Source organism: Streptomyces sp. S3(2020), from assembly GCF_013044505.1.
In the GTDB taxonomy this organism is placed as follows: domain Bacteria; phylum Actinomycetota; class Actinomycetes; order Streptomycetales; family Streptomycetaceae; genus Streptomyces.
The window spans coordinates 55,011-105,299 of record NZ_JABERD010000009.1; the positions used below are offsets into that span (position 1 = coordinate 55,011).

Sequence of the window (50,289 nt, forward strand, 5' to 3'; positions counted from 1 at the left end):
GTGACCTGACACCGTTGCACCCCCGCGAGCGCATCCGCCTCGAACACCCGGCGTCCGGTCTCACCGGCCGGGTCACCGACCTCATCGCCCCCGTGGGCAAGGGGCAGCGCGGTCTGATCGTCGCCCCGCCCAAGACCGGCAAGACGGTCCTCCTCCAGCAGATCGCGGCGGCCGTCGCCGGCAACCACCCCGAGTGCCGGCTGATGGTCGTACTGCTCGACGAGCGCCCCGAGGAGGTCACCGACATGCGGCGCTCCGTGCGCGGCGAGGTGTACGCCTCCACGTTCGACCGCACGCCCAAGCAGCACATCGCGCTCGCGGACCTCGTCATCGAGCGGGCCAAGCGGCTCGTCGAGGCCGGCGAGGACGTCGTGATCCTGCTGGACTCCCTGACCCGGCTGTGCCGGGCCCACAACAACGCGGCCGCCGCCGGTGGCCGCACCCTCAGCGGCGGCGTGGACGCGACCGCGCTCATCGGCCCCAAGCGGTTCTTCGGCGCCGCCCGGACGGCCGAGGAGGGCGGCTCGCTCACCATCCTCGCCACCGCCCTGGTGGAGACCGGCTCCCGTGCCGACGACTTCTTCTTCGAGGAGCTCAAGAGCACCGGCAACATGGAGCTCCGCCTCGACCGCGAACTCGCCTCCCGCCGTGTCTTCCCGGCCGTCGCCATCAACCCCTCCGGCACCCGCCGCGAGGAACTCCTCCTGCCCCCGGCCGAGTTGACCGCCGTACGCGGCCTGCGCCGGGCCCTCCAGACCCGCGACGGCCAGCCCAGCCTGGAAACCCTCCTGGAGCGGATGCGCGAGACCCCGGACAACACGACGTTCCTGCGCCGCATCCAGCCGATGCTGCCGGCGAGTTGACGTTCCTCTGCCCGAATCGCCCGAAAGGCGTGCGGAGTCGAGAGGCGGACGCTAGCTTGTTGGCCCAGTGGTGCGCCGCAGGTCAGCAGGGGGAGACATGGTCCGGGCGAGCGGAGACGGATCAGTCGCCGTCGGAGGCAGCGCCGAAACGGTCGTGACCGGCGACGGGAACACGATCCAGGTGGTCCAGGCTCCGCCTCCTCTCACTCCCCCTTCGCCACAGGAGATCGACGTCGCCGTGGCCCAGTACGCAGGACGGATCGCGCAGGTCTACGGGCGCCTCGACCTGGAGGTCCTCACTCCGCTGTCGGAGGAACACCCGACGGTGGAACTGCGCGAGGTGTTCGTCGCACCGACGGTGCGAGCGGACCTCCCTCCCGTCGAACTCCCGCGGGAACTGTTCAAACGTCTCGTGGAGTCCGGGGAACTACCGGAGCAGGACGCCGTGCCGCCCGGCGTGGACAGCACCTCTTTCATCTCGCTGCGCGAGTCCTACCTACGGCGTCCCGCCCAGGGAGTGCTGGACGTACTGGCTGCACCGGCCAGCCGTCTTCTCGTACTCCTCGGAGATCCGGGGGCCGGCAAGTCCACCCTGGTCCGCTACGTCGGCATGACGCTGGCCCTCGGCCAGGCAGACGAGGCGCTCGCCACGCTGTCGGACCGTGTGCCGCTCGTGGTCGAACTGCGCCAGTACGCCGAGGAGCGGTGGCGGCACAGCAGCTTCGAGGTCTTCCTCGACCATCTGTACGAGGACTTCGCCCTGTCCGTGCCGCGGCCGGTCCTGGCGGAACTACTCGCGAACGGCCGGGCGCTGGTCGTCTTCGACGGACTCGACGAGCTCTTCGACCCCACGGTGCGCACCCGGGCCGCCCAGCGCATCGCGGCCTTCGCCGCCCGCTATCCGTCCGCGCGGATCGTGGTCACCTCCCGGGTCATCGGGTACCAGCGTGCCGTCCTGGAGGGGGCGGGCTTCGCCCACTTCATGCTCCAGGACCTGGACGACGACCGGATCCGCGCGTTCATCCGCAGCTGGTACGCCGTCGCCTGCCCGAACTCCCCGGTGCAGGCAGGCCAATTGGCCGAGCGGCTGACATCGGCGGTCACGGGTTCTCGCCCACTGCAGGAGATGGCGGGCAATCCGCTGCTGCTGACCGTCCTCGCGATCATCGGCCGCCGCCAGACCCTCCCGCACAACAGACGCAGTGTGTTCGAGCACGCCGTCACCGTCCTCGTCTCCCACTGGGACCAGGCCGCCAAGCTCCTCAAGGCCCCGCTCTCCCCGCCGGTCGCCGAGGCCCTCGACGTGCTCGGTCCCGACGAACGCCTGGAACTGCTGCGTCTGCTCGCCCGCACCATGCAGGAGGGCCACAGCGGCATCGCCGGCAACCACATCCATGCCTCCGACCTCGAACGGGTCTTCCGGGACTACCTCCAGAAGTACGAGCTGCCGCCGGTACACGCCACGGCGGCGGCCCGAGCGATGGTCGCGCAGCTGCACCAACGGAACTTCATCCTGTCCCGCTACGGCGGCGAGGTGTACGGGTTCGTGCACCGGGCGTTCCTGGAGTATCTGGCGGCCTCCGACATCGCCCAGCGTTACAACGACCGTGAATGGTCGACACCCGAGGACCTGGTCGAGCAGGTGCTCGTCCGACGGGCCGATGATCCGGCATGGCACGAGGTGCTCCTGCTGCTCGTCGGCCAGATCGGGACGGCTGCGACGGGCACGGTCGTGGACCGGTTGCTGGAGCTGCACGCCGGAACACCGGACGCCGACGCGTCCCATGTCGTCCTTGCTCTGCGGATGTTGGCCGAGACGAACAAGCTGGGCGATCTGTCGGCACACAGTGTGGCGGTGGTCGACGCAGCGACGCGGGCGCTGGACACGCGGGGCGGGAAGGGCCCCTGGCTACTGGACGAGGCGATGCCGGCGCTGTCCACCTTCAGCGCGCACTGGGCCGGGCAGCGGAGCTTCCTGCGTTGGTTCCGGATCAGCGGACAGTTCTCGCAGAGCCGCGAACCTGTCTCCGTCGTCTGCGCGCTCCGTCTCGGCGTCGATGAGCTCTCCCGCCTGGCCCGCCTCAGCTACTTCGGTGGCGAGCGGCTGCGCTTCCTTCATGTCTGGGCTCGACAGCACCCGGAGGACGCCGTGGTGTATGACGCGCTGCGGCACTCGGCGGAGCACGACGACGATGGCCGTCTGCGCTCCATGGCCCTGGAAGTGATGGCCGAGGTGTGGTCCGAGCGCGAGGATGTCCATGCCTTGACGACGGTCCGGGCACAGGAGGATCCGGACGAGCGCAGCCGCCACACCGCTCTGGCGATCCTGGCGCGGGTCTATTCCCACGACCCCGCCTCGCTCGGCCTGCTCAAGCGGACCGTGGTCGAGGATCCGAGCAGCTGGTCCCGGAAGTACGTGATACGTGCTCTGGGCAGTTCGGCGGCCGCTGACCCCGGCATCCGCCGCTTCCTGATGGAGCGTGCCGTGGCCGACCCGGACCTCGATGTCCGACTGCGTGCCTTGGAGGCCCTGGGGCGTCACTGCGCTCGACATGAGGAGGTCTTCGATCTGGTCCGCCGTCTCATGACCGAATCGGAGTGCGCGGAAGAACGCGAGCATGCGATGTGGTTGCTCGGAGACCATTGGTCCGCCGACAGTCGTGCGCGTGCGCTGCTTCTGCGGCAGACGACGGAGCCCCTTGCGGCAGTTCTGAGCTCGCTGAGGAACTGGAGCCCGAACGACGCGGACGTGGGACGGGTGGTCGTCCAGGCCGCGACGGATCCCGATCCGGGGGTCCGCAGGGCCGCCCTCCACGCGCTCCGGGACAGCCCGATCGACCGGGACGACCTTCAGGAACTCGTGCTGCGTCTTGCCGCCACCGACCCTGACCCCGGTGTCCGCTACATCGCGGTCGAGTTGCTCGACCGCGACCGGTTCGGCCACGATGCCGCACGCGGTGTGCTGACAGCCGCGGTGGCCGACGTCGACGGTCTCGTCCGGGACTTGGCGCACCTCCGACTGGCTCATCAGTGGCTGGACGACTCCGAGCTCCGGGAACTGGTCATCGAGGCGGTCTCCACCCCCGACAGCCTGTCGCCGGCCGCCCGGTCCTCGGTGCTCGAGGAACTGATACGGCACTGTCCGGACCGCGCGGACGTACAGACCTTGGTCCTGAACGCGGTCGACCTGCCGCTCCGGACCGAGCGGGGCTTCGTCCCGCACCTGCCCGAGGACGACCGACCCGACCAGGATCGCGCCTGGGCAGCTCTCATCCGCCTGGCGACCGGGCCCTTGGACGGCTACGACACGCGCCTGTACGCGCTCAGAACACTGGGCAGGCAATCCATTCGCCGTACGGATCCTCGAGACGCCCTCTGGCGTACCGCGGCGGAGTCGACCGGTGCCGGACCAGCGCTCGCGGCCCTTCGCACACGCTGGGCGCAGCACGGTGACATGCGTGATCTCCTCATCCATGTCGCGCGGCATCATGGCGACGATGACGCGCGCCTCGACGCCGTGCGAACCCTCGGTCTTCAGCAGCCCCACCACCCGGACGTCCAGGCCCTCTTCCTCCAGCTGGCCACGGACGACCCGGCCGCCGGCGTCAGATTCGCCGCCCTGCGCCGCTGGGCACTCACTGCCGACGACGAGGACGCACGCAAGGTCGCCGCCACCCGCGCAACGGCCGACCCCGACAGCCGGGTCCGCCACCGACTCCTCCACCTTCTCGCCCTGGCATGGCCGACCTCCCCGGAGACCACCGCGGCCCTACAGGAGTGCGCCCGGCACGACACACACCAGGAGACCCGCGAGGCCGCCGACTATCTCCTCGACCAACTGACCGACTGACGACCCATGCCCTTCATGCGGCATCCGGGTGCTCGGGCGCCCCGCACGGCCCGGGCAGCGGGGTACAGGGCGGGTCCATTCCTAGGTTTGCGGTATGACGATCGGATTTACCTCTCGGATTGCCGTGTCGACCTGTGCGCTGTGCACGGTGGGCCTGCTGGCGTTCGCCCCCGTCTCGGCGGTCGCTCACACGGGCTCCGACCCCGATGTGCCCGGCGGCCCGCGGGCCGCGGCTGTGCGGCCCGCTCTGCTGTACCGCTCCGGCACTCAGGTACGCCCGCACCGGGGCGCGCCCCGGGTGCCGGATGTGTCCGCGCTGTCGTGGGTGGTGGCCGACGCGGAGAGCGGGGAGGTGCTCGCGGCGCATGACGCGCATCGCAGGCTGCCGCCCGCCAGCACGCTGAAGACGCTGTTCGCGCTGGCCGTGCTGCCCGCTCTGCCCGGTGGCCTCCGGCACCGGGTCGGGGACGAGGAGCTGGCGGACGTCGGGGCGGGCAGCAGCCTTGTCGGGGTGCGGGAAGGGGAGACGTACCGGGTCGCCGATCTGTGGCGCGGGGTGTTCCTCAACTCCGGGAACGACGCCGTCCACGTACTGGCCCGGCTCAGCGGCGGCTGGCGCTTCACGGCCACGCGGATGCAGGACAAGGCCCGTTCGCTCGGCGCCCTCGACACCCACGTCCGCTCACCGGACGGCTACGACACACCGGGCCAGGTCTCGTCCGCGTACGATCTCGCCGTCTTCGGCCGGGCGGGCCTGCGCAACCCGGACTTCGCCCGGTACTGCGGCACGGTCGAGGCGAGGTTCCCCGGTGGCGGCGGATGGTCGTACGTCATCCAGAACACCAACCGGCTGCTGACCGGGGCCGACGGGGTGGCGCCCTACGACGGGCTGATCGGGGTCAAGAACGGCTACACCAGCAACGCGGGCAACACGCTCGTCGCCGCCGCGGAGCGGGGTGGCCGCCGGCTTGTCGTCACTGTGATGAACCCTCAGGCGGGCGGTGGTTTCGCCGTGTACGAGGAGGCGCGTGAGCTGCTCGACTGGGGGTTCGACGCGGCGGGGCGGGTGGATCCGGTGGGTTCGCTGGACGCGCTGCGGGCCGGGCCGCGGCCGGGGCCCGAACCGACGCCCGCCGCCGCCCCGCCCGCCCCGGAGGGCAGTTCCGGCTGGCCGGCGGCATGGGCGATCGCGGGCGCGGCCGGGCTCGGTGCGGGTGCTGTCGCCTTCGTGCTGCGGGCCAGGGCCGGGCGGCTGTCCCGGAGTTGACCGGCCGGCAGCCACAGCAGCAGCCCGAGAGTGATCCAGGTGTACGTGTTGCCGCCGAGGAACCCGTCGACGCCGGACGCGTCGTCGAACCACAGCCACACCACGCTGGTGCACAGCACCGCGTACAGGGCACCCGCCACGCGCGGGTGCCCCGCGCGCACCAGTACGGCGAACGCCGGCAGCAGCCACACCAGGTGGTGCACCCAGGTGATCGGGCTGACGAGACAGGCGGTGAGCCCGGTGAGGGCGAGCGCGGCCGGCCAGTCCCCCACGGCCGCCGCCCGGCGGGCCCGCACGGCCCAGACGGCCAGCACCAGCAGTACCGCGACCGCCCACCACGAGCGGTCCGGTTCGCCCAGCCGGGCCAGGATCCCTTGCAGCGACTGGTTCGAGACGTAGTCCAGGCGTCCCACCCTCGTCGTGTCCCACATCGCCTCCGTCCAGTAGAAGCGCGAGGCGTCGGGGGCCACCAGGGCGGCCAGCGCGGTCACGCCCACGGCCACCGACGTCGCCACGGCCGCGGCCCGCCGCCGCCCGGCGAGCAGGAGCAGCGCGATGAAGAGCGCGGGCGTGAGTTTGACCGCCGCCGCCAGACCGATTCCCACACCCGCCCGGCGCCCCCGGCCCGTGGCGAGCAGCCAACCGTCCGTCAGCACCAGTGCCATCAGCAGGAGGTTGACCTGGCCGAAGCTGAACGTGTCCCGCAGTGGCTCGAACAGGGCGAGCAGACAGGCCCCCAGGGCGCAGCCGAACCAGCCGTGGCGTCGCCAGGACCGTCCGGCCAGGATCCGCACGATCACCGCGAGGGCCGCCAGGTTGAGCAGCAGCGCGGCGACGATCACGACGTGCAGGGGGAACAGGGCCATCGGCAGCATGCCGACGGCCGCGAAGGGCGGGTAGGTGAAGCCGTACGTCGTGCCGGGCACGCGGTAGTCGTAGATCCGTCCGCCGTGGTGGACCCAGCTGTCGACGGTGCCGTAGTAGACGCGCAGGTCGAACCAGTCGCGCAGCAGCGGCACGGTCGCCGTGAAGGCGGTGACCGCGGCGGCGAGGGCGAGGACCAGCAGGAGTCGGCCGCGGTCGGTGCCGGGCGGGTTCACGCGGTGCGGCCCGACGCCGGTGCCTGGGCCGTCTGGTGGGCCTGCCACAGGACGACCACGGCGAGTGCGCCGCCGCACACGGCCAGGACCAGCTGCCCGGTGTCCGCCGGACCGCCGCTGGGCAGGGTGGCCAGCGCGAGCACACCGGTCACGGCGGCCGTACGGTGCCGTACCGAGGTGCTGGGGGCCGCCGCGGCGATGAGGAAGAGTCCCCACAGCGCGTACCAGGGGCGGATCGCCGGGCCGAGCGCGGCGACCGCGACCAGGCTCAGACCGAGCGCGTACACGGGGCGGGGGCGCAGCCGCAGCCATATGACCAGGATGGTCAGCCCCGCGGCCGCGACACCGAGGGCGTGCCAGGCGGGTATCGCCAGGGGCGCGAGATCGCTGCCGAGGTGTTCCAGGAGGGCCCGGGTGGCACGGCCGAGGAGGCTGGTGAGGGCCCAGTTCTGCGGGGACACGGGGGTGTTCAGGGCGCCGATCCAGCCGTATCCGGTGCCTGCCACGGCGGTCGCCGCGACGGTCGTGGCGGTGGCGGCGGCCGTTGTCGTCGCGACCGCCGGCAGGGGGCCGCGGCCCGCGCGGACCTGGAGGACGACGACCGCGGCGAGGCCGAGCGCGGCGGGCGCCTTGACCAGGGCGGCGAGGGTGACGAGGACGGCGCCGAGGACCGGCCACCGGCCGAGCGCCGCGACCAGACCGGCGCCGAGCAGACCCAGCATGACGGCGTCGTTGTGGGCGCCCGCCACCAGGTGCAGCAGCACGAGCGGGTTGAGGGCGCCGAGCCAGAGCGCGGCGGCCGGGTCGGCGCCGCTGTGCCGGGCCAGGCGGGGCAGCGCGGCCGCCATCAGGGCCACCCCGCACAGCGCCACGAGACGCATCCCGAACAGGCCGGCGGGGAGTTCTCCCCGGGTCAGTCCGGCCAGCGCGGAGGCGAGGGCGAGGAACACCGGGCCGTACGGTGCCGCGGTGTGCTGCCAGACCGGGGCGACCTCGTCGGCGAGCGGGCCGCCGAGCACGGCGGGGCCCTGGGTGTACACGTCCATGTGGGCGTCGACCATGGCGCCCTGGGCGAGGTAGCTGTAGACGTCCCGGCTGAACAACGGCGGGGCCAGCAGCAGCGGGGCCGCCCAGGTCGCGAGGACGAGCAGCAGGGCGCGCGGGGTGGGCGGTCCGGCGCCGCGGACGAGCCGTCCCAGCAGCAGCCAGGCGGCTATCAGGAGGACGACGCCGAAGTAGACGCCGATCAGACCGAGGGCGACCCGCACGTTGGCGGGGGCCAGGAGCTCCCGTACGGGCAGGGCGCCGGCCGTGTCACCGCCCAGGGCGAGGAACGCGGTTCCGGCCAGGCCCAGGACCTGACAGCGGCGAAGATCGACGGGGAAAGCCTTGGCCAACACTCGGAAAGCGTGTCAACGCCGGGTGGCCGGAAATTGACGGGGCGCTCTCGACGCGGCGGCCGCCGTGTGACCGACGTGTGTTCAGAACACCGACAGCCCCGTCAGCGTCGTGAACCTGTCCAGCGCCGCCACGCCCGCCACGGAGTTGCCCCGCTCGTCCAGCCCCGGGCTCCACACGCACAGGGTGCAGCGGCCCGGCACCACCGCGATGATGCCGCCGCCGACACCGCTCTTGCCCGGCAGACCGACCCGGTAGGCGAACTCCCCGGCCGCGTCGTACGTGCCGCAGGTCAGCATCACGGCGTTGACCTGCTTGGCCTGGCTGCGGGTGAGCAGGCGGGTGCCGTCGGCGCGGATGCCGTGGCGGGCCAGGAAGGAGGTGGCGAGGGCGAGGTCGGCGCAGGACGCCAGGAGGGAGCACTGGCGGAAGTACTGGTCGAGCAGGACCGGGACGGGGTTGTCGATGTTGCCGTACGCGGCCATGAAGTGGGCGAGGGCGGCGTTGCGGTCGCCGTGGGCGGCCTCGGAGGCGGCGACCTCCTCGTCGAAGGCCAGGCCCGGGTTGCCGCTCTCGGCGCGCAGGAAGGACAGGAGCTCTCCGGCGGCGTCCGCGGTACGGGTCTGGAGGCGGTCGGTGACGACGAGCGCGCCCGCGTTGATGAACGGGTTGCGCGGGATGCCGCTCTCGTACTCCAGCTGCACCAGGGAGTTGAAGGGGTTGCCGGAGGGTTCGCGGCCCACGTGCTCCCAGAGCGCGTCGCCCTCGCGGGCCAGGTCGAGGGCGAGGGTGAAGACCTTGGTGATGGACTGGGTGGAGAACGGCTGCCGCCAGTCCCCCACGCCGTACACCGTGCCGTCCAGCTCCGCGACGGCCATGCCGAAGCGGCGCGGGTCGCAGGCGGCGAGCGCCGGGATGTAGTCGGCGGGCCGCCCGCGTCCCGGGGTGCGTTCGATCTCCTCGGCGATACGTGCCAGGACCGGCGCGAAGGTCATGGACGAAGTCATGATCACCATTGTGCCTCCGGGCCGGTCCGGGCGCGCATCAGCGGGTCGGGGCGTCAGGCCAGGGCCCTGCCCGTGCCCGCGACGACCTCGGGCCGCAGCAGGTCGGCGAGGGTCTCGGCGGGCAGCAGCCCCTTCTCCAGGACGAGTTCGGCGACCCCGCGGCCGGTGGCGAGGGCCTCCTTGGCGATGTCGGTGGCGGCCGTGTACCCGATGTGCGGGTTGAGGGCGGTCACCAGGCCGATGGAGTTCTCGACGGTCGCGCGCAGCACCTCGGTGTTGGCGGTGATGCCGTCCACGCAGCGCTCGGCGAGCGTGAGGCAGGCGGCGCGCAGGTGGGTGACGGACTCCGACAGGGAGTGCAGGATGACCGGCTCGAACGCGTTGAGCTGGAGCTGCCCGGCCTCCGCGGCCATCGTGATCGTGACGTCGTTGCCGATCACCTCGAAGGCGACCTGGTTGACCACCTCGGGGATCACAGGGTTCACCTTGCCCGGCATGATCGACGAACCGGCCTGTACCGGCGGCAGGTTGATCTCACCGAGCCCCGCACGCGGACCGGACGACAGCAGCCGCAGATCGTTGCAGCTCTTGGACAGCTTGACCGCGACCCGCTTGAGCACGCCGGACATCTGGACGAACGCCCCGCAGTCCTGGGTCGCCTCGACCAGGTTGACGGCGGTGACCAGCGGCAGCCCGGTGATCTCGGCCAGGTGGCGGCGGGCCGACTCGGCGTACCCGGCGGGAGCGTTGAGTCCCGTACCGATGGCCGTGGCGCCGAGGTTGATCTCATGGATCAACTGCACGGCCTCGTCAAGACGATGGCGGTCCTCGTCGATCATGACGGCGAACGCGGAGAACTCCTGACCGAGCGTCATCGGCACCGCGTCCTGCAACTGTGTACGGCCCATCTTGAGCACATCACGGAACTCGACCGCCTTACGGGCGAACGAGTCCTGGAGTACGGCCATCGCCTTGAGCAGTCCACGCACCGCGAAGACCGTCGCCACCTTGACGGCGGTCGGGTAGACGTCATTGGTGGACTGACCGAGGTTGACGTCCTCGTTGGGGTGCAGGTACTGGTATTCCCCCTTCGCGTGCCCCAGCAGCTCCAACGCCCGGTTGGCGACGACCTCGTTGGCGTTCATGTTGGTCGAGGTGCCGGCGCCGCCCTGGATCACGTCCACGACGAACTGGTCGTGCAGCTTGCCGTCCCGGATCTCCCGACAGGCCTCGACGATCGCGGCGGCCTTGCGCGGCTCCAGCAGCCCCAGCTCCTCATTGGCGAGCGCGGCGGCCTCCTTGACGGCGGCGAGGGCGTCGATGAGGTGAGGGTAGGCGGAGATGGGAGTCCCGGTGATGGGGAAGTTCTCGGTGGCCCGGAGGGTGTGCACACCCCAGTAGGCATCGGCGGGAACATCACGGTCACCGAGCAGATCGTGCTCGCGACGGCTGACGACGACGGTCATGAGAGTTCGGGTCCTCTTCTGAGATGGGTGAGCAGGGGCGCCCCTTCAGGGGCGCGGGGAACTGCGCGACCAGCCACACACAGCCGTCAGTCGCCAATCAAGAAATCGGGCAAATCCTTAGGCGCAGGCCGGGACAACAACCGGCTCCAGCGACCGAACCGCCCGCACACGCCCGACCTCAAGGCCACCCCCGAGAAGCGCTTCGCCCTCGAACTCGGCCAGCAGGGAAGGATCGACCCCGGCCCACGCCAACGCCGCCGCGGCGACCGGCACCCGCGCCCGATTCGCCCCGTCGGCGATCTTCACGGCCACAGAACGACCGTCCGGCAGCGCGGCGACCTGCACACCCTCGAACCCGTCCTTGGCCAGCAGCCCGGGCACCGCGGCCATCAACGCGGCCACGTCCCGCCCCGCCCCGGACGCCATCTCCGCGTGCGACCGCATCGCGTCGGCGACCCGCGCCTCGGGCGTGCCCGGCGCCGCGGAAGTGATCCGCGCACCGGCCCGGGCAAGCCCGTGCAGCGACACGGAGAACAAAGGCGCCCCGCACCCGTCGACCGTCACCTGGGCGATCCGCTGCCCGGTGAGGTCCTCGACGATCTCCGCGATCGCCTGCTGAAGGGGGTGCGCGGGGTCGAGATACCCCTCAAGAGGCCAGTCGTTGAGCACGCACGTGTACAGCATCGCCGCGTGCTTCCCGGAACAGTTCTGCGCGAGCCGGGACGGCCCCCGGCCCTCCCGGACCCACTCGTCCCGTACGGCCGGGTCGAACGGCATGTCCGGCACGTTCCGCAGCGCGTCCTCGCCCACCCCCGCGAGCTCCAGAATCCGCCGGGCACCGGCCAGATGGCGTTCCTCGCCGGAGTGGCTGGACGCGGCCAGCGACAGCAGCTCGCCGTCGAGCGGGAGCCCGGCCCGGACCATGGCGACGGCCTGCACCGGCTTCAGCGCCGAGCGCGGGTAGAACGCCGCCTCGATGTCGCCGAGCTGGAACCGGACCTGCCCGTCCGCGCCGAGGACGACGACGGAACCGTAGTGGATGCCCTCCACGACCCCGCCGCGTACGAGGTGGGCGACGGGGGCGTGGAGGGGCTCGCGGATCAGGGGTGGGGCCGCGACGGAACTGCTGTACATCACTTCCTGCTTCTGGAGGTGCGCCGTGCGGGTCACGCGTCGGCGGCTGTGGACTGGGTCTCGGTGGAGGTGCGGGCGACCCGGCCGCGGATGGCGTACCACCCGGCGACCAGCGCCCCGGCGATCAGCGGCAGGCACAGCACGGTGGTGCGTCCGACGCCGCCGTCGGCGTACATGAGGACCAGGACGGAGGCGAGGAACGCCAGCGTCACGAGTTCGGTCCAGGGGGATCCCGGCAGTCGGTAGCCGGGGCGGGTCAGTTCGCCCTTCTCCGTCTTCTGCCAGAAGAGCAGGTGACAGATCATGATCATGCCCCAGGTGGACAGGATCCCGATCGCGGCGAAGTTGAGCACGATCTCGAACGCGTCGGCGGGGACCACGAAGTTGAGGCCGACGCCGAGGACGCAGATGCCGCTGGTGAGCAGGATCCCGCCGTAGGGGACCTGGCTGCGGCTCATGACGCCGGTGAACCTGGGCGCGGAGCCGGACATCGCCATGGAGCGGAGGATGCGGCCGGTGGAGTAGAGGCCGGAGTTGAGCGAGGACATGGCCGCGGTGAGGACGACGAGGTTCATGACGCCGCCGGCCGCCGGGATGCCGATGTTGGACAGGACGGTGACGAAGGGGCTCTGGCCGCCGGTGTACTTGTTCCACGGCAGCAGCATCGAGAGCAGGACGACCGAGCCGACGTAGAAGAGGCCGACGCGCCACATGATCGAGTTGATCGCCTTCGGCATGATCTTCTCGGGGTTCTCGGTCTCTCCGGCCGCGACGCCGACCAGTTCGACGGAGGCGTAGGCGAAGACGACGCCCTGGAGGATCAGCAGCATGGGCAGCAGGCCGTTGGGGAAGACGCCGCCGTTGTCGGTGATCAGGGCCGGTCCCGGGGTGGTGTCGCCGACCTCGTGCTGGGTGGCCAGCAGGAAGATGCCGATCAGCATGAACGCCACGAGCGCGCTCACCTTGATGATGGCGAACCAGAACTCCAGCTCCCCGAACATCTTCACCGAGATGAGGTTCACGGTGAGGACGACGGCGAGCGCGATGAGCGCGATCACCCACTGCGGGATGTCGGAGAACATGCCCCAGTAATGGGTGTAGACGGCCACGGCGGTGATGTCGGCGATGCCGGTGGTGGCCCAGTTCAGGAAGTACATCCAGCCCGCTATGTACGCGCCCTTCTCGCCCAGGAACTCCCGGGCGTAGGACACGAAGGCGCCGGAGGACGGGCGGTACAGGACGAGTTCGCCGAGGGCGCGGACCACGAGGAAGGCGAAGAGTCCGCAGACCGCGTAGGCGATGAACAACGAGGGGCCGGCGTCGGCGAGGCGGCCGCCGGCACCGAGGAAGAGGCCGGTGCCGATGGCGCCGCCGATGGCGATCATGTTGACGTGCCGGGACTTCAGCGACTTGCTGTAGCCCTCGTCTCCGGCGTCGACATGGCCGGAACGTTTCTGCACGTCGTCGTGCAGGCTCTGCTCGCTCACGCCTGGGGGTTGCCTTCCGTGGGGGTGTCCGTGCCCGGGCCGGAGTCCTTGCCATGGGCCGGGGAACGCACGATGTCGGTGAGGGTGGTCTCGACGCGGTCGAGGTGGTGGGACATGGCCTCCACCGCGTCGAGCTCGGAACCGTCGATCAGCGCCTCGACGATCGCCCGGTGTTCCCGGTTGGACTGCTCGCGGCGGCCGCCCAGCTCGGTGAGGAAGGCCGACTGACGCGCCAGTGCGTCGCGGATCTCCTCGATGACCCGGCGGAAGACCGGGTTCTGGGCGGCCTCGGCCACGGCGAGATGGAAGAGGGTGTCCATCGCGACCCACGCGGTGGTGTCCGTCTCCCGCTCCATACGGTCCAGGAGATGGGCCAGGTGGTCGAGGTTCTCCGGGGTGCGGCGCACGGCCGCGTACCCGGCGACGGGGATCTCGACGTGGCGGCGCACTTCCAGCAGGTCGCTGGCCGCGTAGTCGCCGAAGGTGGGGTCCTCCACCGCGTCGGCGACGACGAAGGTGCCCTTGCCGGTCTTGGAGACGGTCAGGCCCATGGTCTGCAGGGCCCTGAGGGCTTCTCGCAGGACGGGCCGGCTGACCTCCAGGGTGCGGCAGAGCTCGGCCTCGGAGGGGAGCTTGTCGCCGATGGCGTACTCCCCGCGCTCGATGGCGCCACGCAGATGCGCCAGGACCGCCTCCATGGCACTGATGCGCCGCGGGGGCTGTCCGGCTGTCCGGCTGTCTGACAGGTTCACGGGAGTGATACTCCGGGCGGCAGGAGGGTGCTGTCAAGGCGGGTGAAAGAAGAATTTCATGGGGTGTGGGACATGAAAGCCGTCCCACACCCCCGGGGGTGTCGGTCAGCCGCTCAGCACACCCGTCGCCAGCAGGCCGAACAGCAGCGTGCCCACGACGATCCGGTAGACGACGAAGGCGTTGAAGGAGTGCTTGGCCACGAACTTCAGCAGCCAGGCGATGGAGGCGTAGGCGACGACGAAGGAGACGGCCGTGCCGACGGCCAGCGGGGCCGCCCCCGCGCCGGTGCCGAGCGCGTCCTTGAGCTCGTAGAGGCCGGCGCCGGTCAGGGCGGGGATGCCCAGGAAGAACGACAGCCGGGTGGCGGCGAGGCGGTCGAGGTCGAGGATCAGCGCGGTGGACATGGTGGCGCCGGAGCGGGAGAAGCCGGGGAAGAGCAGGGCGAGGATCTGGGAGCTGCCGACGAGCATCGCGTCCTTGAACGAGGTGTCGTCCTCCCCCCGCTTGTGCCGGCCCATCTGGTCCGCCGCCCACATCACACCGCTGCCGACGATCAGGGAGCCCGCGACCACCCACAGGGAGGCCAGCGGGCCCTGGATGAGCGGCTTGGCGGCCAGGCCCACGACGACGATCGGGATGGTGGCGTAGATGACCCACCAGGCGAACTTGTAGTCGTGGTGGTAGCGCTCCTCCTTGTTCCGCAGCCCGCGGCCCCACGCGGAGACGATCCGCACGATGTCCTTGAAGAAGTACACGAGCACGGCCGCGATCGCGCCGACCTGGATGACGGCCGAGAACCCGACCACGGCGTCGTCGTCGACGGGGATGTTCATGAGCCCCTCGGCGATCTTCAGATGGCCGGTGGAGGAGACGGGCAGGAACTCGGTCACCCCCTCGACGGCTCCGAGGACGACGGCCTGACCGACGCTGATGGCGCTCATGGATTCCAGTTCTTCCGGCGGGGAGGGGGATCGGCGGGGACAGTCTTACTACACGCGGACGTGTCCCGAATCCCTACGCCCAGACGGCGCGGGCCAGTTCCACACCCGCGAACGCGGCCCCCAGACCGGCGACCAGGCTCCCGCCGACGTTGGCGAGCGCGTACAGCCCCGCGCCCGTCTCGGTCAGCCGCAGGGTCTCGTAGGAGAAGGTCGAGTACGTCGTCAGGGCGCCGCACAGGCCGGTCCCCAGCAGGAGCTGGAGGTGGTGGGACCCGGCGGCGCCGGTCAGCAGACCGAGGACGAGGCAGCCCGTGACGTTGACGACGAAGGTGCCCCACGGGAAGACCGAGTCGTGGCGGGACTGGATCGCGCGGTCGGTGAGATAGCGGAGCGGTGCACCGACCACGGCGCCCGCGACGACCAGCAGCCAGTTCACAACGACCTCTTACCGTGCGTGTCCGATTCGCCGGATTCCTCGCCCCGTCCGACGTACCTGATGACCTCGCAGTCGTCGAGGATGACCAGGCCTTCGGTGACGAGTTCGTCGAGTTGCGGCAGGAAGGCGCGGACGCGTTCCTCGGTGTCGACGATGACGATCGCGACCGGCAGGTCCTCGCTCAGGGACAGCAGCCGTGAGGTGTGGATCCGGGAGGAGGCGCCGAAGCCCTCGATGCCGCGGAAGACGCTGGCCCCCGCGAGACCGGCCCGGTGGGCGCGGTGCACGATCTCGCTGTAGAGGGGCTTGTGGTGCCAGGTGTCGTGCTCGCCGATGAACACGGTCACCCGCAGGGCGTTGCCGGTCAGCCTCGTCATGGCTGCCTCCGCTTCAGGACGCGGCGGGTCGCCGTCGCGGCGAGCCACACCGCCGTGAGGGCCGCGAACAGGGTCGCGGCGAGGTAGGCCAGGCCGGTGCCGGGATGGCCTGAGTCGACGAGTTTCTGCACGTCGACTGCGTATGTGGAGAAGGTGGTGAAGCCGCCGAGGACCCCGGTGCCGAAGAAGGGGCGGACCAGGCGGTGCGCGGCCCGCACCTCGGTGACGAGCACCATGAACACACCGATCACGGCGCAGCCGACGACGTTGGTCCAGAAGGTCGCCCAGGGGAATCCGCCGGGGTGGAGGGGCCACCACAGGGAGAGCGCGTAACGGGCCGTCGCCCCGAGGGCACCGCCGAGCGCGACCACGGCGACGACGGGGGCCTGCCCGCGCGCGAGGGGCTCCCTGGGGGTGCGGAGCCGTTCGGCCTCCGGGGCTTTCATGGTCGTACGTCTCCTGCCTGGACGGCCTGATCGGGGCCGGTCAACAGGCTAACGCCGGACGCCCTTACCGGCGGGCGGCTCGCACAGGGCCACGCCCCGCTCCCACAGGCTGCCCAGGACCAGGTGTCCCGCTGCCTCGCAGACGCTGGTGACCATTTTGAAGCCGGAGTGGCGGCGGGCGAGGTGGTGGACGGTCTCGCCATGGTCGTCGACGGCCAGGACACCGATCGTGCCCGTGGGGACGAAGGGGGAACGCACGGCCACCCGGGCGGCGGCGCGGCGGACGGCGGGGCCGGCGCGGTGCAGTAGGTCCAGCGGCGGGATCCGGGGTCCGGCCAGCGACACCCAGATCGGTCCGTCGGGTCCGGCGCGCCAGATGTTGTCGGGCATACCGGGGAGGTCCTCGGCGAAGGGTTCGGAGCTGCCCGCCTTCGGGCCGGTGAGCCAGTGGCGGGTCAGGCGGTACGCGCCGGTCTCGGCGACGACCAGGAAGGACTCGTCGCCGCTCGGGGCGAGGCCGTTGGCGAACTGAAGCCCGTCCAGGAGGACTTCGGGTGTCTCGCTGCCGGGTGCGAGGCGCAGCAGGCGGCCCGTGCCGGTGTGTTCGACGAGGTCGCCGATCCACTGGTCGAGGGGGTAACGGCGGCTGGAGACCGTGAAGTACACGGTGCCGTCGGAGAGGGCGACGGTGTTGCTGCAGAACCGCAGCCGCTCCCCCGCCACCGAGTCGGCGAGGATGCGCACGACGCCCGTGTTCAGGTCGACGCGCAGCAGCCCGAGTTCGGCGTCGCACACCAACAGGCTGTCGTCCGCGAGGAGTTCGAGGCCAAGGGGTCTGCCGCCGGTCTCCGCGAGCACCTCGACGCGGGCCCTGGCCGGGTCGGCGAGACCGTCGAGGCGGAGGATACGGCCGTCCTCCACACCGGTCAGCACACGGCCCCGGCTGTCGGCGACGACGTCCTCGGGGCCGCGGCCGCCGATCGCGACGTACCTGCGGGGGACCAGTACCTGTGCACGCTCCACGGACATCCGCCCTTCGTCGCCTCAGAGCCTTTCGCGGCCCGAGAACTCCTTCTTACCAGCCCTTCTCGAACATGCGCGCCACCTCGGCTATCCGCACCTCGTCCCGTCGGTAGTAGGTGCGCCGCCGGATCCGCTTGGCGCGCAACAGGCCGATGTCCGCGAGCAGTTCGAGGTGGGTGTCGGCGATCTGGCGGCGCACGCCGAGCTTGGCGGCCACGGCGTCCGCGGTCACACCGTCCGCGGTCAGGTCGCCACGACGCTGCGACGGGAAGTGCGCGACCGGATCCTTCAGCCATTCCAGGATGTCCAGCCGTCGCTCACTGACGGGAGTCCTCAGCATGTAGTCCCCCTCCGGACCGGCCTCCTCGTACCGCGTGTTCCCACTGTCCCGCAGTCAGGGCCGTCGTGTACGGACTTCACATGGCTTGTCCGATACCGAAGGGACATGCGAGGAACGTCTGTGTACTTTTTTGCGTTCCGGTCACCGGTTCCCGGCGAGTCGGCCCGTGGAACCGAGCGCGCCCGCCATCGCCACTTCGAGTTGCTCGGCGACCCGGTCCAGAGGTTCCGCGCTGCGCTTGGCGCGGCACATGGCGGTCGCGCCCTCCACGGCGGCCACGACCAGGGCCGCGAGGCCGAGAGCCTGATCCGGGGCGACGCCCCGTTCCCGCAGCGCGTCGCCGAGCAGCCGCTCCCAGTCCTCGAACGCCTCCGCGGCGGCGAGGAGGGCCGGCGAGGCCTCGTCGACCGGTGGCTCCTCGACGGCGACGGCCAGCACGGGGCAGCCGGCCCGGAAGCCGCTGTCGACGACGATGCCGCGCCACAGGGCCAGGAAGGCGCGCAGTGCGGCGACCGGGCCCGCCTCCAACTCCTTGCGCAGCACCCGCGAGATCGCTCCCCCCGAGTACCGCACCGCCTCGGTCGCGACCTGCTGCTTGCCCTCGGGGAAGTAGTGGTAGGTCGAGCCGAGCGGCGCCTTGGCGTGTTTCGCCAGTTCCCGGATGCTCGCGGCGTTCAGACCACGTCTGCTGATCAGGTCCGCCGCGCCGGCCACGATGCGCTCGCGCGACGGCGCACTGGGTTTGGCCAAGGCCGTACTCCCCTCTGGATATAACGCTCGTCATAGTCTAGCGTGACCTCCGCTTATAACGACTGTCATAACCGGCGACTGTCATAACCGGTGACTGTCACAAACGGCGTCCGCCACCGAGGCCGCCACGATCGAAGAAGGAGTCCCGCATGCCGATGATCCGGCTCACCGCCCCGTCCGGTTCGCTCACCGAGGAGGGCCTCAAGTCCGTCCAGCGCGATCTGGGCGCCGTCCTGCTGCACTGGGAAGGGGCGCCCGACACCGCGTTCTTCCGCGCCCAGGCGTGGAGCTACCTCGTCGAGTTGCCCGAGGGGGCGCAGACCACCGCCGAGGACGAGGCGCCCCGGTTCCTCGTGGAGGTGACGGTGCCGCAGGGCGCGCTGTCCGAGAGGCGCAAGGCCGGTCTGGTCGAGGAAGTCACCCGGACGGTGCTCGACGCCGCCGGGCTGTCCCAGGAGGACGCCCTGCGGGTGTGGGTGCTGGTGCACGAGCAGCCCGACGGCACCTGGGGCGCGGGCGGCTCCGTCATCCGCTACGTCGACCTGGTGGCCCTGGCGAAGGAGCAGCGGACCGGTGCGTGAACTGACCTATACCGGCCGGCGCGCCGTCGAATGGCGCGAGGCGCCCGACCCCGCGCTCCGGTCCGACCAGGAGGCGATCGTCATGCCGGTCGCGGCCACCTCCTGCGACGTCGACTCCGCGATCCTCGCCGGACACGGCTTCATCGACCCGCCCTTCGCTCTGGGCCACGAGTGCGTGGCCCGGGTCGTCGGGACCGGCGACGCGGTGACGTCCGTGTCCCCCGGTGATCTCGTGGTCGTCCCCTGGTCCATCAACTGCGGCACCTGCGACCACTGCCGTGCCGGACTGACCGCGCACTGCACGGCCGTACCGCACATGGCCATGTACGGCGCGCCGATCGGCGGCAGTTGGGGCGGGCTCTTCTCCGACCTGGTCCGCGTCCCCTGGGCGGACGCGATGCTGGTGCCCCTGCCCGCCGGTCTGGACCCGGTCGCCATGGCGTCGGCCAGTGACAACTGGTCCCTGTCGTGGCGTCTGGTCGCACCGCATCTCCGGAACAGGCCCGGCGCCCGGGTGCTGGTCGTCGCGCGCGGCAGCATCGGCCTGTACGTCTGCGACATCGCCCGCGCGCTCGGCGCCTCCGACGTCCTGTACGTCGACCCCGACGCCGGTCATCGCCGGCTCGCCGAGAGCTTCGGGGCCCGCACGGCGGAGGCGATCGAGCCCGTACGGCACGGCTTCGATCTCGCCGTCGAGGCCACCGGCCGCGTCGACCAGCTCGCGCTCGCCGTCAAGTGCCTTACCCCGGAAGGCATCTGCGAGTCCGCCGGCAACCACTTCCGGCCCGGTGAGCTCCCGTTGCTCGACATGTACCTCACGGCTGTCACCCTGCGCATCGCCCGCGACAACGTCCGGAACCACATCCCGGACGCCCTGGACCTCGCCCGCTCCGGCGACGTGGACCCGGCACGGGTCGTCTCGGACGTCTTCGACTGGGAGCAACTCCCCGAAGCGCTGCCCGAGAAGCACCTCAAGCCGGTGTTCGTCCGCAAGGACGGCTGAGCGGGACCCCTCGGTCGCCCCGGTCCGCGCGACTGATCGTCGGGTCGCCCTTCATGGGCAGACGGTCGGCCGCGCCGAACGTGCCGTCCCACGCCACGTCTGCCGGCAGAACGCACGGGGGCCCGGCCGCACTCCGCGGCCGGGCCCCCGTCCCACGGCGCCGCGCGCCGCGCGCCGCACGGGACTACCGGTGGCTGAACCACGCCATCGCCGGAAGCGCCTTGTCGTCGTAGCCGAACAGCGCCTGGTTCTCCCAGCCGTTGCCGGACGTGGCGTCGGCCGGGTCCCAGCCGTTGCCGGTGACCGCGGTCCAGGTCGACTCCCAGTAGAAGACGCCGAGACCGCGGCCGTTCGGGACGGCCTCCACGATGCTGGCGACGTCGTTCATCCACCGGGTCTGGCCCGCCGTCGTGGCCGGGTAACCGGAGACCAGTTCGCTGGAGAGGTCGATGATGTTCTCGAAGGAGTCGTCGCTGTCCAGACGGAAGGGGTACGCCGTCTCGGCGACGAACACCGGCTTGCCGTAACGGGCGGCCGCGTCGTCCAGTGTCGTCTGGAAGTCGGCGAGCGAACCGTGCCAGTAGCCGTAGTAGGACAGGCCGATGACGTCGAACTTGACACCGTTGGAGACCGCGCTGTCGAACCACCAGCGGGTACCGGTCAGGTCACCGCCCTTGGCGAGGTGCAGCGCGACCTGGGTGGAGGAGCTGACCGCCTTGACCGCGTCGTAGCCGGAGTTGAGCAGACCGGCCAGCTGCGACCAGTTGGAGGTGGAGCCCGCCGACCACAGCATGCCGCCGTTGATCTCGTTGCCCACCTGGACCATGTCGGCCGTGGTGCCCTGCGCCTTCAGCGCGTTGAGGACGTCGTACGTGTGGTTGTAGACGTCCGTCTTCAGCTGGCTGTAGCTGTGCCCCGACCACGCGGAGGGCACGGTCTGGGCACCCGGGTCGGCCCAGGTGTCCGAGTAGTGGAAGTCGACCAGCAGCTTCATGCCCTGCGCCTTGATGCGCTTGGCCAGTGCCAGGACCTGGGTCTTGCCGTTGTAGCCGTCGGCCGCGTTGACCCAGACCTTGACGCGCGCGTAGTTCTGTCCGGCGGACTTGAGGATGGCGAGCGCGTCGCCGGTCGTGCCGGAACTCGTCTTGTAGGTGCCGCCCTTGGCCTCGCTCTTGGCGAGCGAGGAGACGTCCGAGCCCTTGATGGACGTGCTGGTCGAGCCCGACGCGAAGGTCAGGTCGTCGACGTTGATCCAGTTGCCCGCGTTGGCGTCGGAGTTGATGCTGATCGTGCACTGGTTGTTCGTCACCGCGATGGAGGTGACGACGCGTATCCAGCCGCTGGCGGAGACCGGCAGGTTGGTGCGCTGCTCCGAACTCCCGCAGTTCTTCAGGGAGATGTAGGCGGAGTTCTGCCCGCCGCCGGAACGGACCCAGGCGGTGAGGGTGTAGTTCCCGTTGGTCAGCCCGGACAGGTACTGGTACGTCTCCACCGTGTAGGCGGAGGCCGAGTAGTGGCTGAGGCGGTAACTGCCGCCGTGGCCACCGGACTCGGAGTACGAGGCGCCGGTCGAGCCGTACTCGGACCAGCCGGTGGGGGCCGCCGAGCCCGCGCCGTCGGATTCGAACCCGCCGTTGGTGAGCGTGCTGGCCGCCTGGGCGGTCTGCGCGGGCAGGGCGGTGAGGGCGAGCCCCGCGGTGAGCGGGAGGAGCAGGGCCCTGAGGGTGCGTCTGGGATGGAACATCTTCGTCCGTCGTCCCTTCGACAAATGGGGTGGGGAATGCCTTCGCCGGGGACGACGAAGGTGCCCCTCCGCCCGCGGCACGAGCGGCTCGCACGGGCGGAGGGGAATCGGTGGGGCCCGTGGGCCCTCGGCTCAGCCGTCGAGCCGTACGACCCTGACGGTTCCCGCGGGGACCTCCAGGCGGCCCGCGGCACGCTCGCCGGTCAGCAGCTCGGTGCCGGCGGACTCCAGCGACACCTTGGCGTCGGAGGCGGTGTGGTTGACGGCGAAGAGGTAGGTGCCCGACTCTCCGGCACGGCGTACGACCTCGACGTCACGCGGCAGGTCGGCACGCGGCGCGATCCGCGCGTCCTCGATGGCCCAGCCGAGCAGCGCGTCGAGGCCCTCGGCGCCCAGGCGCGTGGAGACGTACCAGGCGGTGCCCTCGCCGAGACGGTGGCGGGTGACGGCCGGGTGGCCGGCGGTCAGACCGTCGGCGTAGGTCCACACGGTCTCGGCGCCGTGCGGGACGACGAACTCGGTCCACACGTCACCGCTGAGCTCGGAGCCGTCCGGGCCGGTGACGCGCACCAGCTGGTCCTTCAGGAGCGGCGAGAACTCCTCGACGGTCAGACCGAGGACGTCCCGCAGCGCGCCCGGGTAGGCGCCCTCGTGCACGGCGTCGTGCTCGTCGACGATGCCGGAGAAGAAGGAGACGACGAGGGTGCCGCCGTTCTCCACGTACTCCTTGAGGTTGTTCCCTGCCGCCTCCGTCATCAGGTAGAGGGCCGGCACGACGACAAGGGGATACCTCGACAAGTCGGCTTCCGGGTGGGCGAAGTCGACGGTGAGGTGCCGGTCGTAGAGCGCCTCGTAGAAGGCGTCGGCGCGCTCGCGCGGGTCGTGGTCCTCGCTGGGGCGCCAGGCGAGGTTCTGCGCCCACCAGGAGTGCCAGTCCCACAGGACGGCCACGTCGGCCTGGGTGCGGGTGCCGCGGACCGTGCTCAACGAGTCCAGGGAGGCGCCGAGTTCGACGACCTCGCGCCACACGCGCGTGTCGGTGCCGCCGTGCGGGAGCATCGCCGAGTGGAACTTCTCGGCGCCGCGCCGGGACTGCCGCCACTGGAAGAACATGGCGCCCTCGGAACCCCGTGCCACGTGGGCGAGGGAGTTGCGGGCCATCTGGCCGGGAGCCTTGGCGGGGTTGCGGGTCTGCCAGTTGACACCCGAGGTGGAGTGCTCCAGGAGGATCCAGGGCGCTCCGCCCGCCACCGAGCGGGTGAGGTCGGCGGCCATCGCGAGGTTGACGTGGGTGCGGCGGCCGTCGGTGATCAGGTAGTGGTCGTTGGTGACGATGTCGACCTCACGGCCCCAGGCCCAGTAGTCGACGGAGTCGCACTGGCTGAGGGCGGTCATGAAGTTGGTCGTCACCGGGACGCCGGGCGCGAGGCGGTGCAGAATGTCCCGCTCCATACGGAAGTTCTCGCGCATGGTGGCGTCGGCGAAGCGCTTGTAGTCCAGCGCCTGGCCCGGGTTGCCGACCGTGGGCGCGAGGCGCGGCGGGTTGATGTCCGCGAAGTCCGCGTACCACTGGCCCCAGAACGCGGTGCCCCAGGCCTCGTTGACGGCTTCGACCGTCTCGTACGTCGCCTGGAGCCAGCGGCGGAAGTGGGCCGCGCAGGAGTCGCAGTAGCAGGCGGAGACGGGGACGCCGTACTCGTTGTGCACGTGCCACATGGCCAGCGCCGGGTGGTCGCCGTAGCGCTCGGCGAGCTTCGTGGTGATGTGCGCGGCGGCCGCGCGGTAGTCGGCGTTGCTGTGACAGATGGCGCCGCGCGAGCCGAACTCGTAGCGCACGCCCTGCTCCGAGACGGGCAGCGCGTCGGGGTGGGCCCGGTAGAACCAGACCGGCGGGACCACGGTGGGGGTGCCGAGGTCGACCCGGATGCCGTTCTCGTGGAGCAGATCGATCAGGCGGTCGAGCCAGCCGAAGTCGTGGACCCCGGGTGAGGGCTCCAGGAGCGCCCAGGAGAAAATTCCGACACTCACCATGGTGACGCCGGCCTCGCGCATCAGCCGGACGTCTTCCTGCCAGACGCTTTCCGGCCACTGCTCGGGGTTGTAGTCCCCACCGAAGGCGAGCCTGGTGAGGCCCCTGGGGGTGGCTTCCGGCATGGATTTCTCCCGTTGTGGTCGATCATTTGGGAACGTGCACACAGCTGATCAGCGGTGCGAGGCCAAGATAACCGCATGGCCACAACCATTGACAAGTGTCCGGGATGTTTCTCTACTGTGAACGCTCACAGACGCATGGCAGGCCTTCCGCAGCAGGCGGGGGCCCAGGTCAGGGGAGAGATCCATGCCCATCACGAAGCGCAGCCGGCTCAGCAGAGTGGCAGCATCCGCCGTCGCCGTAGCCCTCGGCGCCACCGCACTCGCCGCCTGCGGCTCGTCCGACGGGGACAGCGAGACCGAGTCCGGTCCCGTCTCGCTGACGTACTGGACCTGGACGCCGGGCATGGACAAGGTCGTCGACCTCTGGAACCAGGGCCAGGGCAAGAAGGACCAGATCACCGTCACGGTGAAGAAGCAGGCGTCCGGTGACACGCTGATCACCAAGATCCTCACCGCGCACAAGGCCGGCAAGGCTCCCGACCTGGTCCAGGCCGAGTACCAGGCACTGCCGACCCTGGTCAGCAATGACGCGCTCGCGGACATCTCGAAGAACGTGGGCGACGCGAAGAGCAAGTTCGCCGACGGTGTGTGGCAGCAGACCACGCTGGGCACGGACGCCGTCTACGCGGTCCCGCAGGACATCGGCCCGATGATGTTCTACTACCGCCAGGACCTCTTCAAGAAGTACGGCCTGACCGTCCCGACCACCTGGGACGAGTTCGCCGAGACGGCCCGCGCGCTGAAGAAGAAGTCCTCCGACACGGACCTCACCACCTTCTCCGCCAACGACTCCGGCCTCTTCGCGGGCCTGGCCCAGCAGGCCGGCGCCCAGTGGTGGACCACCGAGGGCGACAAGTGGAAGGTCGGCATCAACGACGCGGCCACCAAGAAGGTCGCCGACTTCTGGGGCGGCCTCGTCAAGGAGGGCGCCATCGACAACCAGCCGATGTACACCCCGGCCTGGAACAAGGCGCTCAACACCGGCAAGCAGATCGCCTGGGTCTCCGCCGTGTGGGCGCCGGGCACCCTGACCACCGCCGCGCCCGACACCAAGGGCAAGTGGGCCATGGCCCCGCTCCCCCAGTGGACCGCGGGTGAGAACAAGACCGGCAGCTGGGGCGGCTCCTCCACCGCCGTCACCACGGACTCCAAGCACCAGGAGGCCGCCGCGAAGTTCGCCGCCTGGCTGAACACCGACGACGCCGCCCTCCAGGCCCTGGCAAAGGAGAGCGGCATCTACCCGGCCGCCACCAACGCCCAGACCAGCGGCGCCTTCACCACCCCGCCGGACTACTTCTCCAACCAGGCGGACTTCTACACCAAGGCCGCCGAGATCGCGAAGACCACGGCGCCCTCGGCCTGGGGCCCGAACGTGAACGTCGCCTACACGACCTTCAAGGACGCGTTCGGCGCCGCCGCCAAGAACAAGTCGGACTTCACCGCCGCCCTGGACACCATGCAGGACGACACCGTCGCCGACCTCAAGAAGCAGGGCTTCGGGGTCAGCGAGTGACCAGCGCACGCCGGAAGTCGTACGGGGTCAAGGGGGCCCCGTACGCTTTCCTCATCCCCGCCACGATCCTCTTCGCGCTGTTCTTCGCGCTGCCCATCGGGTACGCGGTCTGGCTCAGCTTCCGCAAGGTGCACGTCTCGGGCCTGGGCCTGGGCAAGGGCGCCCGCTCGGAGGTCTGGGCCGGCCTGGAGAACTACACGGACGCCCTCACGGACAGCGAGCTGCTGAACGGCGCGCTGCGCGTCCTCGGCTACGGCTGCATCGTCGTGCCGGTGATGCTCGGCCTCGCCCTGCTGTTCGCGCTGATGCTCGACTCCGACAAGGTGCGCTTCACCCCCTTCACCCGGCTCGCGATCTTCCTGCCGTACGCCATCCCCGGCGTGGTGGCGGCGCTGCTGTGGGGCTTCCTGTACCTGCCGGACGTCAGCCCCTTCTACTACGTGCTGGAGAGGCTGGGCCTGCCGCAGCCGGATCTGCTGGACGGCGGCCCGCTGTACTTCGCGCTGTCGAACATCGCGGTCTGGGGCGGCACCGGCTTCAACATGATCGTCATCTACACCTCGCTCCAGTCCATCCCGGCCGAGGTGTACGAGGCGGCGAAGCTGGACGGCGCCACCCCGACGCAGATCGCGCTGCGCATCAAGATCCCGATGGTGGCGCCCTCGCTGGTGCTGACCTTCTTCTTCTCGATCATCGCGACGCTCCAGGTGTTCAACGAGCCGACCACGCTGAAGCCGCTCACCAACTCCGTGTCCACGACCTGGAGCCCGCTGATGAAGGTGTACCGGGACGCGTTCGGCACCGGTGACATCTACGCGGCGGCCGCCCAGGCCGTGATCATCGCGCTCGCCACGCTGCTGCTGTCCTTCGGGTTCCTGCGGGCCGCGAACCGTCGTCAGAAGCAGGAGGCAGCACGATGAGTTCTCTTGCCGTCCGCAAGACCGAGCCGGCCGCGGGCACCACGCCGGGCGCGGCCCAGGGTCCGCCGCTGCGCCGCCGGATCTCGCTCGTCCCCACGGTGACGCTCCTGATCGGCGCCCTGTACACGCTGCTGCCGGTGGCGTGGGTGGTGATCGCGTCCACCAAGTCCGGCACGGAGCTGTTCTCCACGTTCACGTTCCTGCCGGGATCGGGCTTCGTCGACAACATCAAGGACCTCAACGCCTACCGGGACGGCGTCTACTGGGGCTGGATGGCCAACTCCGCCTTCTACGCCGGCCTCGGCGCCCTCCTGTCGACGGTGGTGTCCGCGTTCAGCGGGTACGCGCTCGCGACCTACCGCTTCCGCGGCCGCGAGACGATGTTCAACATCCTGCTCGCCGGTGTGCTGATGCCGCCGATCATCCTCGCCGTCCCGCAGTACCTGCTGATGGCCCAGGCGAACCTCACCGACTCCTACCTCTCGGTGCTGCTCCCGCAGATCCTGTCGCCCTACGGCGTCTACCTCGCGCGCATCTACGCCGCCGCCGCGGTCCCCGCCGACGTGGTCGAGGCCGGGCGGATGGACGGCGCGAGCGAATGGCGGATCTTCACCCGGGTCGCGCTGCCGATGATGGTGCCCGGCATGGTGACGGTGTTCCTCTTCCAGTTCGTGGCGATCTGGAACAACTTCCTGCTCCCGTACATCATGCTGAGCGACGACGAGAAGTTCCCGATCACCCTCGGTCTGTACACGCTCCTGGAGCAGGGCGCCAACACCCCGGCCCTGTACACGCTGGTGATCACCGGCGCGTTCCTCGCGATCATCCCGCTCGTCGCGCTCTTCCTGGTCATCCAGCGGTTCTGGAGCCTCGATCTGCTCTCCGGAGCCGTAAAGTCATGACCATGAGTAACACGGGGGGCCGGCGCCGACCGCCGACGATCCACGACGTGGCCCGCGAGGCCGGGGTCTCACGGGGTACCGTCTCGCGCGTGCTCAACGGCGGGCACTACGTCAGCCCGGCCGCCCAGGAGGCGGTCAACGCCGCGATCAAGAAGACGGGTTACGTCGTCAACCGGCACGCCCGCTCGCTGATCACCGGGCGTTCGGACTCCATCGGCTTCCTGCTCACGGAGCCTCAGGAGCGGTTCTTCGAGGACCCCAACTTCAACGTCCTGTTGCGGGGCTGCACCCAGGCTCTCGCCGCGCACGACATCCCGCTGCTGCTGATGCTGGCCGGCACCGAGGACGAACGGCGGCGCATAACGCGCTACATCACCGCCGGTCACGTCGACGGGGTGCTGCTGGTCTCCAGCCACTCCGGGGACCCCGTCGCCGAGGAACTGCGCGAGGCGGGCGTGCCGCTCGTCGCGTGCGGCAAGCCGATCGGGCTGGGTTCCAAGGTGAGTTACGTGGCCGCCGACGACCGGGACGGCGCCCGGGACATGGTGCGCCATCTGCTGTCGCTGGGCCGGCGCCGGATCGGTGTGGTGACCGGTCCGCTGGACACCCCGGGCGGTGTCGAGCGGCTCGCCGGTTACAAGGAGGTACTCGCCGACACGGGCGTCGAGTTCGACGAACGGCTCGTGGTCTCCGGCGACTACAGCCGGGCCAGCGGTGAGGCGGGCGCCGAGCGGCTGCTCGCCCAGGCGCCCGACCTGGACGCGGTGTTCGTCGCGTCCGACCTGATGGCGCAGGGTGTGCTGACGGCGCTGGAGCGGTCGGGGCGGCGCGTACCGCAGGACGTCGCGGTCGGCGGGTTCGACGACTCGCCCGCCGCGCTGGCCGCCCGGCCCGAACTCACCACCATCCGCCAGCCCTGGGACCGCATCAGCGCGGAGATGGTCCGGGTGCTGCTGGCGCAGATCGGGGGCGAGGACCCGGCCGCGGTGATCCTCCCCACGGAGCTCGTCAAGCGCGAGTCGACCTGACGGAAGCCGCCGCCACGAACATCGGTACGGCGACGAACACGCGGTCTCGTTCCGCGCGGGCGCGCTGCTCGGCCATCCAGCCGGCGGCGCGCCCTTCGTCGTCCGCGAGCGCCGCGAGGTCGGTGAGCACCGGCAGTGCCTCGGGCCCGGTGAGGACCAGCGTGCGGATCTCGATGTGCACGTCCTCGAAGCCCGCGTCGAGCAGCAGGTTGCGGTGGGCTCGCGCGGCGCGCGGGGCGGTGACCCGGTCGGCGCGCGCGTGCACGAGTGCGCGGGTCAGGGCGGGATCGTCGGTGTCGATGACGATCGTGTCCCAGTCCTGGCCGACCAGGACGATGCGTCCGCCGGGCGCGAGGACCCGGCGGGCCTCCGCCAACGCGCGCTGCGGCTCGGCGAGTACGTGGAACACCTTGTCGGCCCGGTAGCCGTGCGCGGCGTGGTCGGGCAGCGGCAGCCGGTAGGCGTCCCCGGCACGGAAGTCACCCTCCGGCCAACGGGTCCGGGCGACGGCGAGCATCCGCTCGTCGGGGTCGGCCCCGACGGCCGCGACCCCGCGCTCGGTCAGCTCGGCCACGGCCCTGCCCCCGCCGCAGCCGACGTCCACGACCGGGTCGGCGGCGCCCAGCAAGTCGTAGGAGAGCAGCCGCAGTTCGCGTGCGCCGGGCATCCGCTCCACGCCGTCGAGCAGGGCGATGAGCCGGTCGGTCTTCTCCGGTGTCCTGGTCATGGGCACCAGGCTGCGACTTAATGTCGGCATGAGGTCAACCGAGGAGACACTGAGCATCGGCGCGCTCGCCCGGCGTTTCGGCCTGGAGCCGCATGTGCTGCGGCACTGGGAGTCGGTGGGGCTACTGGCCCCGGACCGGGACACCGCGGGCCGGCGCCGCTACGGCGCCGATGACCTGGTGCGGGTCGCGTTCGTGCTGTGCGGCAAGGAGGCGGGGCTGTCGTTGGAGGCGATCCGTCTGATGGCCACGGGTGACGGCGAGCGACGGCGTGCGCTGCTGCGGCGTGAGGCGGAGGATCTGCGGGCCCGGATCGCCGCGGCGCGGGCCGCCCTGGCGATGCTGGAGGGCGGGGCGGACTGTCCGCACGAGGATCTGCTCCGCTGCCCGACCTTCCGGCGGGGCATCGCGCGGCAGGCGGTCAGGATCGGAGAAGCCTCGCCGCGCTCCCCCGTCCTACGGTGAAACCACCGACGAAGGAACTCACGGAGGAGCACCCCGATGACCGCAGGACTGAACACCATCATCTACCCCGTCAAGGACATCGCGCGGGCGAAGGCCCTGTTCAGCGCGCTGCTGGAGACCGAGCCCTACGCCGACGAGCCCTACTACGTCGGCTTCAAGGACGCCGGCCAGGACGTGGGCCTCGACCCGAACGGGCACTCCCGGGGTATGACAGGGCCGGTCCCCTACTGGCACGTCACCGACATCCGGGCCCGTCTCGCCGCGCTGCTCGACGCGGGCGCCGAACTGCTCCAGGACGTCACTGACGTCGGCGGCGGCAAGCTGATCGCCTCCGTGAAGGACGCGGACGGCAACCTGGTCGGGATCACCCAGGACAGCTGAGCGTTCACGCCCGCCGCCCGGATGTCGATGCACGCGCATTAACATCGTCGTATGGCAGTGAACGCGGCCGGCTCCCGGCTCGAAGAACAGTGGCGGGACATCCTGGCGGTGCACGCGCGCACGATGTGCGAGATCGACCGGGTGCTGCACCCGCACGGTCTGGGCGCGAGCGACTTCGAGGTGCTCGACATCCTCGCGGCCGAGGCACCCGCGGAGGGCGACCTGTGCCGGGTGCAGAACCTGGTCGGCCGGGTCCATCTCAGCCAGAGCGCGCTGTCCCGGCTCATCGGCCGGCTGGAGAAGGACGGTCTGGTGGAGCGTTCCGTGTGTGTGGAGGACCGGCGCGGTGTGTGGGTGACGCTGACCCGCAAGGGCCGCGATCTGCACGCCGAGGTGCTGCCGATCCAGCGGGACGCGCTGGACCGGACGCTGGGCGGCTGACGGCGTCAGCCGTACGACCGGCCGAGCAGCGACCGCACCCCCTCCGAGGTGAGGGTCAGCGGGTGCTCGGAGGCGGCGTCTATGGTGAGCGCGAGATCGTCCGCCGGCCATTCCGAGGCCAGTGCGCCCAGCGGTACCAGCCGGTAGCGCGAGACCGAGGGCAACAGCCCGACCAGTTCGGACTCCGAGGTGAACACGGGCACCACCGGCGCTCCGCCGGGTCGCTCGATCACGGGAAGGGCCACCGCCGTGGGATCGGCGGCGGCCTCGTCGCCGGCGTCGTCGGGCACGGGGACGAGGACATCGCTGCTCGCGAGCCTGTCCAGCGCCACCGTGTCCTCGGTGTTCTCGGCGAGCGCGTCCAGCGCCCGCCGGGCCGGTGTGGTGGAGTTGTCGTTCGCGGGTGTCTGCATGGCGAATCCCCTGGTAGTGGCGGTCTTACGGTCGGCTCGGGGCGTACGCGGCCCCGGCCCGGCCCTGGTCGCGTACCCGATCCGGACGCGAGCATTCCCGCAGGATCCGGGGGGCTCCGGCGATTCAGGGGATGAGCGCGATGTGCTCCGAGGGCAGCCCCAGCCGGTCGCAGCCGACCCGGCGGAACAGCGGCTCGGCCATGCTCGGGCCGACATGGGTCCAGTAGGTGGCCGCGTCCCGGAAGTAGCGCTGCATCCGCTCGCCGTCGCGCGCGTGCCGGGAGCCGGCCGTGCGGAAGAGGATGTTCTGGAAGGCGTCCCAGGCCATACGGCCGGCGTTCAGGAACATCAGCGCGAGCCGGTTGTCCTCCGCGAGGGTGAACGGGGCCTCGCCGGCGACGTTGCGGCGGCAGGTCTCCGTCCAGTCGGCGGCGGTGTGCTGGAGGGCCGCCTCGGCGGTACGGATCAGTCCGAGGGCCTCGCCCAGGTGGCGTTGGTAGTCGTGCAGTTCGGCACGGGTGCGGTCGGGTTCCAGGATGAGGGGGCGGGCGGTCAGGATGCGGGCGTACTCGTCGGCGGCGGCGTATCCGGTGCCGATCATGATCGCGGCCAGTTCACCGTGGTAGAAGCTCGGTGCCCGATGGGCGTACATCGGGTTGCCGTGCAGTTCGGAGCCGACGCTGCCGCCCTCGCAGGGCAGGTCGAGCAGGCTGGCCGCACAGGTGAGGTACGCCGGTATGCGGGCCTGCTCCATGCGGACGCTGTTGGAGCCGCTGCCGCGCAGACCGAGGACGCCGTGCCAGTCGTCGAGGACCGTCCACACCGAGCGCGGGGCGACGAACAGCACCGGGGGTCCGGGCGGGTCCCCGGCACTCAGGGTCTGTCCGAGGTAGTGCGTGGAGTAGGGGGCGCCCGAGGAGTACGGCCAGGTGCCGTCGAGGACGACATGTCCGTCGCCGTCGGGCTGTGCGACGCCGACGGGTGCGACGGTGGAGGCCGCCCGGAAGTCGCCGTCGGCGCCGAAGATCTCGTCCTGCGCCCGTTCCCCGAAGAACCCGGCGACCTGGAGGACGTGGGCCGCGGTGAGGGACAGGGCCCAGCCGGTGGAGGGACAGCCGCGGGCGACCTCGGTGACGACGCGGTAGAACACGGGCAGGCCGACCTCGTAGCCGCCGTACCGGCGCGGCTGGAGCATCCGGTAGAAGCCGGCCCGCAGGAAGTCGTCGTGGGTGGACTTCGGATGGTGCGTCAGCCGTTCGGTCTCCGGCTGCCGTTCGAGCAGTGCGGGCCGCAGCCGCACGGCCCGTTCGATCAGGTCTGCTCCGGTGAGTGCGGGTTCGGGAGCGGCGATCACGGTGCCTCCTGACGTGTGGGGACGTCCGTTCGTGTCGCGACAGGAACGATTGAACACGGCGACCGCCGCCCCTGTACCCACCGGATAGCGCCAACTACTTCAGATACGGACCGTCCGTTCCAATCTTGCCGGGACCGCCCAGCACGTACACCCGGAGGTTGCCCTTGCCCGGTGCCGACACGGAGAGCGTGCCGTTGGAGACGGTCTTCACGTCACCGGTGACGGCGTCCTTGTAGGTGCCGTTCGGGATGCCGGTGTAGGTGGCGGCGCCGGTGACCGTGACGAGCGCGAAGCTGTCCGTGCCGCCGCTGGTGTAACGGCGTTTGAAGGCCATCGAGCCGCTGATGCCGTCGGTCGAGTACTGGCCCATCTGGAGGGCCGGGACCGCCCGGCGGATCTGGTTCAGCCGCTGGAGGTGCTTGACCAGAGGCTGGGCGAGCGTGGTGGCGACCTGTCCCGTCGCGGAGTCCGCGGTGCCGAACTGGGAGGCGGTGACGGTGCCTTGGAGGTTCTCCCCGTAGTACGCCCGGCCCGTGCCGGCCAGCGGGCAGCTGGGCCCGCAGTCGATCTGCTTGCCCTTCTGGAACTCGATCTCCGAGCCGTAGTACAGCGTCGGGATGCCGCGGAAGGTCCACATCAGCGCCATGTTCTCGGCCCAGGCGTCGGTGCCACCGCTGTAGCGCGTGCTCGACTTGTTGGGGCCGTAGTCGTGGCTGTCGACGTAGACGACGTTGTACGTCGCGTCGTTGACGCTGTCGTCGGAGTCCTTGCCGTTGGTGAAGGCGTTCTGCGCCTCACCGAAGTTCATGTGCATGCGCATGTCGATGATGTTCATGCCGGAGAACTGGCTGCGGTCCGGGGTGTGGTAGCTGTTGCCGCTCAGGAAGGCGTTGGTCGACGTCGGCTGGTTGGCGGTGCCTTGGTTGTTCTCGTAGGTGAACTGCTCGATGGCCGCTGTCTCGTCGTCGGCGCTGTACTCCTTGCGTTCCTTCCAGGTGAAGAACTGCGCGGAGTGGTTCACGGAGCCGCGGTTCCACTTGTCGTGGACGAAGGCGCCGACCTCACCGAAGACGAAGAAGTTCTGGGCCGCCGTGGTACCGAACTTCTGGGTCACGCGGTCGTATATCGCGGGCAGGAAGCGGCGGTTCCAGGTGACGCGCGGGATGTGTACGGCGGTGTCGACGCGGAATCCGTCGACACCCATGTCGATGTACTTGTCGTACGCGCCGATCAGGTAGTTCTGCACAGGCGTCGACTCGGTGTTGAAGTCGGCCAGGTCCTCGTGCAGCCAGCAGGAACGGGAGTCCTCGCCCTCCCAGTTGCCGATCCAGCACTGGTGGTAGTACGCCTTGGGGAACATCCCCGAAGTGGGGCTGGGCCACTGGCAGTTGTAGAGGGTGTAGCCCTCGGCGCTCTTGCCGCCGGTCGCCTTGCCCCAGTTGACGCAGGTGTTGCCGGTGGGCTCGGCGGTGGACCACAGGTCGCCGTTGTAGTAGGACTTCCCGGACTTGCTCTCGACGGTCAGTCCGTCGTACTCGAAGCCCTCGTTCTTCTCGTCGTAGTACCAGCTCCACTGGGAGTCCCGGACGCCGTACACGGTCGGCGTGTAGAGCCCCTTGGCGCCCCACCTGGAGCTGTGGTTGTAGACGACGTCCTGGTAGATCTTCATGCCCTTGGCGTGGGCCGCGTTGATGAGGTCCTGGTAGCTCGCGCCGGCCGACTCCAGGCGTGGGTCGACCTTGTAGAAGTCGTAGCCGTGATAGCCGTGGTAGTCGTAGTCGGAGCGGTTGAGGACGACCGGGGTGACCCAGACCGCGGAGAAGCCGAGCGCCTTGATGTAGTCGAGCTTCTCGACCAGGCCCTTGAAGTCCCCTCGGAACATGGGGTCGTTGTTGGCGGCGTTGCCCGACTTCGTGTGCTGGCTGCCGCCGCGGTTGTTGGAGCTGTCGCCGTCGTGGAAGCGGGCGGTGAGGACGAAGTAGATGGGGTCCTTGCGGGGGTCGGTGCCGAGCGGGGTGCCGGTGGCGGGTGCGGGAGCCTCCTCGCCGGTGGTCGCGGTCGCCTCGGCGGAGGCGGACGAGGTGTTGCCGGCGGCGTCGACGGCCTTCACCGTGTAGGTGTAGGCGGTCTTCTCCTCAAGTCCGGTGTCGGAGTAGACCGTTGAGCCGACGTCGATGACGACGGTGCCCTTGGTGCCGCCGGTGCGCGTGACCTGGTACTTCGTCACACCCTTGTTGTCGGTGGCGGCGTCCCAGCTCACCACGATCGACGTGTTGGTGGCGCTCGCGGTGACCTTGGCCGGTGCGGTCGGGGCCTCGGTGTCGGGCGCCTCGGTGGCGCACGGGTCGGTGGCGCCCGTGGTGACGGCCTTGTCCTTCACGGTCGTGGTGCCGGTCGGGATGGTGTAGTCAGCGCTGTTGTTGTTGTCCCAGACGCCGTTGCCGTTGTTGAAGGCCGCTTTCAGCGAGGTGGCGCTGCCGATGTCGAGGGTCTTCTTCCACCAGCCGGTGCAGGCGGACTCCATGCCGACGCCGGGAACGGTCGTCCAGGAACCGCCCGTCGGCGCGTAGTGGATGTTGGCGGTGGTCCAGCCGGAGGTGGCGGTCGAGTAGTAGACGGTGGCCTGGTTGCCGGTGCCCGTGCCGGTGTCGGCACACGGGTCGCTGTGGGCGATGACGCCGTCCTTGACGGTGATGGTGCCGGTGCCCAGCGCGTAGTTGTTGCCGCCGTTGTTGTCCCAGGTGCCGCTGCCGTTGTTGAAGGTGGCCTGCAGTCCGGCGGCCGAGCCGAGGTCGACGGTCTTCTTCACCCAGTCCGTGCAGGCGCTCTCCATCAGCGTGCCGGGGACGGTCGTCCAGGAACCGCCGTCCGGCGCGTAGTGCAGGTAGGTGGACGACCAGTTCTTGGTCTTCGTGTAGTAGAAGACGGTCGCCGTGGCGGTCGTGTCGGCCACCGGCTCCATGGGGGTCTGCGGCACTGTCTCCGGCGCTGCGGACAGCAGTCCGAGCAGCCCGGTCGCCGCCACGAACGCCACGAGGGGGCGCCTTGGCAGACGTGGGGGTGCGGATCTCATGGGCGACTCCAATACGGGCCGGAAGTCGGGCCCTTGCAAGAAGAACCGGCAACTTCCTGAAAATTCTTGCGGCTTCGCGGAAGCTACAGGTACATGACAGCCACGTAAAGGGGGTCGCACAGCATTCAACGAACCGGCCGTCAGCGGCCCAGCAGCTCCGCGACGGTGGTCACGTGGATCAGCGGCCGGTAGAGGTCCATCACGTGCAGCGCCTTGGCGTGCGAGTCGTCGTCCGCGCCCGCGCACGCGTCGGCAACGACCACGACCTCCGCCCCGGCGTCGGCGGCCGCCAGCGCCGTGGACAGCACACAGCAGTCGGTGCTGACACCGGCGAGGACCAGACGGCCCTCCGGGCCTACCAGGGAGGCGAGTTCAGGAGTCCATTTACCGAAGGTCGGGGCGTCCAGGACGTGGCGCGCCCGGTCGGCGAACTCGTCCGTCAGCCGCCACAGGGGCGCGTCCGGGGGTCGCAGGGCGAAGGGCCACTGCGCGTAGTACGCCTTCCAGACGCCGGTGGGTTCGTCGGGGGCCAGGAAGCGGGTGAAGGTGACCCGGTCCCCGAAGGCCGGCAGCAGACGCCGTACGCCTTCCGCGGCCTGCCCGAAGCGCGGCGCGGCCCAGGGACTGTCGGGGTCGGCGAAGACGTGCTGCATGTCGATGACGGTCAGACGGCCCGTCGTCATACGGCCGGTGCCTCCGCCGGGCTCGGCTCCCGCGCCTCCTGCTCCCGGACGCGGCCGCGGCGCAGGGCGAGTGTGCCGGCGAAGCCGAGCGCGAGGGCCACGAGGACGCCGAGGTTGGCGTAGGCCCAGGAGCCGGACCTGCCGCCCAGGCCCAGCGGGTCGAGGAGGTAGCCCTGCCACTCGAGCCAGCTCGCGGCCGAGTTGGTGACCAGGCCCCAGCCGAGCGCGGTGGCGGCGAGGGTGAGGAGCAGCGGAGTGAGGGCGACGTCGCCGTAGCGGCCGTGCGGGCGGTAGAGGTCGCCCTCGTCGTAGTCGCGGCGGCGCAGCAGCAGGTCGGCGAGCATGATGCCGCACCAGGCGGCGATGGGGACGCCGAGGGTGGTGAGGAAGCCCATGAACTGGCCGAGGAAGTCGTCGGCGACGAAGACGATGTAGATGGCGCCGGCGATCATCAGGACGCCGTCGACGAGCGCGGCCAGGTAGCGGGGGATCCTGATGCCCGCCGAGAGGAGGGCGAGTCCGGAGGAGTAGATGTCCAGGACCGCGCCGCCGACCAGGCCGAGTACGGCGACGACGGCGAAGGGGACCAGGAACCACGTCGGCAGGATCGTGGTCAGCGCCCCGATGGGGTCGGCGGCGACGGCCTCGTTGAGGGTGCTGGAGGATCCGGCGAGCAGCAGGCCGAAGACCAGGAGCAACAGCGGGGCCACGGAGGCGCCGAAGGTGGTCCAGCCGATCACACCGCGGCTGGAGGAGGTGCGGGGCAGATAGCGGGAGTAGTCCGCGGCGGCGTTGACCCAGCCGAGGCCGAAGCCGGTCATCATGAAGACGAGCGCGCCGATGAACTCCTGCGCGGAGCCCGCCGGGACGGCGCTGACGGTGCTCCAGTGGATGTGGTCCGCGACGAGGGCGATGTAGACGACGGTGAGCACGCCCGTGACCACGGTGATCACGGTCTGGAGCCGCATGATCAGGTCGAAGCCCATGACACCGCCGACGACGGTGAGCCCGGCGACCACGATCAGGGCGACCACCTGGGTCTCGGTGCCACCGCCCCAGCCGAGCCGGCCGAAGACGGTCGCGGTGGCCATGGTGGCGAGGGCGCACAGCACGGTCTCCCAGCCGACGGTGAGCACCCAGGAGATCACCGAGGGGAGACGGTTGCCGCGCACCCCGTAGGCGGCCCGGCTGAGGACCATCGTCGGGGCCGAGCCGCGTTTGCCGGCGACGGCGACGAAGCCGCACAGCAGGAAGGAGAAGACGATGCCGACGACCCCGGCGACCAGCGCCTGCCAGAAGGAGATGCCGAAGCCGAGCACGAAGGCCCCGTAACTCAGTCCCAGCACGGAGACGTTGGCGCCGAACCATGGCCAGAACAGCGTCCGCGGTGTGCCCTTGCGCTCGGCGTCGCCGATCACGTCGAGACCGTGCGTCTCCACCTGGAGCTGCCTGGCTCTGTTGTCGAGGGAGTCCTGGGCGTCCGTCATCGTCGTCCTCCCTCGTCCATACGTGTCGAGGTGACGCTAAGTGGGTGGCACCGGGGCGTCAAGCACCCCGGTGCCCCGCGTCACCTCGCCCAGAACGGCAGCGGTGCGCAGACGTTGGCGCAGGTGTAGCCGCCGGGTTCGAACAGCCCCGCGTCGTCCTCGTTGTTCTCGCCGCCCGCGAAGTAGACCTCGGGCACCCACCCCCAACGGCCGTTGTCCGCCATGGTGCTGCCCCACCAGTGGTTCTCGGCGGAGCCGTCGCGGAAGGTCTCGCCGCGCATCTCGGTGACGAACCAGTTGGCCGCGCCGCCCTGTTCGAGGTAGCCGACGACGGAGGCGCCGGGCGAGCGGCCGGCGTACACCGGCACATGGCCGCGGGTGAGGTTGCAGAACCTCACTTCCCTGCCCGGCCAGTGATGGCCGCTCAGGGGATCGGTCAGGTCCCGGGTGGTGGGGCTGTGGCAGGGAACGTTGTCGACGGCGTGGGCGGCGGGTGCGACGAGGCCCGCGAGTCCGGCGAGCACGAGGGCGGCCGTGGCGAGTCCGCGTTTCATGTGGATCATGTAACCGGAACGACCGCCTCCTGCGGTTGGTCACGAGGTCAGGCGTCCGCCGCCTTCTTGATCGCCTCGCGGATACGGGAGTACGTGCCGCACCGGCAGACGTTCTCGATGGCGTCGATGTCGGCGTCGGTGGGCTCGGGCGTCTTCTTCAGCAGCGCGGCGGCGGCCATGATCTGACCGGGCTGGCAGAAGCCGCACTGGGCCACGTCGCACTCCAGCCAGGCCTTCTGGACGGGGTGCAGGGTGTCGCCGTCGGCGAGGCCCTCGATGGTGGTGACCTGACGTTCGGCGCAGTCCTCGACGGGGACCACGCAGGGCTGTATCTCCTCGCCGTCGAGATGGCTGGTGCAGGCGCGGCAGACGCCGACGCCACAGCCGTACTTGGGGCCGGTGACGTGCAGCAGGTCCCGCAGCACCCACAGCAGGGGCATGTCGGCGGGGGCCTCGACGGTGACGGGCTTGCCGTTGAGGACGAAGGAGTAGGACGGCATCTGGACCTTCTCAGAAGTCGATCGGGAAGCGGCGGGGCTTGGTGCCGGTCGCACGGGCGTACGCGTTGGCGACGGCGCCGGCCGCCGCCGGGACGCCGAGTTCGCCCGCCCCGCCCGGCTCCCCGCCGGTGGGCAGGATGTGCGCCTCGAAGTGGAGCGGGGCGTGCCGCTGACGGGCGTAGCGGAAGTCGGCGAAGCTGCCCTCGCGGACGGCGCCCTTGTCGATGTGCAGGCCGGCCCGCAGGACCGTGGAGATGCCGTCGATCGCCGTGCCCATGAGCTGGGCCTCCAGGCCGCGCGGGTTGACGGCCGTGCCGACGTCGGCGGCCATCACCACCTTGGTGACCCGGGGGTTCTTGGGATCGGCGGCGTCGATCTCGACCAGGCAGGCCACACAGGAGCCGTACTCCTCGTGGACGGCAACGCCCTGGGCCTGTCCCGCGGGCAGGGTGCGGCCCCAGTGTCCGGCGGTCGCGACCTTGTCGAGCACGGCTTTGACGGCCTTGCTCCTGAGTGTCGTACGACGGAAGGCGACCGGGTCCTTGCCCAGGCCCCGGGCGATCTCGTCGACGACGATCTCCTCGGCCGTGCGCACGGTCCCGGAGTCCACGGAACGCCAGGCGCCGAGGGGTATCGCCGCCAGCTCGACCGAGCCCGAATCCCCGGACAGCTTCCCGAAGTTGTAGAGGCCGCTGTCGCTGGGCAGCGGGGCGGCCGCGCGGAAGGAGGCGGTGGTGATCCCGCTGTACGACTCGCTCACCGAGGCCGTCGCGTGGGCGAAGGCCACGACGCGTCCCCGGTCGTGGCTGGCCCGGATCCGGTGCTGGGACGCCGGGCGCATCCGGCCGTGCCGGAGGTCGTCGGCGCGGCTCCACATCAGTTTCACCGGGCGGCCGGCCGCCTTGGAGATGAGGGCCGCCTCGATCGCCGCGTCGTAGTTGAGCCGGCGTCCGAACGAGCCGCCGCCCCGCATCACATGGACCTTGACGGCGGACCCCGGCAGCCCGACCGCCTCGGCGATGCTCTCGCGTGCCTCCATGGGCGTCTGGGAGGAGAACCAGATCTCGGCGCGGCGCTCCCGTACGTCGGCGACGGCGGTCAGGACCTCCATCGGGGCGTGGCTGACGAACGCGAACTCGAACCGGGCCTCGATCTGCGTCGAGCCGCGCGGCGGACTGCCGAGCGCGGGGACGGCGGCCTTGAGCCGGGAGCGGATCTGGGAGTCGGACACTCCGGCGAGCGGCCCCGCCTTCCAGGTGATCTTCAGGGCGTCCCGGGCCTTGAACGCGTGGTGGAAGGAGTCCGCGACGACGGCGACTCCCCCGGGAACCCTGACGACTTCGAGGACTCCGGGCAGGGCACGGGCCGCGCGGTCGTCGACCGAGACGACCTTCCCGCCGAGCGTGGGCGGCCGGGCCACCACGGTCGGCTTCGCCCCGGCGGCCGTCAGGTCCCCGGTGTAGCGGGCCCGGCCGGTGACGATGTCCCGTGCGTCGATCCGTGTCGTCGGCTTCCCGATCACCCGGTGCCGGGACGCCGGTTTGGGCTTGCTGGACACGCGCGGCCGGCGTATCCGCGCGGCGGCCTCGGTCAGCGATCCGAAGGTGGCCTTGCGTCCGTCCGGGGCGACGACCATGGTGTCCCGGGTACGCAGCTCTCCCGGGGGCAGGTGCCAGCGCCGGGCGGCCGCGGTGATCAGGCGGGCGCGTGCGGTGGCGGCGAGGTTGCGGGCGGGGTCGTAGAGCGAACTCACCGAGTTGGAGCCGCCGGTGAACTGGTTCCCCTTGCGGCGGGCGTCGGCGAGCGGGATGTCGACGTCGACGAGTCGGGCGTCCAGTTCCTCGGCGATCATCATGGCGACCGCGGTGGTGACCCCCTGGCCGACCTCGACGCGCGGCAGCCGAACGACGACCTTGTTCTCCCGGGTGACCTCCAGGACGAGCATCTCCTCGTCGGTGCCGGTCACGACGGTGTCGGAGCGCGGGGGTGTGGCTCCTTCGGCCTCCGAGGCGTCGCAGCCCAGCGGGGCGGCGACGGTGAGGGTGGACGCGGCGAGTGTGTAGACCATGAATCTGCGGCGGGACAGCTCTGCCAACGCGCACTCCTCTGTGGACGGCCTGTGTGTGCCTGATAGGAGGGCGTGGAGGGGGGTGAGGTTGCGTGCGTCCGGCGTCGGGTCTGGGCAAGTGGGCGGGCCGGCCCGCGGCTTGAGCGCCTGAGCGCTCCGCTGGAAGTGCCGCAATGAGCCGTCAGTCGGCTGCGGCACCGTCGTGGCTGGTCGCGCCCGCGCGGCGGAGCCGCATATTCAGTACAGCCCCGCGCCCCTTCAGGGCGCCTACCGGCGGCGCCAGGGCAGCACCGTGGGGTCCGTCTCCGCGGCCTCCGCCCGGTGCAAGGCGTCGCTCACCGCTTCCCCGATCTCCGCGAACTGGCGTACCTGCTCCGGTGTGAGCACGTCGAAGACGGCCCGGCGCACCGCCTCCACATGGCCGGGCGCGATCTCGTCCAGCAGGTTCCGGCCCCTGTCCGTCAGCACCGCGAGCTGCCCGCGTCCGTCGGCCGGATCCTCGCGCCGGTCCACGAGACCGGCCTCGCGCAGCCGGTTCACGGCGTGGGTGAGCCTGCTGCGGGTGATCTTCAGCCGCTGGGCGAGCTCGGACATGCCGAGGACCTGGTCGGGCGCCGAGGAGAGGTGGGCCAGCAGGCTGTAGTCGGCGTGCGTCATACCGGCGTCACGCCTCAGCTGGCGGTTCAGATGGTCGTTGAGCAGCGTGGAGAAGTCGATGTAGGCCAGCCAGGCCCGTCGCTCCTCGGCGTTGAGCCAGCGCGGCGTCGTGGACATGGTCACACCCTACCGGGCTTCCGTTTGAAGTTTAAATCACATCGGGCGAGGTGCCTCGCGCGACGGCGTGAGCACCGGCCGGCGGTCCGCTCCCCCTTCGTGGGCCGCGTGGCCGGGCACTACCGCCTACCGCATCACCGCCTGACCGTCACTCCGACGTCTCCGGCCTTCCCGCCGCCGCCCAGTGGGTGTGGAAGGTGCCGGGCCGGTCGGTCCGCCGGTAGGTGTGGGCGCCGAAGTAGTCGCGCTGGCCCTGGAGCAGCGCGGCGGGGAGACGTTCGGCGCGCAGGGTGTCGTAGTGGGCGAGGGCGGCGGAGATCGCGGGCACCGGAATGCCGCGGCGGGCGGCGGAGGCCACCGTCTCGCGCCACGGCACCTGCGCGTCGGTGATCTCCATGGCGAACTCCATCTCGCCGAGCAGGCTCACCAGGTCCCGGTCGGTGGCGTAGGCGGCGCGGATGCGGTCGAGGAAGGAGGCGCGGATGATGCAGCCGCCGCGCCAGATCCGGGCGACCGAGCCGAGGTCGATCTTCCAGCCGTACTCGGCGGCCGCGTCCTGGATCATCGTCCAGCCCTGGTCGTAGGCGACGACCTTCGAGGCGTACAGCGCGTGCTCCACCTGCGAGGTGAAGCGCTCGGCCTCGGTGCGGCTGAGCGGGGGCGTGGTGCCGCCCGGCAGGCCCCGGTAGGCGGCGCGCAGGTCGCTCTGGCCGGAGGCGGCGCGGGCGAAGGTGGCCTGGGCGACGGCGGTGACCGGGGAGGCCAGGTCGAGGGCGGTCTGCACGGTCCAGCGGCCGGTGCCCTTCTGTCCGGCGGCGTCGGCGACGATGTCGACGAAGGGCGCTCCGGTGGCCGGGTCGATGTGGGCGAGGACCTCGGCGGTGATCTCGATGAGGTAGGAGCCGAGCCGGCCCTCGTTCCACCGGCGGAAGACGCCCGCGATCTCGTCCGGGGTGTATCCGGCGACCTGGCGCAGCAGGTCGTACGCCTCGGCGATGAGCTGCATGTCGGCGTACTCGATGCCGTTGTGGACCATCTTCACGAAGTGCCCGGCGCCGTCGGTGCCGATGTGGGCGGCGCACGGCTCGCCGTCGACCTTGGCGCTGATGGCCTCGAAGAGCGGGCCGAGCAGTCCGTACGACTCCTCCGACCCGCCCACCATGATCGACGGGCCGTGGAGCGCGCCCTCCTCGCCGCCGGAGATACCGGTGCCGACGAAGTGGATGCCGCGTGCGCGCAGGGCGGCCTCGCGGCGCCGGGTGTCGGCGAAGTGGGCGTTGCCGCCGTCGACGATCATGTCGCCGGGCTCCAGGAGCGGGGCGAACTCCTCGACGACCGCGTCGGTGGCGGCGCCCGCCTGCACCATGATGATCAGCCGGCGCGGGCGTTCGAGCGCGGCGACGAACTCCTCGGGCGACTCGGCCGGGACGAACGTGCCCTCGTGGCCGAACTCCTCGACGAGCGCCCGGGTGCGGCCCGCGGACCGGTTGTGGACGGCGACGGCGACCCCGTGGCGGGCGAGGTTCCGCGCCAGGTTGCGGCCCATCACGCCCAGTCCGGTGACGCCGATGGCTGCGCTTGCGTTCATGAGGTCCGTCCCTTGGATCGATGGCGTGGTCCCGGAGCGCGCGGCCCCTTGCCCGCAGATACGCGTGGGAGGCCCGGTCGTCTCGATACCGGCTCGCGCGGCATACGCCACCGTGGACGGAAACGTAAGTTCCTGCTCACTTTGGCGCGAGTTGCGAGCACTTCGCATGAGCCCCGCAGCGGGGGCGGGACAGTGGCGACGTTCGTGGCCCGAGGTCCTGATGGGGAGCCGCACATGACCGCCACCCGCGCCGTGGGACGCCGGCCGTGCTCCCGTCTCCTGCCGCTGTCCGCGCTGCCGTCGCTGGGTGTCTGTGTGCTGGTCGCGGCGCTGGACCCGCTGTTCCACGAGCCGGGCCGGCTGGTCGGGCTGCTGCTCCTCGGCCCGTTCCTGGCCAGTACCCGGCTCGGTGTCCGCCCGACCGCGCTGGTATGCGGCGTCGCACTGCTCCTCGGGCTGGTGCCAGCCGTGACGGCGGGCGACCTCCTCGCTCCCGACGTCGCCCTACGGTGGTCCGGACTGCTCCTGGGGTGCGTCCTGGCCGTCCAGGCCGCCCGGCGGCACGCGCTGCGGATGACGCTGGACCGTTCCCGTGAGGTGGCCCGGGCCACCCAGGGAGCCCTCCTGCGCCCGGTCTCCGAGACCCTCGCGGGCACCCGGGTGTGCACCCGCTACCACTCCGCCACCCGTGAGTCCGACCTCAGCGGCGATGTGTACGACCTCGCCGTGACCCCGCACGGACTGCGTCTCCTGGTCGGCGACGTCCGCGGCCACGACCTGGACTCCCTGCGGCTCGCCGCGGCCACCCTCGCCGCCTTCCGCGACCTCGCCCCCATCGCACCGCATCTCCCCCGGCTCGCCGCCGACCTGGACGCGCGGCTCGCCCCCGAGCTGGGACCCGAGGACTTCGTCACCGCCGTACTCGCCGAGTTCGCGCCCGGCGAGCTCCGGCTCGTCAACTGCGGCCACCCGGCCCCGCTGCGGGTCGGGGCCGGCCTCGACCTGCTGGAGCCCGGGGAGCCGGCGCCCCCGCTGGGCCTGGGGCCGCGGCCGTCCCAGTACCGTCACCGCCTGGACGACGGCGACCGGATCCTCTTCTACACCGACGGCCTCACCGAGGCCCGCGACCGTGACGGCACGGCCTTCCGCCTCCTGGACGAGGCGGCCCGCACCCTGCGCGACCCGGTCCCCGAGCGGGCCCTCGACGCCCTGCACGCCCGGCTGACCGCCCACATCGGACGGCCCCCCGCCGACGACCTGACCCTGGTCCTGTGCCGGCCCGAACTCGCCGGGGCACCCCTCACGGTCGCCGACGGCGTCATACGCCGCTCGTAGCCGAGGGAGACCCGTTCGAAGGGTCAAACGAGCATGGGGTTAGCATATGAGCGCCGCCTAGCTCGATCGAGAGATGTTTCTGTGACTGTCAATGAGGACTCGTTCACCAATTGGAAGACTCGCGAGGAGATCGCGGAGTCGATGATCCCGATCATCGGGAAGCTGCACCGCGAGCGGGACGTCACCGTCCTGCTGCACAGCCGCTCCCTGGTGAACAAGTCGGTGGTCAGCATCCTCAAGACCCACCGCTTCGCCCGGCAGATCGCCGGCGAGGAGCTGTCGGTCGTCGAGACGCTGCCCTTCCTCCAGGCGCTCACCACCCTCGACCTGGGCCCGTCCCAGATCGACATCGGCATGCTCGCCGCGACCTACCGCGCCGACGACCGGGGTCTGTCCGTCGAGGCGTTCACCGCCGAGGCCGTCGCGGGTGCCACCGGCGCCAACAAGATCGAGCGCGGCGAGGGCCGTGACGTCGTCCTGTACGGCTTCGGGCGCATCGGCCGGCTCGTCGCCCGGCTGCTGATCGAGAAGTCGGGCTCCGGCAACGGGCTGCGGCTGCGCGCCATCGTCGTCCGCGGGGGCGGGGACCAGGACATCGTCAAGCGCGCCTCGCTGCTGCGCCGCGACTCGATCCACGGCCAGTTCCAGGGCACGATCACCGTCGACGAGGCGACCGACACGATCACCGCCAACGGCAACGCGATCAAGGTCATCTACGCGAACGACCCCTCCGAGGTCGACTACACGGCACACGGCATCAAGAACGCCATCCTCATCGACAACACCGGCAAGTGGCGTGACCGCGAGGGTCTGTCGAAGCACCTGCGTCCCGGCATCGACAAGGTCGTGCTGACCGCGCCGGGCAAGGGCGACGTCCCGAACATCGTGCACGGCGTCAACCACGACACCGTCAAGCCGGACGAGCAGATCCTGTCCTGCGCCTCCTGCACCACCAACGCGATCGTGCCGCCGCTGAAGGCGATGGACGACGAGTACGGGGTGCTGCGCGGCCACGTGGAGACGGTCCACTCGTTCACCAACGACCAGAACCTGCTGGACAATTACCACAAGGCCGACCGTCGCGGCCGCTCGGCGCCGCTCAACATGGTGATCACCGAGACGGGTGCCGCCTCCGCCGTCGCCAAGGCGCTGCCCGACCTCAAGGCGCCGATCACCGGCAGCTCGATCCGGGTGCCCGTGCCGGACGTGTCGATCGCGATCCTCAGCCTGCGCCTGGGCCGCGAGACCACCCGTGAGGAGGTCCTGGAGTACCTGCGGGACGTCTCGCTGAACTCGCCGCTGAAGCGCCAGATCGACTTCACCACGGCCCCCGACGCCGTCTCCATGGACTTCGTCGGCTCCCGCCACGCCTCGATCGTCGACGCCGGCGCCACCAAGGTCGACGGCGACAACGCCATCCTCTACCTCTGGTACGACAACGAGTTCGGCTACTCCTGCCAGGTCATCCGGGTCGTCCAGCACGTCTCCGGGGTGGAGTACCCGACCTTCCCGGCGACGGCGGTCTGATCCCGCCACGCCCGTCGGCGGCACCCTCGCGGTGCTCCCGGCGGGTGCGGGCGGCCCCGTCCGGCCACACCACGTCGACGGGGACGCCCGCCGCCCGGGCTTCGAGCACCGTGTCGGCGGTGCCGCCGCCTCTGCCGGTGGGCGGAGTCCCGTCCCATACGGCCACGAGCCGGTCCGCGCGTTCGACCAGCACGCTGTTCGCCGCTTCGTAGGCATGCCGGCCGGCGGTCTCGATCGGCAGGACGAGCACGTCGTAGGCGGCCTCGACCAGCCGGTCGAACACGGGCGCGTGATCGGACCGCACCCGCTTGCGGCGGTAGTCCCGCGAAGGGACGACGACGGCCAGCCGTCCACCGGCGGCGAGCACCGCCTCCGCGAACAGACAGTCGGCACCCCTGGCGAGGCAGGAGACCCCGACCAGTTCGCCGTCGTCGGCGCGGCCCCGCAGGAGTTCGTCGAGGGCCGCGCGCACCAGGGCGGAGGTCTCCGCCGTGAGGTCGATGTGCCCGGTCACCGCGATGGTCGTCATGGTGGAGCCCCCTCTTCACCCGTCGGCAGGCTCCTGGAGCGTATAGCCGTGGCGCAGGATCACCTTCACCGAGCCCATGGCGACCACACGGTCCGCCTCCTGCTGATCATGCGTCAGTTCACGGTACGGGACCAGCAACGGGTGCGTCTTCCTGCGCCGGCTCAGACGTCGACCGTACCGCCAGCCCTCGGACAGGCGTTGGCGGGCCCAGTTGTCGTGGGCCTCCTCCGCGAGGATCTCGATCAGGGCGTGCAGGCTGTCGGGAAGCTTCACGTCCGCGGTGGCGGCGGGTGGGGGTGTCCAGGGCTGCCGCCCGGCCGGTCGCCTCATCCCGCTCTCCTGGGCGGGCTGGGCCAGGCCAACCGGATCGCTTCCACGATCAGGGTGGCGGCGACGTCGGCCGCGTACTGCTTCCAGGGCTTCTCCTGTTCCGGGCGGGCCGAGTTGACGGAGATGCCGTCGGTCGCGGTGCCGGCCACCGCGCACACCATCGAGAACGACACCTGGGTCCGGCCCGCCCTGCGGGCGTGGGTGACGGCGCGTGCCGCGTTCGAGCCGCCGATCTCCACCGCGGCGAGCCCGGGCCAGGCGACGAGCACCGGGCGCAGGGCCGGATCGCCGCTGCCGTCGACGGGGGTGTCCCCCGAGGCGACGGGGCCGACCACGACGCGCGGGCTGTCGGTTCGCGGGCTGCCGGGGGGCCGTTCGTAGATCTTCTCGGTCCAGTAGGTGTAGTTGAGCCGCATGCTGTCGCCGAGCGCGGCCACCCCCTCATGGGCCAGATGACTGCGGTCGGGGCGCGGCAGACAGGTCTGTTCCAGTTCGTCGTACGCGTAACCGTGCAGCCGGTTGGAGATCACCACGTCGCCCGGCACGAGGTCGGGCGCGACGGCGCAGCAGGCTCCGACGAAGACCACCGTCTCGGGCTGGTACTCCTCGATCGTGGCGGCGACGGCGTTGCTGACGCCGTCCTTGCCCTCGCAGGGCTGTACGACCACCACCTCGTAGGCGCTGCTGCGGCCCACGGCCTCGATGCCGGCACGGATCCACTCCTCTCCGGTGCCGTGGCGCACCGTGTCGGTGATGGAGCCCAGGGTGTCCAGATGGCGGCGCAACGCCTCGTGGGCCTCCGGCAGGAGCGCGACGACAGCCACGTCGCACCGCTGCCCGTCGGCCGTCACCCGCTGCTCCAGGCGGAGCCGGTCGACGAACTCGCTGTCCACGTCCCGGCTGATGACGGCGACCTGCTCGTCCTGCGGGAGGTGGCCGATGGAACGCCCCTGGAAGCTGACCTGCTTCGCCGCTCCGGGTCCGAGGAAGTAGGGCAGGATGACCAGCCTCCCGTCCGCACGCAGCCGTTCCGCGATGTTGTACTCCTCCTTGCAGTACTCGCTCGCCCAGTAGTGCTGGCTGATCAGGGGGAGGAACACCCGGCACGCGGCGACGTTGGCGTACAGCTGGCTGCGCCAGTCCGCGCCGAGTTCGATGGTGTTGCGGCGCAGGTAGTGGAAGTAGGAGTGGTTGTGCAGTTCGAGGCTGCGGCCCACGCGCTGGGCCAGCGTGTCGTCTCCGCGGGCGTTGCTCAGGAAGATGCTGCCCTGTGCGCGTCCGATGCTGCGGAAGTAGCCGACGCCCTCCTCGTGGCTCTCGAACTCCAGCCGAGGTTGGTAGAAGCGGGCCACCAGGTCCTGGAGCCGGTCGGCCAGTTCTTCCGGGTCGCTCCAGTGGACCGCGATGCGGTCCGCCGGTTCGGCCGCCCTCAACGCCTCTCCGCTCAGAAGTACCGACGGCCTGGGTTCGTAGCGGCCGTCCGGTGGTTCGTGGAAGAGCTTGAGCATGGGCCTGAAGCGTCCGCTGATCTTGGGAAAGACCCAGTCCGCCGCGAACGGGGACGCCGTGTCGACGACGATGAAATCGCATTCGTCGACGGCGAGATCGAACTCGAACGGGTCCAGGAACTGAAGGCTGATCGTGCGCGCCCGGTATCCGACATCCTCGACCGCGCGCCGTATGTACGGCTCGGCGGCGTGGTAGGCGGCGTCATCGGGCAGGATCAGTCCGACCGTGCCGAGCAGACCTCTGGTGGCACCACCGGACGGCCCGCTCCGCCCCGCGAGGCGTTCGATGGCCGACTTGACCCGGTCCGCGCGCGGCAGTTGGCGGCGGTTGAACACGACGCGTTCCTCGCTGCCCACCGGAAAGAAGCCGGCCGACACCCCCGTCTCCATGAACACGAGCCTGCTCTTCTGAGCCTGTAGGGCCAGGCCGTGTTCGTGCACCATGAAGGGCGAGGCACGGTAGCGGCGTTCCTCCGGACGATGCGTCACCACACCGACGAAACAGGAACTCTGATCCATCATCAGTTCCAGATGGGTGGGAGACAGGGGATTCGTCTTGGGGTCGACCGCGAAGGTGAAGCCCTCGTCCCAGAAGAGTTTCCAGAAGTGCTCGTTCAGCTCGCGGTCCTCGGCCCAGTAGCTGTGACTGAAGTAGGCCGGTATTCGGCTGACGCCCGCCATCACTTCTCCCCACCGTCGGCTCACCTATCCCCCCGCACGCCCCCGGCTACACCCCGAACGCCAAGAAACCCGGTGAAACCGAGCGGAAGCAGTCGAGGAGAATTACGGCCAACTGCCTAGACTGGTACATGACTTCGTCGCAGTCCGCGCGTCCCCTCATAGCCGTCATCGGCAGCACCGACACCCACCGCGCCTTCACCCATCCCCTCAAGGCAGCCGATCTCGCCCCCGAGGCATGCCGGCAGCTGGGCAGAGAACTCGCCCGGGCCGGCTGCGATCTGGCCGTCTTCTCCAGCAGCGCCGAGTACATCGAGACGGACGTCGTGGCCGGATACGCGGACGCCTGCAGCGAGGCGGAGCCCGGCCGGGTGGCGGCCTTCCCACCACGTCACAGCGATGTCGACTTCGCTCTGGCGCCGGATGCCCATGTCCGTCTGGAGATCCTCCGGGACAGCAGCGGCGAGTGGGAAGTGGCCTTCTACCACACCCTCCTGACCTGCGACGGTGTGCTGCTCATGGGCGGGGGCCAGTCCACCCGGGTGGCGGGGATCATCGCCCTGGCCCAGCGTCTGCCGCTGGTGTCGGTGGCGGCGTTCGGCGGCGGCGCCGGCCAGGTGTGGATCAACTTCGACAAGGTCCGCAACGACGCGGACGACTCCGACATCCGACTGATGGGCGACAACTGGTCCTCGGTGTCCGCCGCGCGCCTGATCGCGTGCCTCCTGCGCCAGCGCGAGCGCAGGCTGCACAACATCGCGGAGCTCGCCCGGGGAGCGCGCACGGCGGCCCGGCGTTCGGCCAGGGGCCTCACCGTGGCCGCCGTGTGCATGCTGGCCTCGCTTGCGGCACTGGTGACGGCCGAGCCGTCGCGGCAGGCGGGCGCCCTGGATCTGCTGGTCCTGGTGGGCGCGCCGCTGGTGGCCGCCTCCGCGGGGGCCATCCTCCGCAACTCCTTCGAGAGCGACGTGCGTTGGGGGCGGGCCGCGGTGCGGGGCCTGGGTGCCGGGCTGGTCTCCGTCCTGCTCTACTTCGCCTCCCAGCTGCTGACCGTCCCCGCCCTCCTCGACGACCTGGACGTACGCCGTCTGCTGTTCTTCACCATCCCGCTCGGCTTCACCGCGGGCTTCACCTTCGACCTCGTCCTCCACCGCCTCCCCCCCCGCCCGCCGGGCCCCCCCCGCCAGCCCCCGCGCCGCCCCCGCCCCCCCCCGCGGTGCCGCCTGCCGCGCCCCCGCGCCGGCACGCGCCGCCCCGCGCCCCGCCGCCGCCGCACCCGCCGCCAGGCGCGCCGGCCCCCCCCCCCCGCCCCGCCGCCCCCCCCCCCCCGCACACCGCCCCCCCCCCCCCCCCCCCCCCCCACGCCCCCCCCCACCCCCCCCCCCCCCGCCCC

At 70.8% G+C, this 50,289-nt stretch carries 43 protein-coding genes and 2 pseudogenes (1 of these 45 cut by a window edge); 15 read left to right on the plus strand and 30 right to left on the minus strand.

Going from position 1 to position 50,289, the window contains the following annotated elements; all coding sequences use genetic code 11:
* From rho to HLK59_RS50800, 3 genes and pseudogenes are all read left to right on the plus strand, one after another.
* Positions 1-863: the 3' portion of a transcription termination factor Rho gene (rho, locus tag HLK59_RS05180; protein WP_171140023.1), read on the plus strand. Its footprint begins 280 nt before the window's first position; only the last 863 of its 1,143 coding nucleotides appear in the window; its start codon lies beyond the left edge, outside the window; it ends in the stop codon at positions 861-863.
* Positions 864-1,101: 238 nt separating this feature from the next.
* Positions 1,102-4,713, plus strand: coding sequence for a HEAT repeat domain-containing protein (locus HLK59_RS05185; protein ID WP_171140024.1), 3,612 nt, complete (start codon positions 1,102-1,104; stop codon positions 4,711-4,713).
* 94 nt (positions 4,714-4,807) lie between these two features.
* Positions 4,808-5,692: pseudogene (locus HLK59_RS50800) on the plus strand (serine hydrolase); the annotation flags it as partial.
* Positions 5,693-5,703: 11 nt separating this feature from the next.
* Here the strand turns inward: HLK59_RS50800 and HLK59_RS05190 are convergent.
* From HLK59_RS05190 to HLK59_RS05255, 14 genes are all read right to left on the minus strand, one after another.
* The gene (locus tag HLK59_RS05190; protein WP_171140025.1) at positions 5,704-7,080 is read right to left on the minus strand and encodes a glycosyltransferase 87 family protein; all 1,377 of its coding nucleotides are present in this window, start codon (positions 7,078-7,080) and stop codon (positions 5,704-5,706) included.
* Positions 7,077-8,480: a polyprenol phosphomannose-dependent alpha 1,6 mannosyltransferase MptB gene (gene mptB / locus HLK59_RS05195; protein ID WP_171140026.1), complete on the minus strand. Its 1,404-nt coding sequence runs from the start codon at positions 8,478-8,480 to the stop codon at positions 7,077-7,079. The genes HLK59_RS05190 and mptB overlap by 4 nt, the downstream gene beginning before the upstream one ends.
* Before the next feature lie 81 nt (positions 8,481-8,561).
* Positions 8,562-9,494, minus strand: a complete 933-nt coding sequence (locus tag HLK59_RS05200; protein WP_171140027.1) for a glutaminase — start codon at positions 9,492-9,494, stop codon at positions 8,562-8,564.
* A gap of 44 nt (positions 9,495-9,538) precedes the next feature.
* Positions 9,539-10,951, minus strand: a complete 1,413-nt coding sequence (aspA, locus tag HLK59_RS05205) for an aspartate ammonia-lyase (RefSeq protein WP_171140028.1) — start codon at positions 10,949-10,951, stop codon at positions 9,539-9,541.
* Between the two features lie 117 nt (positions 10,952-11,068).
* Complete coding sequence (locus HLK59_RS05210; RefSeq protein ID WP_171140062.1) at positions 11,069-12,085, minus strand: asparaginase; 1,017 nt, start codon at positions 12,083-12,085, stop codon at positions 11,069-11,071.
* Positions 12,086-12,117: 32 nt separating this feature from the next.
* Positions 12,118-13,572, minus strand: a complete 1,455-nt coding sequence (locus tag HLK59_RS05215) for an amino acid permease (protein WP_171140029.1) — start codon at positions 13,570-13,572, stop codon at positions 12,118-12,120.
* Positions 13,569-14,270: a FadR/GntR family transcriptional regulator gene (locus HLK59_RS05220; RefSeq protein WP_171140063.1), complete on the minus strand. Its 702-nt coding sequence runs from the start codon at positions 14,268-14,270 to the stop codon at positions 13,569-13,571. The genes HLK59_RS05215 and HLK59_RS05220 overlap by 4 nt, the downstream gene beginning before the upstream one ends.
* 159 nt (positions 14,271-14,429) lie before the next feature.
* A complete protein-coding gene (locus HLK59_RS05225) occupies positions 14,430-15,266 on the minus strand; it encodes an undecaprenyl-diphosphate phosphatase (RefSeq protein ID WP_171140030.1) in 837 nt (278 codons plus the stop codon).
* 73 nt (positions 15,267-15,339) lie between these two features.
* Complete coding sequence (crcB, locus tag HLK59_RS05230) at positions 15,340-15,702, minus strand: fluoride efflux transporter CrcB (RefSeq protein WP_171140031.1); 363 nt, start codon at positions 15,700-15,702, stop codon at positions 15,340-15,342.
* Positions 15,699-16,079 carry a DUF190 domain-containing protein gene (locus tag HLK59_RS05235; RefSeq protein WP_171140032.1) on the minus strand — a complete coding sequence of 127 codons (381 nt, stop codon included), beginning with the start codon at positions 16,077-16,079 and terminating at the stop codon, positions 15,699-15,701. The genes crcB (HLK59_RS05230) and HLK59_RS05235 overlap by 4 nt, the downstream gene beginning before the upstream one ends.
* On the minus strand, positions 16,076-16,525 hold the full coding sequence (gene crcB, locus HLK59_RS05240) for a fluoride efflux transporter CrcB (RefSeq protein ID WP_171140033.1): 450 nt from the start codon (positions 16,523-16,525) through the stop codon (positions 16,076-16,078). Before crcB (HLK59_RS05240) ends, HLK59_RS05235 begins: the two co-directional genes overlap by 4 nt.
* A 48-nt stretch (positions 16,526-16,573) precedes the next feature.
* Entirely contained in the window at positions 16,574-17,548 is a 975-nt protein-coding gene (locus HLK59_RS05245; protein ID WP_171140064.1) for an SMP-30/gluconolactonase/LRE family protein, read from the minus strand.
* 52 nt (positions 17,549-17,600) lie between these two features.
* Positions 17,601-17,888 carry a helix-turn-helix domain-containing protein gene (locus tag HLK59_RS05250; RefSeq protein WP_171140034.1) on the minus strand — a complete coding sequence of 96 codons (288 nt, stop codon included), beginning with the start codon at positions 17,886-17,888 and terminating at the stop codon, positions 17,601-17,603.
* Between the two features lie 141 nt (positions 17,889-18,029).
* Positions 18,030-18,638 carry a TetR/AcrR family transcriptional regulator gene (locus HLK59_RS05255; protein WP_171140035.1) on the minus strand — a complete coding sequence of 203 codons (609 nt, stop codon included), beginning with the start codon at positions 18,636-18,638 and terminating at the stop codon, positions 18,030-18,032.
* A gap of 149 nt (positions 18,639-18,787) precedes the next feature.
* Between HLK59_RS05255 and HLK59_RS05260 the strand changes: the two genes are divergently transcribed.
* Positions 18,788-19,219, plus strand: coding sequence for a tautomerase family protein (locus tag HLK59_RS05260; RefSeq protein ID WP_171140036.1), 432 nt, complete (start codon positions 18,788-18,790; stop codon positions 19,217-19,219).
* Positions 19,212-20,222 carry an alcohol dehydrogenase catalytic domain-containing protein gene (locus HLK59_RS05265; protein ID WP_171140037.1) on the plus strand — a complete coding sequence of 337 codons (1,011 nt, stop codon included), beginning with the start codon at positions 19,212-19,214 and terminating at the stop codon, positions 20,220-20,222. Before HLK59_RS05260 ends, HLK59_RS05265 begins: the two co-directional genes overlap by 8 nt.
* Positions 20,223-20,406: 184 nt before the next feature.
* Here HLK59_RS05265 and HLK59_RS05270 read toward each other — a convergent pair whose 3' ends face one another.
* Both HLK59_RS05270 and HLK59_RS05275 read right to left on the minus strand, forming a co-directional pair.
* Positions 20,407-21,966: a glycosyl hydrolase 53 family protein gene (locus HLK59_RS05270; protein ID WP_171140038.1), complete on the minus strand. Its 1,560-nt coding sequence runs from the start codon at positions 21,964-21,966 to the stop codon at positions 20,407-20,409.
* 132 nt (positions 21,967-22,098) lie between these two features.
* The gene (locus HLK59_RS05275) at positions 22,099-24,120 is read right to left on the minus strand and encodes a beta-galactosidase (protein WP_171140039.1); all 2,022 of its coding nucleotides are present in this window, start codon (positions 24,118-24,120) and stop codon (positions 22,099-22,101) included.
* 184 nt (positions 24,121-24,304) lie between these two features.
* Here HLK59_RS05275 and HLK59_RS05280 point away from each other — a divergent pair, with 184 nt between their 5' ends.
* The 4 genes from HLK59_RS05280 to HLK59_RS05295 are packed head-to-tail and all read left to right on the plus strand — an operon-like array spanning position 24,305 to position 28,483.
* Positions 24,305-25,633 carry an extracellular solute-binding protein gene (locus HLK59_RS05280; RefSeq protein WP_171140040.1) on the plus strand — a complete coding sequence of 443 codons (1,329 nt, stop codon included), beginning with the start codon at positions 24,305-24,307 and terminating at the stop codon, positions 25,631-25,633.
* Positions 25,630-26,553 carry a sugar ABC transporter permease gene (locus tag HLK59_RS05285; RefSeq protein ID WP_171140041.1) on the plus strand — a complete coding sequence of 308 codons (924 nt, stop codon included), beginning with the start codon at positions 25,630-25,632 and terminating at the stop codon, positions 26,551-26,553. Before HLK59_RS05280 ends, HLK59_RS05285 begins: the two co-directional genes overlap by 4 nt.
* Positions 26,550-27,455, plus strand: coding sequence for a carbohydrate ABC transporter permease (locus HLK59_RS05290; RefSeq protein ID WP_171140042.1), 906 nt, complete (start codon positions 26,550-26,552; stop codon positions 27,453-27,455). The genes HLK59_RS05285 and HLK59_RS05290 overlap by 4 nt, the downstream gene beginning before the upstream one ends.
* On the plus strand, positions 27,452-28,483 hold the full coding sequence (locus HLK59_RS05295) for a LacI family DNA-binding transcriptional regulator (RefSeq protein ID WP_171140043.1): 1,032 nt from the start codon (positions 27,452-27,454) through the stop codon (positions 28,481-28,483). Before HLK59_RS05290 ends, HLK59_RS05295 begins: the two co-directional genes overlap by 4 nt.
* On the opposite strand, the gene HLK59_RS05300 is transcribed toward HLK59_RS05295, so the two are convergent.
* Complete coding sequence (locus HLK59_RS05300; RefSeq protein WP_171140044.1) at positions 28,464-29,210, minus strand: methyltransferase domain-containing protein; 747 nt, start codon at positions 29,208-29,210, stop codon at positions 28,464-28,466. The two genes, HLK59_RS05295 and HLK59_RS05300, sit on opposite strands and share 20 nt — an antisense overlap.
* Before the next feature lie 28 nt (positions 29,211-29,238).
* Between HLK59_RS05300 and HLK59_RS05305 the strand changes: the two genes are divergently transcribed.
* Genes HLK59_RS05305 through HLK59_RS05315 form a run of 3 tightly spaced genes read left to right on the plus strand, consistent with a single transcriptional unit; the run spans position 29,239 to position 30,495 of the window.
* Complete coding sequence (locus HLK59_RS05305) at positions 29,239-29,673, plus strand: MerR family transcriptional regulator (RefSeq protein WP_171140045.1); 435 nt, start codon at positions 29,239-29,241, stop codon at positions 29,671-29,673.
* A gap of 36 nt (positions 29,674-29,709) precedes the next feature.
* Positions 29,710-30,054 carry a VOC family protein gene (locus HLK59_RS05310; RefSeq protein ID WP_171140046.1) on the plus strand — a complete coding sequence of 115 codons (345 nt, stop codon included), beginning with the start codon at positions 29,710-29,712 and terminating at the stop codon, positions 30,052-30,054.
* 51 nt (positions 30,055-30,105) lie between these two features.
* On the plus strand, positions 30,106-30,495 hold the full coding sequence (locus tag HLK59_RS05315) for a MarR family transcriptional regulator (protein WP_171140047.1): 390 nt from the start codon (positions 30,106-30,108) through the stop codon (positions 30,493-30,495).
* Between the two features lie 5 nt (positions 30,496-30,500).
* On the opposite strand, the gene HLK59_RS05320 is transcribed toward HLK59_RS05315, so the two are convergent.
* From HLK59_RS05320 to gndA, 10 genes are all read right to left on the minus strand, one after another.
* Positions 30,501-30,908: an SseB family protein gene (locus tag HLK59_RS05320; RefSeq protein ID WP_171140048.1), complete on the minus strand. Its 408-nt coding sequence runs from the start codon at positions 30,906-30,908 to the stop codon at positions 30,501-30,503.
* A gap of 124 nt (positions 30,909-31,032) precedes the next feature.
* Positions 31,033-32,262: an acyl-CoA dehydrogenase family protein gene (locus tag HLK59_RS05325; protein ID WP_171140049.1), complete on the minus strand. Its 1,230-nt coding sequence runs from the start codon at positions 32,260-32,262 to the stop codon at positions 31,033-31,035.
* A 94-nt stretch (positions 32,263-32,356) separates the two neighbouring features.
* Complete coding sequence (locus HLK59_RS05330) at positions 32,357-35,335, minus strand: carbohydrate binding domain-containing protein (protein ID WP_171140050.1); 2,979 nt, start codon at positions 35,333-35,335, stop codon at positions 32,357-32,359.
* Between the two features lie 140 nt (positions 35,336-35,475).
* Entirely contained in the window at positions 35,476-36,018 is a 543-nt protein-coding gene (locus HLK59_RS05335) for an isochorismatase family protein (RefSeq protein WP_171140051.1), read from the minus strand.
* Positions 36,015-37,505, minus strand: a complete 1,491-nt coding sequence (locus tag HLK59_RS05340) for a cytosine permease (protein ID WP_171140052.1) — start codon at positions 37,503-37,505, stop codon at positions 36,015-36,017. The genes HLK59_RS05335 and HLK59_RS05340 overlap by 4 nt, the downstream gene beginning before the upstream one ends.
* Positions 37,506-37,585: 80 nt before the next feature.
* Positions 37,586-38,059 (minus strand): hypothetical protein, encoded by a 474-nt coding sequence (locus HLK59_RS05345; RefSeq protein ID WP_171140053.1) that lies wholly within the window; start codon positions 38,057-38,059, stop codon positions 37,586-37,588.
* Positions 38,060-38,106: 47 nt separating this feature from the next.
* On the minus strand, positions 38,107-38,559 hold the full coding sequence (locus HLK59_RS05350; RefSeq protein ID WP_171140054.1) for a (2Fe-2S)-binding protein: 453 nt from the start codon (positions 38,557-38,559) through the stop codon (positions 38,107-38,109).
* 10 nt (positions 38,560-38,569) lie between these two features.
* Positions 38,570-40,627, minus strand: a complete 2,058-nt coding sequence (locus HLK59_RS05355; protein ID WP_171140065.1) for a molybdopterin cofactor-binding domain-containing protein — start codon at positions 40,625-40,627, stop codon at positions 38,570-38,572.
* Positions 40,628-40,894: 267 nt separating this feature from the next.
* Complete coding sequence (locus tag HLK59_RS05360) at positions 40,895-41,401, minus strand: MarR family winged helix-turn-helix transcriptional regulator (protein ID WP_171140055.1); 507 nt, start codon at positions 41,399-41,401, stop codon at positions 40,895-40,897.
* 148 nt (positions 41,402-41,549) lie between these two features.
* The gene (gndA, locus tag HLK59_RS05365) at positions 41,550-42,989 is read right to left on the minus strand and encodes an NADP-dependent phosphogluconate dehydrogenase (protein ID WP_171140056.1); all 1,440 of its coding nucleotides are present in this window, start codon (positions 42,987-42,989) and stop codon (positions 41,550-41,552) included.
* A 234-nt stretch (positions 42,990-43,223) separates the two neighbouring features.
* Between gndA and HLK59_RS05370 the strand changes: the two genes are divergently transcribed.
* Complete coding sequence (locus tag HLK59_RS05370) at positions 43,224-44,324, plus strand: PP2C family protein-serine/threonine phosphatase (protein WP_171140057.1); 1,101 nt, start codon at positions 43,224-43,226, stop codon at positions 44,322-44,324.
* Positions 44,325-44,405: 81 nt separating this feature from the next.
* Positions 44,406-45,851, plus strand: coding sequence for a glyceraldehyde-3-phosphate dehydrogenase (locus HLK59_RS05375; RefSeq protein ID WP_171140058.1), 1,446 nt, complete (start codon positions 44,406-44,408; stop codon positions 45,849-45,851).
* 46 nt (positions 45,852-45,897) lie between these two features.
* On the opposite strand, the pseudogene HLK59_RS05380 reads toward HLK59_RS05375, so the two are convergent.
* From HLK59_RS05380 to HLK59_RS05390, 3 genes and pseudogenes are all read right to left on the minus strand, one after another.
* A pseudogene (locus HLK59_RS05380) lies at positions 45,898-46,380 on the minus strand (hypothetical protein); the annotation flags it as partial.
* Positions 46,381-46,395: 15 nt separating this feature from the next.
* Positions 46,396-46,710 (minus strand): RyR domain-containing protein, encoded by a 315-nt coding sequence (locus HLK59_RS05385; RefSeq protein ID WP_171140059.1) that lies wholly within the window; start codon positions 46,708-46,710, stop codon positions 46,396-46,398.
* Positions 46,707-48,899 carry a TIR domain-containing protein gene (locus HLK59_RS05390; RefSeq protein WP_171140060.1) on the minus strand — a complete coding sequence of 731 codons (2,193 nt, stop codon included), beginning with the start codon at positions 48,897-48,899 and terminating at the stop codon, positions 46,707-46,709. The genes HLK59_RS05385 and HLK59_RS05390 overlap by 4 nt, the downstream gene beginning before the upstream one ends.
* Before the next feature lie 128 nt (positions 48,900-49,027).
* On the opposite strand from HLK59_RS05390, the gene HLK59_RS05395 reads away from it, so the two are divergent.
* Positions 49,028-50,289, plus strand: a 1,262-nt coding sequence (locus HLK59_RS05395; RefSeq protein ID WP_171140061.1) for a hypothetical protein, incomplete at its 3' end; no start/stop codon positions are given.

Excerpts from the sequence above, each read along its gene's own strand:
- HLK59_RS05345 (WP_171140053.1), bottom strand. The coding sequence starts at position 38,059 with ATGAAACGCGGACTCGCCACGGCCGCCCTCGTGCTCGCCGGACTCGCG.
- HLK59_RS05340 (WP_171140052.1), bottom strand. The coding sequence starts at position 37,505 with ATGACGGACGCCCAGGACTCCCTCGACAACAGAGCCAGGCAGCTCCAG.
- HLK59_RS05370 (WP_171140057.1), top strand. The coding sequence starts at position 43,224 with ATGACCGCCACCCGCGCCGTGGGACGCCGGCCGTGCTCCCGTCTCCTG.
- HLK59_RS05225 (WP_171140030.1), bottom strand. The coding sequence starts at position 15,266 with ATGAGCGCCATCAGCGTCGGTCAGGCCGTCGTCCTCGGAGCCGTCGAG.
- HLK59_RS05355 (WP_171140065.1), bottom strand. The coding sequence starts at position 40,627 with ATGGTCTACACACTCGCCGCGTCCACCCTCACCGTCGCCGCCCCGCTG.
- HLK59_RS05290 (WP_171140042.1), top strand. The coding sequence starts at position 26,550 with ATGAGTTCTCTTGCCGTCCGCAAGACCGAGCCGGCCGCGGGCACCACG.
- HLK59_RS05315 (WP_171140047.1), top strand. The coding sequence starts at position 30,106 with ATGGCAGTGAACGCGGCCGGCTCCCGGCTCGAAGAACAGTGGCGGGAC.
- HLK59_RS05310 (WP_171140046.1), top strand. The coding sequence starts at position 29,710 with ATGACCGCAGGACTGAACACCATCATCTACCCCGTCAAGGACATCGCG.
- HLK59_RS05260 (WP_171140036.1), top strand. The coding sequence starts at position 18,788 with ATGCCGATGATCCGGCTCACCGCCCCGTCCGGTTCGCTCACCGAGGAG.
- HLK59_RS05300 (WP_171140044.1), bottom strand. The coding sequence starts at position 29,210 with ATGACCAGGACACCGGAGAAGACCGACCGGCTCATCGCCCTGCTCGAC.
- HLK59_RS05235 (WP_171140032.1), bottom strand. The coding sequence starts at position 16,079 with ATGACGAGGCTGACCGGCAACGCCCTGCGGGTGACCGTGTTCATCGGC.
- HLK59_RS05275 (WP_171140039.1), bottom strand. The coding sequence starts at position 24,120 with ATGCCGGAAGCCACCCCCAGGGGCCTCACCAGGCTCGCCTTCGGTGGG.
- HLK59_RS05330 (WP_171140050.1), bottom strand. The coding sequence starts at position 35,335 with ATGAGATCCGCACCCCCACGTCTGCCAAGGCGCCCCCTCGTGGCGTTC.
- HLK59_RS05305 (WP_171140045.1), top strand. The coding sequence starts at position 29,239 with ATGAGGTCAACCGAGGAGACACTGAGCATCGGCGCGCTCGCCCGGCGT.
- gndA (WP_171140056.1), bottom strand. The coding sequence starts at position 42,989 with ATGAACGCAAGCGCAGCCATCGGCGTCACCGGACTGGGCGTGATGGGC.
- HLK59_RS05200 (WP_171140027.1), bottom strand. The coding sequence starts at position 9,494 with ATGGTGATCATGACTTCGTCCATGACCTTCGCGCCGGTCCTGGCACGT.
- HLK59_RS05390 (WP_171140060.1), bottom strand. The coding sequence starts at position 48,899 with ATGGCGGGCGTCAGCCGAATACCGGCCTACTTCAGTCACAGCTACTGG.
- HLK59_RS05350 (WP_171140054.1), bottom strand. The coding sequence starts at position 38,559 with ATGCCGTCCTACTCCTTCGTCCTCAACGGCAAGCCCGTCACCGTCGAG.
- aspA (WP_171140028.1), bottom strand. The coding sequence starts at position 10,951 with ATGACCGTCGTCGTCAGCCGTCGCGAGCACGATCTGCTCGGTGACCGT.
- HLK59_RS05250 (WP_171140034.1), bottom strand. The coding sequence starts at position 17,888 with ATGCTGAGGACTCCCGTCAGTGAGCGACGGCTGGACATCCTGGAATGG.
- HLK59_RS05360 (WP_171140055.1), bottom strand. The coding sequence starts at position 41,401 with ATGTCCACGACGCCGCGCTGGCTCAACGCCGAGGAGCGACGGGCCTGG.
- HLK59_RS05320 (WP_171140048.1), bottom strand. The coding sequence starts at position 30,908 with ATGCAGACACCCGCGAACGACAACTCCACCACACCGGCCCGGCGGGCG.
- HLK59_RS05210 (WP_171140062.1), bottom strand. The coding sequence starts at position 12,085 with ATGTACAGCAGTTCCGTCGCGGCCCCACCCCTGATCCGCGAGCCCCTC.
- HLK59_RS05280 (WP_171140040.1), top strand. The coding sequence starts at position 24,305 with ATGCCCATCACGAAGCGCAGCCGGCTCAGCAGAGTGGCAGCATCCGCC.
- HLK59_RS05220 (WP_171140063.1), bottom strand. The coding sequence starts at position 14,270 with ATGGAGGCGGTCCTGGCGCATCTGCGTGGCGCCATCGAGCGCGGGGAG.
- HLK59_RS05295 (WP_171140043.1), top strand. The coding sequence starts at position 27,452 with ATGACCATGAGTAACACGGGGGGCCGGCGCCGACCGCCGACGATCCAC.
- HLK59_RS05385 (WP_171140059.1), bottom strand. The coding sequence starts at position 46,710 with ATGAGGCGACCGGCCGGGCGGCAGCCCTGGACACCCCCACCCGCCGCC.
- HLK59_RS05335 (WP_171140051.1), bottom strand. The coding sequence starts at position 36,018 with ATGACGACGGGCCGTCTGACCGTCATCGACATGCAGCACGTCTTCGCC.
- crcB (WP_171140033.1), bottom strand. The coding sequence starts at position 16,525 with ATGAAAGCCCCGGAGGCCGAACGGCTCCGCACCCCCAGGGAGCCCCTC.
- HLK59_RS05270 (WP_171140038.1), bottom strand. The coding sequence starts at position 21,966 with ATGTTCCATCCCAGACGCACCCTCAGGGCCCTGCTCCTCCCGCTCACC.